The 57,671-nt window shown below is 30.6% G+C and carries 35 protein-coding genes and 1 pseudogene (1 of these 36 only partly in view); 13 read left to right on the top strand and 23 right to left on the bottom strand.

The features are described from left to right. Both BVC87_RS02720 and BVC87_RS02715 read right to left on the bottom strand, forming a co-directional pair. On the bottom strand, positions 1-616 hold the beginning of the coding sequence (locus tag BVC87_RS02720; RefSeq protein WP_083629222.1) for a S1 family peptidase. Its footprint begins 713 nt before the window's first position; 616 of the gene's 1,329 nt are visible here — the first part of the coding sequence; the start codon lies at positions 614-616; its stop codon lies beyond the left edge, outside the window. Between the two features lie 11 nt (positions 617-627). Then, positions 628-3,597 carry a hypothetical protein gene (locus BVC87_RS02715; protein WP_075340807.1) on the bottom strand — a complete coding sequence of 990 codons (2,970 nt, stop codon included), beginning with the start codon at positions 3,595-3,597 and terminating at the stop codon, positions 628-630. A 148-nt stretch (positions 3,598-3,745) separates the two neighbouring features. Here BVC87_RS02715 and mnmE point away from each other — a divergent pair, with 148 nt between their 5' ends. Next, positions 3,746-5,140: a tRNA uridine-5-carboxymethylaminomethyl(34) synthesis GTPase MnmE gene (gene mnmE / locus BVC87_RS02710; protein ID WP_075340806.1), complete on the top strand. Its 1,395-nt coding sequence runs from the start codon at positions 3,746-3,748 to the stop codon at positions 5,138-5,140. A gap of 78 nt (positions 5,141-5,218) precedes the next feature. Then, complete coding sequence (locus BVC87_RS02705) at positions 5,219-5,899, top strand: potassium channel family protein (protein ID WP_075340805.1); 681 nt, start codon at positions 5,219-5,221, stop codon at positions 5,897-5,899. A gap of 296 nt (positions 5,900-6,195) precedes the next feature. On the opposite strand, the gene BVC87_RS02700 is transcribed toward BVC87_RS02705, so the two are convergent. The 8 genes and pseudogenes from BVC87_RS02700 to BVC87_RS02665 all read right to left on the bottom strand — a co-directional run bounded on the left by BVC87_RS02700 (position 6,196) and on the right by BVC87_RS02665 (position 12,650). Continuing rightward, positions 6,196-6,387, bottom strand: coding sequence for a cold-shock protein (locus BVC87_RS02700; protein WP_075340804.1), 192 nt, complete (start codon positions 6,385-6,387; stop codon positions 6,196-6,198). Between the two features lie 317 nt (positions 6,388-6,704). Further along, a complete protein-coding gene (rpsU, locus tag BVC87_RS02695; protein ID WP_075340803.1) occupies positions 6,705-6,893 on the bottom strand; it encodes a 30S ribosomal protein S21 in 189 nt (62 codons plus the stop codon). A 21-nt stretch (positions 6,894-6,914) separates the two neighbouring features. Beyond that, positions 6,915-7,778 carry a sigma-70 family RNA polymerase sigma factor gene (locus BVC87_RS02690; RefSeq protein WP_075340802.1) on the bottom strand — a complete coding sequence of 288 codons (864 nt, stop codon included), beginning with the start codon at positions 7,776-7,778 and terminating at the stop codon, positions 6,915-6,917. A 331-nt stretch (positions 7,779-8,109) separates the two neighbouring features. Beyond that, a complete protein-coding gene (locus BVC87_RS02685; protein WP_075340801.1) occupies positions 8,110-8,847 on the bottom strand; it encodes an NYN domain-containing protein in 738 nt (245 codons plus the stop codon). Between the two features lie 146 nt (positions 8,848-8,993). Further along, positions 8,994-10,094, bottom strand: coding sequence for an SMP-30/gluconolactonase/LRE family protein (locus BVC87_RS02680; protein ID WP_075340800.1), 1,101 nt, complete (start codon positions 10,092-10,094; stop codon positions 8,994-8,996). Positions 10,095-10,097: 3 nt separating this feature from the next. After that, a pseudogene (locus BVC87_RS02675) lies at positions 10,098-10,694 on the bottom strand (alpha-ketoglutarate-dependent dioxygenase AlkB family protein). A 50-nt stretch (positions 10,695-10,744) separates the two neighbouring features. Continuing rightward, complete coding sequence (locus BVC87_RS02670) at positions 10,745-11,536, bottom strand: glycine betaine ABC transporter substrate-binding protein (protein ID WP_075340799.1); 792 nt, start codon at positions 11,534-11,536, stop codon at positions 10,745-10,747. A 58-nt stretch (positions 11,537-11,594) separates the two neighbouring features. Further along, the gene (locus BVC87_RS02665) at positions 11,595-12,650 is read right to left on the bottom strand and encodes an L-dopachrome tautomerase-related protein (RefSeq protein WP_075340798.1); all 1,056 of its coding nucleotides are present in this window, start codon (positions 12,648-12,650) and stop codon (positions 11,595-11,597) included. 159 nt (positions 12,651-12,809) lie between these two features. Here BVC87_RS02665 and BVC87_RS02660 point away from each other — a divergent pair, with 159 nt between their 5' ends. After that, on the top strand, positions 12,810-13,694 hold the full coding sequence (locus BVC87_RS02660) for an AraC family transcriptional regulator (RefSeq protein WP_075340797.1): 885 nt from the start codon (positions 12,810-12,812) through the stop codon (positions 13,692-13,694). A gap of 424 nt (positions 13,695-14,118) precedes the next feature. Further along, on the top strand, positions 14,119-17,838 hold the full coding sequence (locus tag BVC87_RS02655; RefSeq protein WP_083629217.1) for a starch-binding protein: 3,720 nt from the start codon (positions 14,119-14,121) through the stop codon (positions 17,836-17,838). Positions 17,839-18,155: 317 nt separating this feature from the next. On the opposite strand, the gene BVC87_RS02650 is transcribed toward BVC87_RS02655, so the two are convergent. The 4 genes from BVC87_RS02650 to BVC87_RS02635 form a co-directional block, all read right to left on the bottom strand. After that, positions 18,156-19,679 carry a FlgD immunoglobulin-like domain containing protein gene (locus BVC87_RS02650; protein ID WP_075340795.1) on the bottom strand — a complete coding sequence of 508 codons (1,524 nt, stop codon included), beginning with the start codon at positions 19,677-19,679 and terminating at the stop codon, positions 18,156-18,158. Beyond that, the gene (locus BVC87_RS02645) at positions 19,680-24,647 is read right to left on the bottom strand and encodes a hypothetical protein (RefSeq protein ID WP_075340794.1); all 4,968 of its coding nucleotides are present in this window, start codon (positions 24,645-24,647) and stop codon (positions 19,680-19,682) included. A 752-nt stretch (positions 24,648-25,399) separates the two neighbouring features. After that, on the bottom strand, positions 25,400-26,353 hold the full coding sequence (locus tag BVC87_RS02640; protein WP_159439309.1) for a PorP/SprF family type IX secretion system membrane protein: 954 nt from the start codon (positions 26,351-26,353) through the stop codon (positions 25,400-25,402). A 21-nt stretch (positions 26,354-26,374) separates the two neighbouring features. Next, positions 26,375-32,632, bottom strand: a complete 6,258-nt coding sequence (locus tag BVC87_RS02635; protein ID WP_075340793.1) for a BspA family leucine-rich repeat surface protein — start codon at positions 32,630-32,632, stop codon at positions 26,375-26,377. 214 nt (positions 32,633-32,846) lie between these two features. Here BVC87_RS02635 and BVC87_RS02630 point away from each other — a divergent pair, with 214 nt between their 5' ends. The 4 genes from BVC87_RS02630 to BVC87_RS02610 all read left to right on the top strand — a co-directional run bounded on the left by BVC87_RS02630 (position 32,847) and on the right by BVC87_RS02610 (position 38,739). Beyond that, positions 32,847-33,944, top strand: coding sequence for a hypothetical protein (locus BVC87_RS02630; RefSeq protein WP_075340792.1), 1,098 nt, complete (start codon positions 32,847-32,849; stop codon positions 33,942-33,944). 23 nt (positions 33,945-33,967) lie between these two features. Beyond that, complete coding sequence (locus BVC87_RS02625) at positions 33,968-35,011, top strand: hypothetical protein (RefSeq protein ID WP_143569698.1); 1,044 nt, start codon at positions 33,968-33,970, stop codon at positions 35,009-35,011. Between the two features lie 225 nt (positions 35,012-35,236). Further along, positions 35,237-38,128, top strand: coding sequence for a sensor histidine kinase (locus tag BVC87_RS02615; RefSeq protein ID WP_083629213.1), 2,892 nt, complete (start codon positions 35,237-35,239; stop codon positions 38,126-38,128). Beyond that, complete coding sequence (locus BVC87_RS02610; RefSeq protein WP_075340788.1) at positions 38,125-38,739, top strand: response regulator transcription factor; 615 nt, start codon at positions 38,125-38,127, stop codon at positions 38,737-38,739. The genes BVC87_RS02615 and BVC87_RS02610 overlap by 4 nt, the downstream gene beginning before the upstream one ends. A gap of 256 nt (positions 38,740-38,995) precedes the next feature. Here BVC87_RS02610 and BVC87_RS02605 read toward each other — a convergent pair whose 3' ends face one another. Continuing rightward, positions 38,996-40,156 (bottom strand): response regulator, encoded by a 1,161-nt coding sequence (locus tag BVC87_RS02605; protein WP_075340787.1) that lies wholly within the window; start codon positions 40,154-40,156, stop codon positions 38,996-38,998. Between the two features lie 179 nt (positions 40,157-40,335). Between BVC87_RS02605 and BVC87_RS02600 the strand changes: the two genes are divergently transcribed. From BVC87_RS02600 to BVC87_RS02590, 3 genes are read left to right on the top strand one after another with little or no spacing between them, the layout of a single operon-like run. Further along, positions 40,336-43,425 carry a hypothetical protein gene (locus tag BVC87_RS02600; protein WP_075340786.1) on the top strand — a complete coding sequence of 1,030 codons (3,090 nt, stop codon included), beginning with the start codon at positions 40,336-40,338 and terminating at the stop codon, positions 43,423-43,425. Beyond that, entirely contained in the window at positions 43,425-44,627 is a 1,203-nt protein-coding gene (locus tag BVC87_RS02595; protein WP_075340785.1) for an Ig-like domain-containing protein, read from the top strand. The genes BVC87_RS02600 and BVC87_RS02595 overlap by 1 nt, the downstream gene beginning before the upstream one ends. Further along, entirely contained in the window at positions 44,621-46,156 is a 1,536-nt protein-coding gene (locus tag BVC87_RS02590) for a cellulase family glycosylhydrolase (protein ID WP_075340784.1), read from the top strand. Before BVC87_RS02595 ends, BVC87_RS02590 begins: the two co-directional genes overlap by 7 nt. A 340-nt stretch (positions 46,157-46,496) precedes the next feature. Here BVC87_RS02590 and BVC87_RS02585 read toward each other — a convergent pair whose 3' ends face one another. Then, positions 46,497-46,775, bottom strand: coding sequence for an STAS domain-containing protein (locus tag BVC87_RS02585; RefSeq protein WP_083629211.1), 279 nt, complete (start codon positions 46,773-46,775; stop codon positions 46,497-46,499). 206 nt (positions 46,776-46,981) lie between these two features. On the opposite strand from BVC87_RS02585, the gene BVC87_RS02580 reads away from it, so the two are divergent. Then, the gene (locus BVC87_RS02580; protein ID WP_234974625.1) at positions 46,982-48,991 is read left to right on the top strand and encodes a tetratricopeptide repeat protein; all 2,010 of its coding nucleotides are present in this window, start codon (positions 46,982-46,984) and stop codon (positions 48,989-48,991) included. Between the two features lie 443 nt (positions 48,992-49,434). Here the strand turns inward: BVC87_RS02580 and BVC87_RS02575 are convergent, their stop codons facing one another. The 7 genes from BVC87_RS02575 to BVC87_RS02545 form a co-directional block, all read right to left on the bottom strand. Beyond that, complete coding sequence (locus BVC87_RS02575) at positions 49,435-50,160, bottom strand: LytR/AlgR family response regulator transcription factor (protein WP_075340782.1); 726 nt, start codon at positions 50,158-50,160, stop codon at positions 49,435-49,437. A 5-nt stretch (positions 50,161-50,165) separates the two neighbouring features. Beyond that, positions 50,166-50,489 (bottom strand): histidine kinase, encoded by a 324-nt coding sequence (locus BVC87_RS02570; RefSeq protein ID WP_075340781.1) that lies wholly within the window; start codon positions 50,487-50,489, stop codon positions 50,166-50,168. 2 nt (positions 50,490-50,491) lie between these two features. Further along, complete coding sequence (locus BVC87_RS02565) at positions 50,492-51,538, bottom strand: sensor histidine kinase (RefSeq protein ID WP_234974624.1); 1,047 nt, start codon at positions 51,536-51,538, stop codon at positions 50,492-50,494. Next, on the bottom strand, positions 51,535-52,668 hold the full coding sequence (locus BVC87_RS02560) for an FIST signal transduction protein (RefSeq protein WP_075340780.1): 1,134 nt from the start codon (positions 52,666-52,668) through the stop codon (positions 51,535-51,537). The genes BVC87_RS02565 and BVC87_RS02560 overlap by 4 nt, the downstream gene beginning before the upstream one ends. Next, positions 52,669-53,886 carry a sensor histidine kinase gene (locus BVC87_RS02555; protein WP_075340779.1) on the bottom strand — a complete coding sequence of 406 codons (1,218 nt, stop codon included), beginning with the start codon at positions 53,884-53,886 and terminating at the stop codon, positions 52,669-52,671. It lies immediately after the preceding gene. Between the two features lie 10 nt (positions 53,887-53,896). Further along, positions 53,897-54,436, bottom strand: coding sequence for a heme NO-binding domain-containing protein (locus tag BVC87_RS02550; protein ID WP_075340778.1), 540 nt, complete (start codon positions 54,434-54,436; stop codon positions 53,897-53,899). 534 nt (positions 54,437-54,970) lie between these two features. Further along, positions 54,971-55,387 carry a response regulator gene (locus tag BVC87_RS02545; RefSeq protein WP_099098825.1) on the bottom strand — a complete coding sequence of 139 codons (417 nt, stop codon included), beginning with the start codon at positions 55,385-55,387 and terminating at the stop codon, positions 54,971-54,973. A 421-nt stretch (positions 55,388-55,808) separates the two neighbouring features. Between BVC87_RS02545 and BVC87_RS02540 the strand changes: the two genes are divergently transcribed. Next, positions 55,809-57,647, top strand: a complete 1,839-nt coding sequence (locus tag BVC87_RS02540) for a PLP-dependent aminotransferase family protein (RefSeq protein ID WP_075340777.1) — start codon at positions 55,809-55,811, stop codon at positions 57,645-57,647. The last annotated feature ends 24 nt before the right edge of the window (positions 57,648-57,671 follow it).

The raw sequence follows: 57,671 nt of genomic DNA, 5'->3' as shown, positions 1-57,671 counted from the left end.
CACTTATAAAAAGCATTTTAGCATATTTATCTTCTACAGGATTTAAATCTTCTATTTCTATTCTACTATCATACTGAGTGGGACCTTTTATGATTTTTTTTAATTTATTTCTTTCTAATGTATCTTCAAAGCCAGCATCTTCAAAAATTGAATCTATAACTATTGAGGCAGTAACTATTACTCTTTCTTCAACATCATCAGGATATACGATTTGATCTTCTGATTCATATTCATCATCAACAATAATTTTAGGGATACCTGACTCTTGCTCTTCAACTTCTTTTTGCTTTTGATCCTGAATTCTTTTTTCTTGAAAAAATTGAAACTTTATTTTATTTTTCGTTGATTTCTCTTTTTTCAAGAACTCTTGTACCATTCTGTAATACTCTTCTTGTGTAACTTTTTTGGAAGTTTCATAATTAACTTTTTCCTGTAATTGTTTTACAAAAACTTCATTTGACACCGCTTTTTCAAGCTGTTTACTGTTTTCATAAATAGGAATAAATTCACCCTTCTTTTTAATTTCCTTCTTTGAAACAGGAACTGCTCCTTTTTGTTGGGCTATTATTAATGCATTCAACCCAAATAGTATTACAAATATGATAGTCCGTTTCATGTTTTTACTTATTATCTTGGTCTATTATAAATAGTAAACAAAGGAATATCAACCACAAAACCAACATTAATACTCCAAGAAGCTTTATCATTAATCGTTATATTCTCCCCTTCTAAAGCCAACTCTGGTCCATATTGTACTCCTGCATTTAAAGCAAAAGGGCTATCGCCAAACCCATAACTTAAATATGCTCCTGGTGTAAAAATATTTTTAAAACTCAATTCTGGTAGTTTCTCTAATGTTTTCCCTTCTTCATTACTATCATACAAACGTAGCCTAACTGGTGCTCCTATATCTATAATAGGAATAAAAAGAGATAAATTTTTTAAAATTATAGGAGTTAATGATAAACCTACTGGGGCGGTAATTCCTGTCGCCCATCCATCATTTAAATTATTAATATCATAGCCCGCCAAAATACCAGGATAAGAATTTATAGATACATTAAATGCTGATTTTCTCTTTACACTATAACTACCTGTAGGTAATGCATAACTTTCTAACGCTTGCTTAACAGCTTCTGAATTTTCCGCTTTAGCTATACTACTTGTAAAGTTGATAATATTAGTTACCTCCTTATTTTGTTCTATATCTGTATTCGTTATTAGCTGCTTAAGTATTTTTTTTCCAAATATTACAAGTAGTTCTTTTCTTGATGTCTCTAATCCCTCCTTATCTTCATTGAAGATATAAAACTCTAATGCTTTCGTACTATAAGTTTCAATTTTACTTTGTAGGTCTTCTATATCGCTTTTAATTAGATCTAAACAATTTAGAATTGATATATATTTTTTTTCATTTTCTTTTAAAATAGTATTCTTCTTAATTTTTACTGCTAAACTACCTAATTTCTTACTAAAGTCAGCTTCCTCACCCTTAATACTTTCTAATACTTTTTCTACCTCATCAATATTTCCCTCTTTCTTTAAAAAATGAAGAATTATGTAATTTTGAAGATTATCTAATTGAAATTTTAAAAATGCTTTTGCTAATTTTTTCTTTGTTTCATCGTTATTTAATTGTGTTTTTAAATTCGAATAACTAGTTTGATATGCAGATAGATCTGTAATTTCTATTAAATTTGATATATCTTTTTGTAAGTCAGATAAGTCATCATCTGTTTTTAAAATTTCTATTATTTTCTCATATATTTTTTTCAAGGCTGTAATTTCATTGTCATCAGTAATTGAATCTTTGATCGTTGCTTTTAATAAATGAAAAACTTCAGTAGCTTTTAACTGATTCGGAATATTTAAAACAACATCTGAAAAAATAAATTGATCTGTATATCTTTCAGGAATTGTAAGCGCTTCTTCAATAGCTAATCCGTATTCTTTATTATGTAACTGTAACACAATATTATTTACTGATTTTGCCGTAGCTAAATAAGGAGTTGTGTTTTTCTTAAAATTCCCTATGTCTGTTGATACGTTTAAATCTGTATTGTAAAGTAATCTTGTTTTTTCTGAGGTTTCTAATATCGTTTGTGAAGCATCTAATGTATCTTCAAAAAAGCCAATAAAACTGTTTAAAAATCCGTGAATAGTTTCTATATCCACTTTTTGTTCATCATCATTACTTAATCTTTTAATTTTCTCTATCTCTTGATATAGCTTTTCAGCATTATCAGTAATGTTTACCAACGCACTTGTAATAATTTGTATATTCTCTTCTGTACGCTTAATATCATTTGGTTGTAAGGTATTATTCATTAACTGATCAAAACTCAATGTATACTTTAAATTATAACCTTTATCAAATGCTACGTTATAATATTTTACGTTCTGTTGATGTAAAAACCCAACAAACAACATAAAAAAATTAGGTTCAGCTGCATAATTTGCCATGAATTGTGTAGAAGCAAAACGTCTTGAATCATCGCTATTTATAATTAACAAACTATTTGTTAGTAAGCTGGCCATTTTTATGGTATTGGCAATGTTAAACTTTTGCTTATTCTTAGAAAAACTCCATGTTCTAATAAGTTTACTGGTTTCTAATTTTTCAAAAAAATCTACAGGATGATCTACACTTGCCAATTGCGGAATTAAAGTTACTGCTTCAAAAGCAAATTCAATATCTGGATACTTATTTATTAGTTTGATAAAACGTGGTGTTGTTTTTAAATTCCCAATATTATCAACCAAATTTTTAATATCTAAAGCAATATGTGCTCTAAAATTATCTGTAAATTTTAAAATTTCATCCCCATTAAATTGTTTGATATATTTTGTTGTTTCTGGTAATAAAGCCATTAATTCATGTAACAAACTTTCGTCTTTCAAATTATCAGAGTTCAGCTTTTCTTTAATATTCTCCATAGCATAATTGGTGATTTCTGCTTTAATTCTATCTGCTAAAAAATCAGCCAATCCCTCTACAACAGCATTAATATTAAAACCACCTCCACTAAGAAAAGATATGGACTTTTGTACGTTTGACTGATAATTGATTTTAGCCATACCATCTGTTTTATCTTCTTCTATATTTTTATATTTTGTAGAAAATAATTCAATTATATGGACCAAATAAGAATTTTTTTTAGTTGTAAAGTGTTCTTTTATTTTAGTCAGTTCTTTACTATTAATTTCATATTGCTTTTTTACTATTTCGCCTCTTTCATTGACTATTCCTTTATTATTTTCTTTAACCTCGTCTTCATAATCCTCTTCTAGATTATTAAGTCTTTTAATTTCTTTGATATAATAGTCTATCATTTCCTCTGCTTGCTCTATTAATTTTTTCTCATCCCTTACATCTACTGATGAAATTGTACTTAGAGCATAAGTCTTAAAAATTGCAATAACTCTTCCTCTATCTATATTTAATTGTTCATTTTTAGCCTTAGGATCCAAGGCCGTATAATCTTTTTTTAACAAATCAATAAGTTCTGCAGCATGCCCCGCTACTGGTGAAGATTTTTGTGCATTAGAAATACTTGCTGCTATAAAGAGCAATAACAGTAATAGTTTGGTTTTCATTGTGGTTAATTTTACTTAAATGTATAAAAAATCTTTTCTACACGGATAATTTTCAATAAAAAAACAAGCATTCATTATTACAATAAATAAGCAATTAAGCTTTTAAATCTTTATCTAAAAACACGCTATAACTCTGTATATTTGCAGTATGATTCAAAACGATACTATTGTTGCTTTAGCTACGGCTTCTGGAGTTGGAGCTATTGCTGTTATTCGACTGTCTGGAGAAGGTGCTATTGAAATTGTAGATCAATTTTTTACGTCTATTCGTAAAAATAAGTCATTACTTCAGCAAAAAACGCATACAGTACATTTAGGTCATATTGTCGATAATGAACGAATTATTGATGAAGTTTTAGTATCTGTTTTTAAAAATCCAAATTCTTATACGGGTGAAAATGTTGTGGAAATATCATGTCACGGATCGGTATTTATTCAGCAAGAAATTATACAGCTATTTTTGAAAAATGGTTGTAGAATGGCCGATAATGGCGAATTTACCATGCGCGCTTTTTTAAATGGTAAAATGGATTTAAGTCAAGCAGAAGCTGTAGCTGATGTAATTGCTTCTAATTCTGAAGCTTCACATCAAATGGCTATCCAGCAAATGCGTGGTGGTATTACCAATGAATTAAAAGAATTACGCGGACAATTACTCGATTTTGCTGCTCTGATTGAATTAGAACTGGATTTTTCTGGTGAAGATGTGGAGTTTGCTAATCGAACAAAATTCCGTGAACTGGTAACTAAAATCTCTACGGTTTTAAAGCGTTTAATTGATAGTTTCGCTTTTGGAAATGCCATGAAAAACGGAATTCCTGTAGCTATAATAGGAGAACCGAATGTTGGAAAATCTACGTTATTGAATGCTTTATTGAATGAAGAGAAAGCCATTGTTTCTGATATTGCTGGAACTACCAGGGATGCTATTGAAGATGAAATGATTATTGATGGTGTCGCTTTCCGATTTATTGATACAGCAGGAATTCGTGAAACAGAAGATGTTGTGGAAAGTATTGGTATACAAAAAGCGTATGAAAAAGCAGATAATGCGCAACTGGTAATCTTTTTAATAAATGCCGAAGAAGTTATTATTAAATCTTCAAAATTATTAGCTGAAATTTCTAAAGTAAAAGATCGTTTTTCTCAAAAACGTGTATTAGTAATTGCTAATAAAATTGATAATCTTTCTGATGATAAAACTTCTGAATTAAATTATTTACTCCCTGAAGCTCTTTTATTATCTGCCAAGCAAAAAATTGGTGTTGATGATTTAAAAAATGAATTAACTTCTTTAGTTAACAAAGGTGCATTGAGTAATAATGAAACTATTGTTACGAATTCTCGTCATTTTGAGGCTTTAAACAATGCTTTAGAAAGTATACAGTCAGTTGAAAATGGAATTGAACTTGGTATTTCTTCTGATTTATTTGCCATAGATATTCGTGAATGTTTACGTTATCTAGGAAATATTACTGGTGAATATGATGTAGATAAAGATATTTTAGGACATATTTTCTCTAATTTTTGTATTGGGAAGTAGTAATATTCCTTCAATATAGTTACAATTGATTGTCTTCTACTTCTGTACAGTTCATTTTTTACTGTAAATTTCGCTTGTATGTATAAAAGTTTATATAAAAATAGGTTTGAGATATTCTTAGCAACACAGTTATTCATTCTGTTTGGTTCATTGTTCTTTCCTCTTGATTTCTTTGAATATAAGTTACTCCCAATTTTATATCTAGTAAGCATTGGAGCTGGTATTTTAATGATTTCTAAAAACAAAAAACTGACTTGGTTCTTTATTGGGTTATTTACTTTGGCCGCAATTGCTTTTGGTTTTGAAATGATCGCTCGCAAACAAAATCCAGAAAATTTGATCATCCGACTTTCTATTTATTTCATTTTTCATGTTTTTGTTACTTGGAATATTATCAAACAAGTATGGAAGGCTAAGAGAGTTACAAAAAATGTAATCATTGGATTAATGAGTGGTTATATTTCATTAGGGTTTTTGGCTTTTTTCTTGTTCATGAGCATTGAACTTACACATATTGAGGCTTTCAAAGGAATTCTAATGGAAAACTCTAATGATATCAATTTACGTTCTGATAACTTATTGTATTACGCATTTATCACATTACTTACCATTGGATATGGAGAAATAGTTCCCGCAATTCCTATAGCTCAAAAAGCAGCTATTTTGGTAGGACTCGTAGGACAATTTTATATGGTGATTATCACTGCAGTTGTTATAGAAAAATATATTAGACATTCTTCAACAGATACTAATACTTAGATTAGAAATCTTAGGATTTGAGATGTTTTAAGACGATAGTTACAGATACAAACCACTTTATACACTTTTCAAAAACAACACTTTAACCAAAAACCTCTAGTTATTCTTAGTTTTTAGAAAGATCTAAAAAGCATTTTGCCTAATCACAACAATTGAGAATGATCCATTATGATCCCCATTTTGGACCCTAAATTTTTACCAATAAAAAAAACCCACTCAAAGATTGAGTGGGAAAATTGCTATGAAAAAGAATCTCCAAACGTCTTTGGAGATATTTTAAATATTATAATACATTTTTAACTTATAACTTCAACATTAACAGCATTCATACCTTTTTTTCCTCGTTCAGTTTCAAATTGTACTTTATCACCCTCTCTAATATCATCTACTAAACCAGTGTTATGAACAAAAATATCTTGTCCAGATTCTGATGTTATAAATCCAAATCCTTTTGAGGTGTTAAAAAACTTAACTGTGCCTTCTTGCATCTTTACTAAAATTTTAAATTATTTTTTATTGTATTCAATCAAAGGAATCTATTTGCTTAAAAATTTAATATCTAAAAAAAAATTAGGTATCATAATTTTGTTTAAAAAACACTTAAAAAATAAAGTAATGGTGGAATAAAGAAGGAAAGAGTAAACTCGAAAAAACTTATTGCTTTATACTAATATTAATAGATGCTCTAATTGAACGATGCAAATATACATTTTTATTAACTTTAACACGCAAAAAATATTTTATTTATAATTTATTTAACAATACCAAAGATTTATGTAATTCACGATGATTTTCTTGTGAAGAACTAATCAACATTAAACAACTGTTCTTTGTATTGTGCTTTTTTAATTTCTTCTCTTCTACGTACAGACTCTTTTGTATACTCTCTCCTTCCTCTAATTTCTTGTAAGAGTTTTGTGTTTTTATACTTTTTTCTGTAACGTTTTAAGGCTCTATCTATACTTTCACCCTCCTTAACCTTGATTATTAACATATATAATTATTGTTTTAATTTTTAACCTAAATATGCAATTAAAGCTTTTGATTTTGATGCATGCTTTAATCGTCTTAATGCTTTTTCTTTTATTTGTCTAACTCTTTCTCTAGTTAAATCAAAAATTTCTCCAATTTCTTCAAGAGTCATTGAAGATTCTTTACCTATACCATAAAATAATCTTATCACATCTGATTCTCTTGATGGCAATGTTTTCAAGACTCGATCTATTTCTATACTCAAAGATTGAAGGTTTAATTCTTTTTCTGCATTAGGCAAATGCCCTGTATTATAAACATCATATAAATTTGAACTCTCACCGTCTCTTAATGGCGCATCCATAGAAACATGTTTACCAGAAATCATCATAGATTCCTTTACATTATTAATAGTGGTATCTAACTCCTTAGCGATCTCTTCAAAAGAAGGCGATCTTTGATTGTCTTGTTCTAAACGAGCAGTGATTTTGTTAATTTTATTTATACTACCTATTTTATTCAATGGTAATCGTACAATACGAGATTGTTCAGCTATAGCTTGCAATATACCTTGTCGAATCCACCAAACAGCATAGGAAATAAACTTAAATCCTCTAGTTTCATCAAAACGCTGAGCTGCTTTTACTAAACCAATATTCCCTTCGTTAATTAAGTCTATTAATTTTAAGCCTTGATTTTGATATTGTTTCGCTACTGATACTACAAAACGTAAATTTGCATTGACTAAGATTCCCAAAGCTTTTTGATCACCACTTCGTATTCTTTGTGCTAACTCTACTTCTTCATTTGCTGTGATTAGTTCAATCTTACCTATTTCTTGTAAATACTTATCTAAGGACTTAGATTCCCTATTGGTTACTTGTTTAATAATTTTAAGCTGCCTCATATCTACATTTTATAATTAGAAATAACTTCTACCATTACTTTTGACATTCATATATTAAAAGTTTCTTACTAAAACTTATATGAATGAGCAATGATTGACAATTGAATTATTTACATTTTTTAATGTAACATAATCAAAAGCTCTATATAAACTAGAAAATTAAAATGCAAAGAGGATAAATTTGTCCGATTGTCTTCGGGTAAAAGAGAGTTAAACTAAAAATCCGTTTGTTTTTTAACCTGCGATTTTATAATATGTACCAAAGGTATGTCTTTATTCAAGATTAAAAAAGTATTCTTTATAATTAAATATTTATTAATAGTAGTTTAAACTAAGATTTTCTGTTTCTTGTGTTGCTTTTTTGTTTTATTCTAACAAAAATTAACTGATGTTTATTTTTCTGGTTTTCTCTTCGTTCTATTTCAAATTTATTTATCGATTTTATAAGAGGGGTTAATTTTTCAAAACCATAATTTCTTGCATCGAAATTTGGACGCTTTTTTTGAATTAAACTTCCAACATCTCCTAAAAATGCCCAACCATCATCATCAGATAAATCATTGATGGTGGATGTTATTAAGTTAATTTCTTTTTTAGTAATCTTATCTACTTCTGATCCTTTACTTTCTACTTTCTCTTCTGTTTGCTTTTTAAGGATTTCTATATAAATAAATTTATCACAAGCTACTATAAACGGATTAGGTGTTTTCTTTTCGCCTATCCCAAAAACTTTCATGCCTGCCTCTCTTAACCTTGTTGCCAATCGTGTAAAATCACTATCACTTGATACGAGACAAAATCCATTAACTTTACCACTGTACAAGATATCCATAGCATCTATTATCATTGCTGAATCTGTAGCATTCTTTCCTCTTGTATAGCCATATTGCTGTATTGGTATTATAGCATTTTCTAAAAGCAAGTTTTTCCATTTGGTCAACCCAGGCCTAGTCCAATCTCCATAAATTCTTTTAATAGTAGGATTACCATATTTGGCTATTTCTTCCATCATTTCCTCTACATAACCTGAAGGGATATTATCACCATCTATTAAAACTGCTATATTCATTTTATTTATATTAATCTATAGTTTATAAAATTAACATTATTATGATGAACTAGGTCAATAAAACTTCTTTTATATACTTGATTAAATTAAATACTATCTTAAATCTATAAATTAAGAGTAAAATAGCTTTTAAAATTTGACTTGACTTACCTAAATGGCACCCCCTCAGCAATAGGTTTGAATCTAAATACATAAAAAGGAGAACTAGCTAAATCTTTGCCTTTATTAAAAACTGATCCTAAGTGTACTTGGGCAGCAGACACATACATATAGCCATCTTCTTGATTGTAACTTACTCCATCTGGCCATTCTAAATTTTTGTCTTTAATAATCGTATGCATACTACGATCCTTAGCCTTAATTACCACCACACTATTAGATTCTAAAGCTGTTAAATATAAATTATTGTCCTTGTCAATACTCATTCCTCCGTTATTCGGTTTGTTAGCATAGGTCTCTATTTTTTTATCTAATTGTTTCTCTGATAAACTCGTATCTAAGAGATCTTCTATTTTAACTCTGTAAATATGAGGTCCGTTTAAAGGACCATAATATAACCATTCAAAACTAGCATCTGCAGTAATTCCATCATTGCCTACAAAAAGTGCTTTTTTATTAATGCTTAAAACTTTTCCATTTACTCTAGTTGGCGAGCTTGTATCAGATAAAGTGGTGCGAGAACCTTCTAATACACGACGCGTTTTACCTGTTTTCATATCAACAATAATAAAAGCTGCTGTACTCCCATCTCCTCCGTTACCAATTCCTTCATCGGCAATGATAAAAACACCATGTTTACTATCTACTACCATATCATTAGGTTGAGAAGTTTTTACTACAGTTGTTTCTGGCAAATAGTAAATTCTTTCTAATGAATTATTTTTCATATTCCAACCTACAATTTTAGGGGTAATATTATTACGCATTCCCATATCTAGCATCCATATATTTCCATGAATATCATTACGGATTCCAAGTACATTACTTAAATAGTGATCATCCGTTGTTCGCGGTGTATTCCATACTTTATTTGGGAAAGGTCTATGTGTTTTCGATTCTTTATCATACAACATTACTCGATTTTCAGGTTCAAAAAATGGATGATGACTATACACCAAGTTTCCTTTGGTAGTAAATGTAATGTTACCTACTGCATGATTAGTAGTCATAAAAATCCCGTTATCTTTTTGAGCACTACAACTCATAAATGTAAAACTTAACAATATTACAACGCTATATTTTCTCATAACTTAAATTTGTTTAATTGTTCTAAAAGTGAGGTTGATTCTAGGAGTAGTTACCTTTTTAGTTGGTGGTACGCTATGCTTCCAATATTCTTGCGTTACTCCCTTCATTACCAATAAATCACCATTTTCTAAGTTAAATGTTATCTTTTCATTAGTTAGCTTATGTTTAAACACAAACTTTCTCTTTGCACCTAAACTCAATGAAGCAATAGCTCCTTTTTCACTATCGCTATGCCAACCTAAACTTTCTTGTCCTGTATGATAAAGGTTTAAAAGACATGAGTTATAACTTTCATTTGTCAATTTCTCTACAAGCTCCTTAATTTCTAAAAGCTCTTTTGACTACATATTCACTGTTTTCTTTGTATTGAAATATATCAGTTCTGAAGCTTGATCACCAAACCATGCTATTTTTCTACTAGTGGTTATATTTTTACCTGCTACATAAAAGGTATCATTCACCCATGGTATATTCTCTAAAAACAGTTTTAGATAAGAGTTTGCCTTCTCATAAGAAATTATGGTACCATAATAGTTTACTGTTCCTTGTTTTGGTAAGTAATTCTTATAATGGTCGTTAAGATGGCTAAAAAGATCCATTTTAGTTTTAAAATGCTATTGGCAAAATTCTATTCTTTATCATATCACTGCTAATTGACTAGGAAATTATTCTCTAATAACCAGTCTTTAGTAACACTGTCAATTTCTTTACCTTCTCTACTCACTTTATAATCTAATTCGGCAATAACTTCATTTCCAAAACTTAAATTATCCAAAACTTCTAATTGTTTTGAAGTAAATAGATCTTTTTTATCATCTCTAATTAATAAAACAGCTTTATCTACACCTCCAAGTAAGCCTTTTGGATCTTTTAATTCACGAATATCATATTTAAAATGTAAGAATTGTGGTTTCCAAAGCGGAACTACAATCCATTCTTTGTTAGCAGCTGCTCTTTCAAAAGTTCCAAAACAATCTTCCTCTGTTCCTGTATGGAATGAATATCCGGCCTCTCCTAATTTGTAATCTTGTATCATTTTAGCAGAAAAACGACTAATTCCAGCTCCTGGGTTTATCCCTTGAATACGTTTAGTCATTTTTTCTACAACTTCAGGTTTCAATAAATCTGACACTTCAGAAATTACCTCTTCTGGAATATAATCTGGAACTCCCCATAACGCATAAGGTTCATAATGTAAACCTAAATCTGTAAGTGGAACCACTTTTTGAACTTCTTCCCTGTATCCTCCATGACTTGAAGGTAACCAAGCAGAAGTCAGCAAATCCGTTTTACCTTCTTTCAAGTTTTGGAAATTCTTCTCATGATGCGCATAAATTCTTTCTACCTCAAATCCCATATCCTGTAATACATTAGACACTAACGATGCGGCAATACGATGAAATGATAAGTCTGTTACGCCAATAATTATTTTAATTTTCATTATTCATCCTTTTTTTAAAAAGGTACTTTTTGTAATTATAAAAAGTACCTTATTTTTATTATCGAAGTAATTGAGTTCTCACCACTAAATAAGGTCCAGTACTTTCATCCTTTCCTTTATTTAATGCGGCTATTCTGTTTAATTGATCTACCGTTGCATAAACATATCCGTTACTAGCAATGTACAAACCATCTGGCCATGATTGACCTTCTGGTAATTTAGCTAACGTTTTAAATCCATCTTTTTTATTAAATACACCTATTTCAGATTTTTCAATATTGGTGATATACACATTTTCATTAGCATCTACTGCAATACCATCACAGAATGATTTTGTACCGAATTTTTCAATATCCTTCTTTAATTGCTCTTCATTATCAAAACTTGCTGCTGATACTCTATAAATCGTTCTACCATTCAATGCTCCAAAATACACGTATTTAAAATTAGGGTCTATTGCAATTGGATTTAATGCAAAACCTCCTTCAACTTCAGGCATCATAGATGGGTGACTTTGTGCCATTCTTTTGGCCGCACCTGTTTCTGTGTCTATTACAATAAAAGCAGGAATTGGAGCACTTTTTAAATCTCCTTGTGTCATATCGGCAATAATTACTCTATTATGTTTTTCGTCAATAATAAAATCCTGTAAAAAACTTGTAGAAACTACAACATCTACAGGTATCGGAATTGTTTTTACCAATTCATTTGTATTTGTATTCCATACAATAAATTGTTTTGTTCCCATATCTAACAACCATAGATTGCCTTTACTATCTGCTCTAATTCCAATGACAGCTTTGAAGACAGCATCATCTCCCGTTGCATAAGTAGCATTTGGATAGGCAGTTCCTGTGTTTTTATCATTACTATTTAACTCAAAAACTTTCGTTTTTGGTGAAACCAATGGATTCATACTCACAAATAATCTCCCATTAGTTGTTAATGCTAAATTTCCTGGTCGAATATCTTGACTAGAAAAAACAATTTCTGCTTCCTTCTGAACCTCTGTTGTTGGTTTTATATTTGTTTGTTCTACTTTTGTTTTTTGTTTCTCTGATTTACATGCGCTAAACAGGCAAAAAACAGCTAGGGTAAATAAAAAATTTTTCATTTTTTTAATTCATAATTAGTTATGTAACAAAAGTAGTTTCGTTAAAACCTCTTTTTTATGTATGTTAAATGGATATTTATGTACATTAAAAGGTTTCTGATAGTAGAAATGATTTTCTTCTCAATTTTATTTATAGATTTACTTTTAAAAAGTATGTAAATGCAAGTTTTAGAAGCAGATAAACCTTTTGAAATACAAGAAATAGAGCTCTCTGAATGGAGTCCAAGACCTGTAAAAAATAACTTCTTCGAATTTGTTCTAGTTAAAAAAGGAACTGGTACACAGTGTATTGATTACAATGATTATCAATATACAGCAGGTAGTATGTTTCTACTTCCTCCTTTGAAATGTCATAAATTTGATATTGAAAGTACTTCTCAATTTGTGTTTATACGATTTACTGATTCCTTTTTTAAAAACATTAGGAAGTCTTCAATTGATAGAAATGAATGGTTTAAAGAGGCTGCTTATATCCTTTCTAATTACAATCAATTACCTGGTGATGTCATTAAAAATGATACTGATAAAAATCACTTAAAAAGTCTAATTTCTATGATTTTACAGGAATCTAGAAATTATGATAAAGCATCTGTTTCATTAATTAAAAGTTTAATGACTAGCATTTTGGAAATTTTAATCCGGAACATTAAAAAAGGACCTATTTTCGAAATTGCTAACAATCATCCTGATGAGAGAATTACTAAAATGTTGATTTATATTAACGAATATATTGATCAACCTCATTATTTAAAAGTTGAAAACCTAGCCGAAACATTTTCCATGTCACCAACTTATGTAAGTGAATTTTTTAAAAAGCAAGTAAAGATTTCTTTGCGAGAGTATATCATTAAAGCTAAACTACGACTTGTTGAAATACGATTGTTAAACTCAGATTATACACTTACTGAAATTGCTGATGATTTAGGCTTTACTGATGTTAGTCACTTATCCAAAACATTTAAACGTTACGTAGGAATTTCTATACGAGATTTTAAGAATAAAGGCGAATATATATTACTTAAACGTGGTACAAATTGTGATTAATTCTACATTTAATCTCAATGAGATTAATATCTAAATTGAATATATCAAGTTAAATTTTATACTTTTTATATTGATTTTGTGTAAAATTTTCTCTTTTAAAATTTACTTATCAACACGAAACCGTTTTCGGATGTTTATATGATATTTTTCTCTTTTTAGAATACTTATTTTTGATAAATCTCAAATAAAAGAGGAGTAATTTTATACATTATTAAAAATAGATCACATTACAGTATACATTATTCCATATATAGTTTTTGTGTTTACAATTATACTATCAAGCTTGTTTTCTTTGGTTTGCAAACCGCACTAACACAACACTCATATCATCTTTTATTTCCTTTTTCTTTTGATAAATATGAATAATTCTAGAAGTCAACTTTATCAAGAGAGGAAGAATTAATTAATCATCCAAATTATTATCATGAAAAACATCAAATTAGTATTGATTACTATTTTTATGTCTCTAGGATTGTTTGCTCAAGAAGTCCACACATCCTATTTATGGCATATGCAACAACCTATTTACTGGCCTGAAATCAGTAAAGCAAATCCTAATCGTTATCAAACCGTTTTCGAATCTTTCAATTTAAAACAATCTGGAGATCCTTTTAATATCTATGATGATGGTAAAAGTCATCCTTTAAATGATCTTCAAGAAATATTTGGGAAATATGATAGAGTAAAAGCCTATCAATATGGACCTAAAAATTCTGTACAAACTTTATTGAGCCTTCCCAATGGTGGTACCCAAGTAAATTATTCGGGGTGTTTAATTGAAAACGTAAATAGTTTAGCTGACGCTGGAGTTTGGGGATATTACAGAGGTTGGCAAAATGAATTTATTCAAGCTAGAGACTGGAAAACCTCAGGAGGGCAACCAAGAATGGACTTAACAGGTTTTACTTTTCATCACGCTTTAGCTCCTTTAATTAGTGAACGTGCATTGCGAATGGAATTGAAAACACATCGAATTATATCTGATCAAACATTTGGTGGTAGCTATTCCAAAGGGTTTTGGCCTGCTGAGTGTTCTTTTTCTGAACGCATTATAAAAGTACTTGTTGAAGAAGGTTTTGAATGGTCTGTAATAGCCAATAGTCATTTAGCTAGAACTTTACAGGATTACCCTATCAACTATGGAACTTCTGGGACCAATATAGATCCGCCAAATGCCGCTGATAAAGTAGCTACTAAAGGCGTAAATTGGTGGAACGGGCAAATTGATGGTCGTGGTGGTACTTTTGCTGCGCCATATACTTATCAAGCTCATAAAGCTCAGTATGTAGATCCTGAAACAGGACAAGCATACAAACTAGATGTAGTGCCAATGGCTGATTTATTAAGTTATCAGAATGGTTTTAGCTCTATGGGAACTGATGAAATTGATAAACATATTACTCCATTTAGTACACAAGAGCACCCTACTATTATTTTATTAGCACATGATGGAGATAATGCCTGGGGAGGCGGAGATAGTTATTATCAAGAATCTGTTCCTGGTTTTGCGAATGAAGCGGCTTCTAAAGGTTATAGTCCTACTACCATTCAACAATTTTTAAACTCCTACCCTGTTCCTGGAAATGATATTGTAAAAGTAGAAGATGGTTCTTGGGTAAATGCAGCTAATGATTGGGGACATCCACAATTCATTAATTGGTTATGGCCATTATATGATGCTAGTAATTACCGATTCAATCCTAATGGATGGACCGAAGATGCGAGAAATTGGGCAGTAATTACAGCTGCTGAAAACTATGTGATTACTGCAGAAGATCTTGATGGCAATGTAAATCCAGCACAAGTGATTAATCCTACAGGAAGTGCTTCTAGCGCAGAAAAGGCTTGGCATTTCTTTTTACCATCATTAACAAGTGGGTATATGTACTATGGGAAAGCCATAGACATGGAAGTGAAACAAACGGTAGCTGATAATATTGCTATTGATCATGCATTGAATGTAATAAACGGTAGATTAGAGGAAGATACTACGCCTCCTTCTGTATTTATACCTCAACGATTTCCTTATAATCCTGGCGGAAAGGGTTTTGGACCTATTTACGGATATAAGGAAGTACAAAATTCTTCTGATTTTCATGTATGGACGTTTGCTCACGATATCAGTGGTTTAGCTTCTATTGAATTGAAATATAGAACAGATGATGACGGAAAAAATCCTATATCCGATACTGCAAATGAAACCTATAGTGGTGGACAAGGTGTAGGTGCTTGGATTTCAAAATCTATGAGTCGAAAAGCATTTCCTAAAGGGAATATTACTAATGATCCTGAAATTGATTTATTTATAGTACCTACTGATATTGCTGATTTATGTTACGCTGAAATCAAAGGATTATCAAATGTGCTGGTAGATTATTACGTAGAAGCAACTGATACTAAAGGAAATGTATTTAAAACTCCTATTCAACACGTTTTTGTTGGGGAATTTAATAGTAGTGATGAAGTTACCTTATCTATTACTCCTGAATCTGGAAATAATTTGGATACTATTGAAATTAGCATGGAAGCTGAAACTACTGCGGAAAATGCAACGGTTGCTATTTATTATACTTTAGATGGTTCTGAACCTGATACTACAAGTAATTTATACAATGGTGTTTTTGATTTAGGAAATAGCGAAAGCGAAGCTATTACTGTAAAAGCAATTGCGTATGATACTAATGATAATGCTTCTGAAGTTATTACCAGAAATTACACCTTTGGAGAGCTTGATGCTTTTGATATTCATTTTAAAAACACCTCTAATTGGAGTAATGTGTATGTGTATTTGTATGATAAAAATAACGACAGTGCTTTACCTGGATGGAGTTGGCCAGGTGAATTAATGACTAACGAACAAAATTCTCCATGGTTTGTAACTTCTGTTGAAGAGGCTGTAGAAGTAGGCATTGTTTTTACTAATGGCGCAGGTGAGCAATCAGATGATACTTTTAGAACTTCTGAGGGTTGGTATGTATTATCGGAAAATACATGGTATGATAACTGCCCTTCTGATTGTCCAGGAATTTTAGATACTCCCATATTAACTGTTGATACGAGTGGTGGAACATATGAAGGAAGTGTATCTATAACATTAACAGCGACTAATAATGGTGTTATTTATTATACTACTGATGGCTCTACTCCTACTGCTTCAAGTGCATCATACACTGGTAATCTTACATTTACAGCAACTACTACGTTAAAAGCTATTGCTATTAATAGTACTGGTACTTCTAATCTTATTGAAGAAGTTTATGAAATAACTCCTGTTATTGATTCTGATTATACTGTTCATTTCCGAAATACAAATCAGTGGAATGAAGTTTACATTTATGTATTTAATAGAGATACAAATACTCCTGTAGATGGTTGGAATTGGCCAGGAAAACCAATGTCTAGGGAACAAGCTTCTGAATGGTATGCCTTCAATATAAAAGAAAGTGGAAACTTAGGTATTGTTTTCAATGATAACAATAATGGAGCGCAAACAGATGACTTAACAAGAAATAGTACAGGTTGGTATGATTTATCTACTAATCAATGGTATGATAGCTGCCCAGCTGCTTGTCCTGGAGATGATAATCCTGATGACACTGAAAATCTTGTTATTCATTTTAATAATAGCAATGCCAATTGGAACAACGTAACTTTATATTTCTGGAATACTTCACCTGGGGTAATGACTACATCATGGCCTGGTGTAGCTATGACTGATGATGATGGAGATGGTTGGTTTGATTATACTTTACCTAGCGTGTCTTGTGCTAATGTTATTTTCAGTAATAATGGAAGTGATCAAACAGCTGATTTACAAATTTGTGGTGAAGGATGGTATGATGGTGCTTGGATTTCTAATCCTCAAGCTTTATCAGCTAAATCTTCAACTACAACAATAAAAAAGCAAGAACAAATATCTTCTGCTTATCCAAACCCATTTATCAATGCTGTTAATTTTTATATTGGTGGTACTGATAAAACTATGAATGTTACGGTTTACGATACTAAAGGTGCATTGCATTATTCTGATAGAGTAACGATTACTAACGGTACTATTTCTATACCTCTTGATGTAGCTACAGGTATTTATTTTGTTCGTTTTAGAAATAAATCTGTTAACAAAGTGGTAAAAATAGTGAAGTAACTTCATGTTGAATTAAATAACCCGTTGTACATTTAGTAATTTAAACGGTCCTAAATTGTCAGTTCGAGTGCTTTTGAGATTAGGTAATTAGCAATATATCGAGAACTATTTCGAAGTTAAAATTCTTATTCTCGATACAATTTTTCTTCATTTCATTCTAAAAAATCACTCGAATTGACAGAATTTTGTTCCAAATACACAACGGATTAAATAGCTTTTTTATATAAATAAACCTCCTTAGAAAATCTAACTAAAGAGGTTTTTGATAATATGGATGTACAGTATTTTGTATGCTATTTTTTAACTAAAACTTATTTCTAATGCACTAATAGCTTACCTGAAAAAGTGTTTCCATTGAACATTAATTTGTAAACGTATAGACCACTAGAAGCTCTAACGCCAGTATTCGTAGTTAAATCCCATGTTATATTATAATCTCCAGGCTGTTGAGCGGTATCTCTTAAAATGGTTTTAACTTCTTTTCCATTTACATCAACTATAGTTAAAGACACTTGTGTACTCTTAAATAACTTATAAGTAACACTTACTTGAGTATCGGATGGAATAGGAAAACTTTTCACACTGCTTCCAGTAATCGATTCCAAATCAATCGGTAAAGTTTCATCAAACTCAGAAACATATACTTCTCCTGCATCAGTTGCCAAATCATCATTTAATCTTGATGAAATTACAATATGGCCTTGAGCAAGTGCAACGTCTGATCCAAAATGATTATCTTCTTTACTCGTAGGTTCTTTTAGTACTTTAGATTCTAGCCATGTTCCACCTTCTTTCTTAAATACATACGCCTTCCCTGCATGTGAATTGTTTTCTGTTTTACTCCTAGGAGCTCCAACTAATAGAACATCTTGATATAATTTTAAACTTATTCCAAAATAATCGTTAAGTTCACCCTCAGCAGCTTCTATTTTTTGTGTAAACTCATATGCTTTAGAAGTATTGTTATAATTGTATCCATATACAATTCCTGAGTTTTTTTCATTTCCGTCTCCTAGCATGGCTCCAATAACTAGGTTACTATCATGAAGGTCTACGGATGTACCAAACAAATCACTTATTCCACCAGATTGTGGTTTAAAAGTTTGGTCTACATTCCATTTATTTTCTTCATTAAGCGTGTATAAATAAGCTGTTCCGCAGTTTTCATAATGGCCATCAACATAAGGAGCTCCAACCAAAATTTTATTATTACTACTAATTGCTACATCATACCCAAACTTATCATTCTTACTTTGTGTAGCTGTTGCCAATGTACTCACTTCTACATTACTTTCTTTAGTATAATCTTTATACACAAAAACTTCCCCTGATTCCGCATTCACGCCATTAGCATTAATAGCACCTACTACTAAATAATCTTCATTCATGGCCAAACTATATCCATACCATTGATTTGGCACTTGCGTTTCTGGATAAAATATTTTGTCTAAATCCCATGTAACTCCTGAATTTTTATATAAGTAAACAGCTCCTGTAAAAGGCCCATATTTAAAAGATCCAATAGCACTTACTGCTAAATAATCACCATAAATTGCTATGGTATATCCAAAATTTTCGAATACACTAGGATTAGGACTTTTAATATCTTGAAAACGCTGCCATCTTTCGTTTAACTTTTGATAAATATGTATCGCCCCTGCATCCTCTAAATCTGAATTTTTAGTGTTAGGAGAACCTACAACAATAAAACTATTACTGGTTTCAACATTCCATCCATAATGCTCATTTTCAATGGCGTCATCGCGTTCTATTCCAGATAGATTCTGCGCGTTTAATATAAACGAACAGAAAAATAACAAACTTGTAAAAATTATTCTCATCTACTTAATTTCATTTAAATTAAACTCAAGATTTATGGTGTCTCCTTGATAAATAAAAGTTTTAGATTTGGTTTCACCTTTTACTAATTCAAAACCGAATGGCACTACCAATCCAATGGTATACTCTTTCCCTATTTCTAAATTGTGAAAATGAAATTCTCCATCTTCATCTGATACAATTGATTTTTCAAAAGTATCATCTTCAGATAGACATGCAGTGGTATACATTCCATCTTTATTTTCATCTATATAGAGTAAAAACCCTTCATGAACACCATCTTCATCGTTATGATTCAATACATTTACCACTCCATCAACATGAGATTCATGTATAATCGCTTCTGTAATTTCTGAATATACTGGTACTCCATCTCCATCATCTATCACAAAATAGAAATGTAGTTCTTGTTCATCAATTACTTCTTGAGCAGAAAATTCTAATGTTACTGCTCCAAAACCATCTTCATCAACTTCTCCAAAACCTACAGTTCCTATTTGATATCCATTATAATTATCTTGATCATTCCAATACACACTTATTTTTGCATTTTCAGGATTGTGCGCCCAATACGTCATATCAATAGTATAAATACCTTGACTATTCTCTTCTACTTCTATTGTTCCGGAGTGGTTTGGTATATTATATTGATGTTTTAAATCTATTGACTGCACATTATTTGATTTTTTATACGCAATCATTAAATCATAATGACCAGGGACTAATAATGAAACATTATAATCTTCTTCCTCTTCTTCAGGTTGATGATTAATTACATCCACAATAATTTTGTCTGTATTTTCATATTTTGTTTTTTCTTTTCCTACGGTTATCTCTGGTAACTCTTCCTCTCCCATATCTTTAACTGTCACTTCATGAACATCATAAAATCCTTCAGGACCTATTACAGAGACATATACTTCGTCTACTTTTTTATCAAAATCAGCTTCAAACAGCATAGAAGTTGCGTTGCGTTCTAATAAATCAAAACTATAGACTTTTTGTTCCCATTCTGAATTAATGAACTTTGACTGTACTTTCTTTTCTGTTTTAACTAAAAATTGATTTCCAGGAGGAGCTTTAGATGTTAAGAAATCATTGATTTTATCCTTTAAATTATTCACTCCTTTATTTCCCATTAAATCCACCTTCTTTTTACCAAAATTATATTTGGCACCAGCATTTCTTTTTTTCCCTTTTAAGTTCCTGTAAGATACCCAAGCGCCCGCGAAACTAGAATTCATATCATTGGGATTGTACAATAACGCTCCTGATGCTTTTCCTATTTTTTTACCTCCAATGATTGGTATTTTTTTAGGAACAAAGAACTTCACATCCATTTTAGCACCCAATGATCCATTCTGAGCCAATTTAGATGCTAATTTAAAATCTACTAAAGGATCACTTGGTATTTTCATTGATGCATTAATTGAGTAATAATTTCCCCAATTTAAGTCCATTACAATGCTTCCTTTACCTAACTGAGATTTCCAATCGTTATTCCCTGCTCGATACGCACCTAATAACAAATCTGCCGAAAGAACAGCAAAATCTTTGGTTACATATACTGTATTTCTATTGTATAAAAAAGCTGCATCTCTACCTCCTATACTTGCAGGTCCTCCAAATACAAAAGCTACTGTACCTTGAAAATAAATTCCACTAGTAGTTCTATTATTTCCTAAAGGATCTTTTAGTGTTACTCTAGTATTAGGCTTAGCTAAGTTATTCATAGAACCATCCATGTACACAATATAAATTCCAGTATTTCCTACTGGAATTGCGGTATCAAAAGAATTTGCTTCAAAAGAAATTTTAATGTTATCTAACTTTGCAGGGTTATTTTTAAACTCTAAATCAGCACCAACTTCATATCCTGGAGGAAATGATACCATAGCTGCCGCTTGTTGAATTGTTCCATTAGCAAAACCAACTTTTAACCCTTGTAAGCTTACCGCTCCTAAAGGGATCTGCTGTAACTCTATAACAAAATCATTTATTTTAAAACTGTTTTTCTTTCCTGAAACATCAATTTCTAAGCCTTTACCACCGTCGTTACCCAAATCTACAGAAGCAGACCATAGTTGACCTACAGTAACTTTACCTGTAAAATAGTATTTACTATCACTGTACTCAACATTTACATCATCTGCTTTAACTTCTAACCCTCCCATATTAAAATCGGAGTTTATAGTTGCATTAAAACTTTTTAAATTTCCATTTCTTACTACAATTCCCGGAGCTGTTTCATCTCCAATAGAAGCATTTAAGGTTTGATTAGAAATGGCTAACTTCATTTCTCCAAATAATCCGAATTCTTTGGTGTTTTTATCCCATTGCACTCCTAATGGATTTGGATTAATTGTTAATGCATTTAAGGTGAACTCTTTAGTTACGGATAAATTAATACTCTGTAAATTTCCATTTTTAACTACAGTACCAGGTCGATCTATAGTTCCCATTCCGAACTCTATAGATTCAGAACCTACCGTAAAAGTTCCGCTACCGTACATGGAAAACTGATTTCCAGAAAAATCATATGCAAAAGATAAATCGTTAGGAGAGAATTTCATGCTTGAAATTTTAAAGTCAGCTGTAATCCCTAATCCTATCTTTTGTAAATTTCCATTTTTAACTTCTACTCCCGGATTATCTTCATCTCCAAAAGAAAATTTTACAGTTTCTGATGCTAACGTGGTAGAAGCTCCACCATACATCATAAATGTATCGGTAGCTTTATCCCAACCAAAAGTTAGTGCATCTGGTGCAAACGTTAAGGCTTTCAAATCAAACTCACCAGTAATGCCTGCTAAGATTTTTTCTAGATTCCCATTTTTAATTTCTATACCTGGATTGTCTTGATCTCCTAATGCTAAATCAACCTCTTCTGAGGCAACTTCTACTGAAGCTCCTCCATACATCATAAATGTATCAGTGGCTTTGTCCCATCCAAAACTTAAGGCATCTGGAGTGAATGTCAACGCTTTTAAATCAAATTCACCAGTAATACCTGCTAAGATTTTTTCTAGATTTCCATTCTTGATTTCTATTCCTGGATTATCTTGATCTCCTAATGCCAAATCAACCTCTTCTGAGGCAACTTCTACTGAAGCTCCTCCATACATCATAAATGTATCCGTGGCTTTATCCCATCCAAAGCTTAAAGCATCTGGCGTAAATGTCAACGCTTTTAAATCAAACTCACCTGTAATGCCTGCTAAGATTTTTTCTAGATTCCCGTTCTTGATTTCGATTCCTGGATTGTCTTGATCCCCTAGTACTAAGTCAACATTTTCTGAGGCAACTTCTACTGAAGCTCCTCCATACATCATGAATCTATCAGTGGCTTTGTCCCAGCCAAAGCTTAAAGCATCTGGGGTGAATGTCAACGCTTTCAAATCAAACTCACCAGTAATGCCTGCTAAGATTTTTTCTAGATTTCCATTCTTGATTTCTATTCCTGGATTATCTTGATCTCCTAGTGCTAAGTCAACATTTTCTGAGGCAACTTCTACTGAAGCTCCTCCATACATCATGAATGTATCGGTGGCTTTGTCCCAGCCAAAACTTAATGCATCTGGCGTAAATGTCAACGCTTTTAAATCAAATTCTCCGGTAATACCTGCTAGAATTTTTTCTAGATTTCCGTTCTTGATTTCTATTCCTGGATTATCTGCATCACCTAAAGTTAAGTCTACTTCTTCTGAGGTAACTTCTACTGACGCTCCTCCATACATCATAAATGTATCCGTGGCTTTATCCCAACCAAAACTTAATACATCTGGAGTGAATGTTAACGCTTTCAAATCAAACTCTCCAGTAATTCCTGCTAAGATTTTTTCTAGATTTCCATTCTTGATTTCTATTCCTGGATTATCTGCATCACCTAATGCTAAATCAACCTCTTCTGAGGCAACTTCTACTGATGCTCCTCCGTATATCATGAATGTATCCGTGACTTTATCCCAGCCAAAACTTAATGCACCTGGAGTGAATGTCAATGCTTTCAAATCAAACTCTCCTGTTATGCCTGCTAAGATTTTTTCTAGATTCCCATTTTTAATTTCTATTCCTGGATTATCTTGATCTCCTAGTGCTAAGCTAACATTTTCTGAGGCAACTTCTACTGAAGCTCCTCCGTACATCATAAATGTATCCGTGGCTTTATCCCAACCAAAACTTAATACATCTGGAGTGAATGTTAACGCTTTCAAATCAAACTCTCCAGTAATTCCTGCTAATATTTTTTCTAGATTCCCGTTCTTGATTTCTATTCCTGGATCAGTTGTGGTTCCCAAACTAATATCAATCTGTTCTGATTGAAATGCTATAAATGTAGATCCGAAAAGTTTATATAAATCATTTCCAAAATCATATTCAAAGCCTAAACCTGATGCTCCAAATTTAATTCCACTAACTGTAAAGTCTTTTGAAACTCCAAAGTTAATTTTAACTAAATTACCATTGTTTACTTCTATTCCAGGATTATCTGCATCTCCTAATGTTGTTTCAATATCATTTCCATTAAAAGACACGGTACTATCACCATAGATTTTAAAGATATTATCGATATTACCTAATGTAAAAGTTAATCCATTTGGAGTAATTGAAAGTCCTTTTAAACTGAAAGTTTTTGTTAACGTAAGATTCGCTTTATCTACTTTACTTGCCGTAATACTAATTCCAGAACTACTAGAGTCTCCTAATGAAATTGGAACTTCATCACCTGCTATTGTTACTTTTCCTGTACCATAAATGGTAAATTCATCTTTAGTAGCATCGTAATCCAATTTCATATCTGTAGATGTAAAATCTAAACCATAAAGTGAAAAAGGATCTTTAATTTCTTTACTTGCAACACCTGTATCAAAAATGATTCCCACAAAACCATCTACAGAAGTGATTTGCGCGATTATTATGTTACATGCAAGAAAGAAGATAAGACATAGAAACTTCTTATTTTCTATCATTTTGATTGGGGTATAGTTTAAAAATACAAATTACTGCATTAATATTGTATAACACAAACCTATAAAACACTAAAAAAACAAGGGATTGAGATTTAAATCAACAGAAAACATTACAATTAACTAGCTACTGTACTCCAATTATTCGTGCTTATTTTAATGATTTAACTCGTTGTACATTTAGGAACTTAAACAATCTTAAATTATTAATTCGAGTACTCTTTTGATATACGAAAAAGTGTGTCGAGCACTATTTTGAAGTTAAAATTCTTATTCTCGATAGCTCTGCTGAACTTGATTCAGTACAATTTTTCTTCATTTCATTTGAAAAAATCACTATCATTGATCTCTTTTTTTAAAACACTAAATAATAAACACTTACACCAACACACAAATAACCTATATTTCCTCTCCTTTTCCTTGATGCAACCTTTCGACTGCACTCAAGACAGGCTTCACAAAAATCAAGACTAGAATGATAAGAATTTAAAAATACTACGGCATCTACAGCCACAGATGAAAAGAACTCGCTAAAGCTCAAACAGCTTTTCATCTTTCAGCCAACCCTGCTACCTTGATTTTTAAAAATTCTTATCAATAGGTCGTTTTCTTGGTAAAATGTCATTACAGTCTTTTCACAAAACTTTTATCGTGGGTCTCGAATTGACATAGTTTGACTCCAAATGTACCACAGGTTAATTTACTTACTCAAAACTTATTATGCATTTTTAGATAAAATAATAATTGAATTCAGGTTAATAATACTTTGGAACCCGACGTATTCTTTCTTTTAGATCCATATCGAAGAGAAGCATGATCTCATGTGATCCATTACTATTTAAAATTCCTCCAGTAGAAAAATCATAGGAATATCCAACTCTAAAATTCTTATTTAAATTTAAGGCTGCAATCACAGCAATAGATTCATTAATTCTATATGAAGCTCCTAGCTCAAAAATTTCATCTATAAAAGCTGTACTAGATATGTCTGTTGCAAAAGGGACAGAAGACGAATATCTTAACATTACTGCTGGTTTTATTTTTAACGATTCACTGACTTCAAAAACATAACCTCCCCCTAAAAATACGGTTCCATTTCTTGCCACTTCTCTAGTGGTATCTAGTGTAGACTCTACATCAAAAAAGTTTGTACTTAACACATTAGGTACTGATAAACTCACATAAAATTCTTCTTGCGAAAAGAATAAACCAAAACCCAAATTTGCATATGTTTTATTGGTTAGATTGGTATTAAAATTCTCATTAGAAGTAAATCTCAATAACGCTTGATTTAAATTTTGAAGAGAAGCTCCAAACTTTAACCCAAAAGATAAAACTCCTTCATTATACACATTCAGTTTATAAGCTAAATCACCATAAAGATGTGTTTCCTTCACTGGTCCCACTTCTGTATAAATAGCTGAAAAACCTGCTCCAAAATTTCTACTTTGTCCCAATGACGAGTGAATTCCTAAGGTTCCTGTTTTAGGCGCTCCTTCTACTCCAATCCATTGTGTTCTTCCTAAAACATTAATACTTAATGCATCTTTCACACCAGCATAAGCTGGATTTATAATGTTCATGTTATAAGTATACTGCGTAAACTGTGGATACTGCTGTGCAAATAAACTCCATTGTAATAATATACTTATGATAATGGTATAACGAATGGATACTTTCATCCTTTGTATTCTCTTTTTTTCAAACATCTTCATCTTTATTTTAGCTATTTATTGACGATTCAAAAACACCCAGGTTGTCTTTGGTTTCTTTACTCCATTGTTATAGTTTAGAGAAAAATAATACGTTCCTGTAGGTAGCTTTTCTCCTTTAAAAGTTCCGTCCCACCACAATGGGATATCCAATGGATTTCCGTTATGTCTATAGGAGTACAATTCAGATCCATTTCTATCAAAAAACTGAATTTCAAAATTTGGATATGATTTTTCTAAATCTTTAATTTCAAATACATCATTTGTTCCATCACCATTAGGTGTAAATACATTTGGAAGTTCAACTATTGAGTTACTTATTCCTGTTATTTCGAAGCTTGCTGATATAAATGTGATGTCATAATTTGTATTTTCTAAATCACCTTGAAAAATTTCATAAATACCTACTTCTTCACCTATTTCTCTTTCTAAGCTCCCTATTAAAGCATCACCAGTTTCTAAACTTCCTGCAGTAATCGTATACGTTAATACTGGATCTGCTGAACCATATGCTTTACTCTTTGCGTCTGCAGTGATCGTAATTGGCTTTGCTGTAATACTTAAATCTGCAGGAACATATGTAATCGTATAATTTGAATTCGATAAATTACTGTTGATTGTATACATCCCCACATCTTCACCTACTATTCTTGTTAACCCACCAGTTAACACATCTCCAGTTTCTAAACTTCCTGAAGTAATCGTGTACGTTAAAACGGGATCTGTTGAACCATATACTTTACTCTTTGCGTCCGCAGTGATCGTAATTGGTTTTGCTGTAATACTTAAATCTGCTGGAACATACGTAATCGTATAATTTGAATTCGATAAATTACTATTAATTGCATAGGTACCCACATCTTCACCTGTTATTCTTACTAATCCACCAGTTAACACATCTCCAGTTTCTAAACTTCCTAAAGTAATCGTGTATGTTAAAACGGGATCCGCTGAACCATATACTTTACTCTTTGCATCTGCTGTAATGGTAATTGGTTTTGCTGTAATACTTAAATCTGCTGGAACATACGTAATAGTATAATTTGGATTCGATAAGTTACTATTAATTGTATAATTACCAATATCTTCACCTGCTATTCTTGTCAATCCCCCAGCTAATACATCTCCAGTTTCTAGACTCCCTGGCGTTATGGTATAAGTTAATATTGGATCTACCGAACCATATGCTTTACTCTTTGCATCTGCTGTAATGGTAATTGGTTTTGCTGTAATACTTAAATCTGCAGAAACATAAGTAATGGTATAATTTGAATTCGATAAATTACTGTTGATTGTATAATTACCAATATCTTCACCTGCTATTCTTGTTAATCCCCCAGTTAATACATCTCCAGTTTCTAAACTTCCTGAAGTAACTGCATACATTAATATAGGATCTGCTGAACCGTACACTTTACTCTTCGCATCTGCAGTGATCGTAATTGGTTTTGCTGTAATACTTAAATCTGCTGGAACATATGTAATCGTATAATTTGGATTCGATAAATTACTATTGATTGTATAATTACCAATATCTTCACCTGCTATTCTTGTTAATCCACCCGTCAATACATCTCCGGTTTCTAAACTTCCTGAAGTAACTGCATACGTTAATATAAGATCTGCTGAACCGTACACTTTACTCTTCGCATCTGCAGTGATCGTAATTGGTTTTGCTGTAATACTTAAATCTGCTGGAACATACGTAATGGTATAATTTGGATTTGATAAATTACTATTGATTGTATACATACCCACATCTTCACCCGCTACTCTTGTTAATCCTCCTGTTAACACATCTCCAGTTTCTAAACTTCCTGAAGTTATGGTATAAGTTAATATTGGATCTACTGAACCGTATACTTTACTCTTTACATCTGCTGTAATCGTAATTGGTTTTGCTGTAATGTTTAAATCTGCAGGAACATAAGTTATCGTATAATTTGGATTTGATAAATTACTATTGATTAAATAATTACCTACATCTTCACCCGCTACTCTTGTTAATCCTCCAGTTAACACATCTCCAGTTTCTAGACTTCCTGAAGTAATCGTATATGTTAATACTGGATCTGCTGAACCGTATACTTTACTTTTAGCATCCGCAGTTATTGTAATTGGTTTTGCTGTAATGTTTAAATCTGCAGGAATATATGTAATCGTGTAATTTGAATTCGATAAATTACTATTGATTGTATAATTACCTACATCTTCACCCGCTACTCTTGTTAATCCTCCAGTTAACACATCCCCAGTTTCTAGACTTCCTGAAGTAATCGTATATGTTAATACTGGATCTACTGAACCGTATACTTTACTTTTAGCATCCGCAGTTATTGTAATTGGTTTTGCTGTAATGTTTAAATCTGCAGGAATATACGTAATCGTGTAATTTGAATTCGATAAATTACTATTGATTGTATAATTACCTACGTCTTCACCAACTACTCTAGTCAATCCCCCAGTTAACACATCTCCTGGATCTAAACTTCCTGAAGTAATAGTATACGTTAAAACTGGATCTGCTGAACCGTATACTTTACTTTTAGCATCCGCAGTTATTGTAATTGGTTTTGTGGTTGTAGTTTTAGTTAGTGTTAATTTAAAATTTACTTCTGAAACACCACATGTTCCAGTATCATAAGCATATAGTATTATTGGATAGGTAGGAAAATCTGCATAATTAATGATATCTCCACCCATATAAGAAGTTCCTAATCCTCCAGGTTGTGTGTAATACTTTTCAGCACCTGATAAATTTTTTCCTGTAATTGTAGGAAAAGTAAACATATCAGGTTGATTGACATCTGCAATATTATCTACCACTGGACTTGCTTCTTTTCCTCCATCAGTAATCATCCACATATTAGTAGTGATTATATTGTTTCGTTCAGTTTCAGCTGTACAATAGGTGCTATTTCCTCCGTCAAAATTTATATTCGGTTTTAAAATTTGTGCGTTCCATCCTTTTAGTAATGCATCATAATTCGTTGTAGATAATTTAATATCTTTAAACATAGAAGTCATATTGGTAACAGCAGTCACATTCCATCCTCCTAGATTCTGATCAAAAGCTATTGCACCATTAAACATAGATCCCATATTGGTAACCTTACTAGTGTTCCAACCACTGATATCACTATTAAATAACTTAGTAAAACCAAACATACCAGCCATTGTAGTAACATTTTCAGTATTCCAGCCACTGATATCTGTATTAAAAGCAGATGCACTATCAAACATGAGTGACATATTAGTTACACTACTAGTGTTCCAATTACTAAGATCTCCATTAAACTTCTTAGCTCCCCGAAACATAACAGTCATATTTTCTACACTACTTGTGTCCCATCCTCCTACTTTTCCTAAATCTTGATTAAATTCAGAAGCGCCTTCAAACATCCACATCATATTTTTTACGCTACTGGTATCCCAATCGCTAATGTCTCTATTAAACACTTTAGCTTTTGCAAACATTTGACTCATATTTGTTATGAGACTTGTATTCCATTCACTCAAGTCTCCATTAAATTTTGTAGCTCCTCGGAACATAAAACTCATATCTGTAACCTTACTAGTATCCCAACCTCCTACTTTTCCTAAATCTTGATTAAATTCAGAGGCACTAGCAAACATTCCTGACATTTCAGTTACAGCTGCAACGTTCCAATTACTAATATCCCTATTAAAAGACTTTGCAACACTGAACATATAGCTCATTCTAGTTACTTTACTGGTGTCCCAACCACTGATATCTGCATTAAAATTTTCAGCAGAAGTAAATGCAAAACGCATGTCTTCAACATTAGTGGTAATCCAACCACTTAGATCTCCATTAAACGCTGTGGCATTACTAAACATACGGACCATGCTCGTTACTTTAGTTAAATCAGGTACATCAATGCTTGTATTTGTTATTGTTACATTAGAACAACCATAAAATGCACTATCCATAGAAGTCCATTCTTGATTTCCCCATTGTTCAATGGTTACTATTTTGTCTTTATCTCCATTATTGTTAAAGTAAATTCTTGGAAAATCCCCTGATATAGAAACCGTATATGTATTGGGAGATGTATAGGTATGTGTAGCATTTCCTGTTTCAACAGTTGGAGTACTTCCATCTCCCCAATCTACTGTATAATTATACATTTCTCCTGCGAATGTTGGTATGGTTATCGATTCATTAGGTGTAGTGGTTTGCCATGTGGCTATAAATGGAGCGGATGTTGAGCTACAATCTAATCCTCCATCTGTAATTGTCCAACTATCACTAATCTCCATATTAGATCTTTCAGTGGTTGCCGTACAATAGGTACTATTCCCTCCTGAGAATTTAACATTGGGTTGTAAAACTTGTGCATTCCAACCTTTCAATAATGCATCGTAATTTGCTGTAGATAGTTTAGCTCTATGAAACATTAAGAACATATTTACCACTTTACTGACATCCCAACTACTGATATCTTGATCAAAAGCTATTGCATTTTCAAACATTTGATTCAAAAAAGTTGTATTTCCTAATGTTCTCCATTTACCAATATCTTGATTAAATTTAACCGCATCTTTAAACATGAAACTTAATTCAGTAGCGTTTTCTAATTTCCAATTTCCAATGTCTTTGTTAAACTCAATAGCTCCATTAAACATCTGTGAAAATGAGTTCACATTTCGTACATCCCAGCCTCCAATATCTTGATTGAAAGCTGATGCTCTACTGAACATAGCTCCCATATTCTTTACATTACCAACAGCCCAACCACTGATATCTTGATTAAATATTGTAGCTCCATTAAACATATTATTCATATCAGTAACTTGTTTAACGTCCCAATTACTAATATTTCCATTAAATGCTTTAGCGCCTTGAAACATTTTACTCATGTTAGTAACACTACTTGTATTCCAGCTACCTGTACTAGCATCAAAATTGATGTTCTGATTAAAATTTTCAGCTTCTGCAAACATAGAGGTCATACTTTTCACCTTACTAGTATCCCAACCACTGATATCCTGATTAAATTCTGTAGCTCGATTAAACATGTTAGACATTCTTTCTACATTACTAGTATCCCAGCCTCCAATATCCTGATTAAAGACTATGGCATCAGTAAACATGAGCGTCATTGTAGTTACTTTGCTCACGTCCCAACCGCCAATATCTTGATTAAACTTCTTAGCCTGCCTGAACATACCTCTCATGTTTTCTACACTACCTGTGTTCCAACCGCTGATATCTCCATTAAATTCATCAGTTCCAAAAAACATGTTGTACATATTTTTTACTTTACTGGTATTCCAGCCTTTTCCTGTAGTAGCATTAAATCCTATGTCTTGATTAAATTTTTCGGCACGTGAAAACATGTGACTCATGTCTTCAACATTACTCACATCCCAATTGCTGATATCTTGATTAAAATTATTTGGCATTGCAGCAAAAGGTCCCTTTTCAAACATTCTACTCATGTCTCTTACACTACTGGTATTCCAACCACCAATGTCTTGGTTAAAAGCTGTAGCATTATGAAACATTTGACTCATACTTTCTACCTTATTGGTGCTCCAGCCTTTTCCTGTACTAACCTTAAAACCAATATCTTGGTTAAATTTGACCGCTCCACTGAACATAGCAGTCATACTTTGAACATTGCGAACATCCCAACCACTGATATCCTGATTAAAGTTTTCAGCACGTAAAAACATATTCAACATGGATCGAACACTGCCAACGTCCCAAGCACTAAGATCTCCATTAAATACAATAGCATCAACGAACATAGAAGTCATATTTGTTACATTACCAGTCTTCCAACCTTCTATATGCGCTCCTGTAAAAGAACTCGTTTGATAAAACATACTAGACATATCTGTAACATTAGTCAAGTCAGGATCATCGATGCCTGTATTTGTGATATTTAAATTAGAACAGCCGTAGAAAGCATTTTCCATCGAAGTCCAAACTTGATCTCCCCATTGTTCAATAGTTAATATTTTGTCTTTATCTCCTGAATTATTAAAATAAATTCTTGGGAAATTCCCTGATATAGAAACCGTATAGGTATTTGCTACGGCATAGGTATGTATTGCATCACCCGTTTCGTTAGTAACTCCCGTTCCATCTCCCCAATCTACTGTATAATTATAAGTTTCTCCAGGAAATGTTGGTATAGTTATAGTCTCATTAGCAACTGTTGTTTCCCAAGTAGTAATAAATGGTGATTGTCCATATATTATATATTGAAAAAACAATACTATTATCAACACTCTTTTGTTCATCTTTTTCGATTTGGTTTAATGAACAAAATTAGGTTTCAAAACAAAATACAACATCCCTGAATTCAGGGGTTTTGATATACTATGTATCTGATATTATGCTATATATTTTAAAATCTCTTATAATCTAATTCCTATGATTTTCTAAAAACGTTAACATTTCTTTCACTGCTATCAAGTTTCTTATTGTTTAATTTTGATAGAAATAGATCAAACAATGAAAAAACTAATACTAACATTACTAATTGGATTATTGTGTGTATCCATTCATGCAAATGATTCATTAACGAAAGACTTTGTTACTGGAAATCCGGAGATTGGTTCCATTAATGCCATGACTTTTGGTCCAGAGGGAATATTATTTTTAGGTGATAGTAAAAACTCTCAAATCGTTGCTGTTGATATGAGTTCAGCTAAAAAAGCGACGAATGAAAAACTCTATTTAAAAGATATTGAATCACTTTTAGGGGAACTTTTAGGTGCAGATAGTGATCAGGTGCAGATTATAGATATGGTTGTAAATCCTGCAAACCAAAATATTTATATCGGTGCTCAACACAGTTCAGGAAAGTCTTTTCTATTTTTAGTGAACAACAATACTCTAGAGAATATTCCATTAAATGCTGTTTCTTTTTCTAAAACAGCAGTTACTAATGTGGTAAAACCAGATGCAAAAGATAGAAGAGGTAGATCTTTGCGTAAATTAGCTATCACAGATATTCAATTTGCTAATGGACGAATTATGGTTTCTGGTTTAAATAATGCTGAATTTGCGTCAACTTTTAGAGCAATTTCTTTCCCTTTTACCAATACACAAAAGGATAGCTCGTTAGAAATTTATCATGCTGCACACGGAAAATATGAAACTCATGCTCCAATTAAAACATTTATGACTACCAATATTAATAATGAGCCTCATATTATTGCTAGTTATACATGTACACCTTTAGTTGTTTTTCCTATGAAAGATTTAACTCCTGGTGAGCACACCAAAGGCAGAACTGTTGCTGAATTGGGAAATTGGAATACGCCTTTAGATATTATTGAAATGACTAGAGATGGTAAACGTTATATTTTAATGGCAAATTCTAACAGAGCTTTAATGAAATTCAAAGTTTCAGATATAGAATCTTTTAGTAGTACTCTAACCACTAGAGTAAAAGAACGTGCCGGAACAGATGGGGTACATTTTATTAATTTACCATTCGTTAATGTGCAACAATTAGATAAGCTTAACGATACCGAGTTTGTATTTATACAACGCGAGGCTAATGGTAAATTGGTATTAAAAACAAGTTCTAATCGTTGGTTGTAATCATTTTTTAATTTATACAGCAATTGATACGATTAACAATTATAGTATTATTGATAACTTTGGAGGTATATGCTCAATCTCCAAAGTTTTCTTTTTCCAAAGAGTTTGTAAAAGTTCGTTCAACAGATCAGAAAAATGAAATTTCTGTTTTCATAGGGGAGTATGCTACAAAAGATGAATTGACAACTAAAAAAGCTATTCTTGGAAATATTAATCAAAACTCATCATACTTAACTTTTACTCCTCTTCTTCCCTTTCAAGTTAATACAACTTATACTGCTGTTTTTAACGATGATTTTTTTACGTTTTCCATTCCATTGGATGCAAATTATAATCATTTGAGAGTAGCTGAAATTTATCCTAAAACGTCTACACTACCTTCGAATTTTTTAAAATGGTATATCTCTTTTTCTACACCTGTAAATCCAACACATATTTATGATCACATTAGGCTAATTAATAATACAACAAAAGCAAAAGTAGATAGAGCTGTATTACCACTAGAAACACCTTTGCTTTCTGATGATAGTAAATTATTGACATTATGGATTGAACCTGGACGACAAAAGAGAGATTTAGGTCCTAATACACATTTAGGTGAAGTTCTGGTTGAAGGAGAATCGTATACCTTGGCCATTGATAAAAATTTAAAAGATACTAAAGGAGTACCAATGAATGTTGATTTTAAATACTCATTTCGTGTTATTGAATCTGATAGGACTCAACCTAATATTGAACAATGGCGTTTCATACTCCCTAAATCTAATACAAAAGCTCCTTTAATTATCCATCTTAATGATGTTTTAGATTATGGAAGTTTGTACCATAATCTTACCATAATTAACAACAAAGGAAAAGTTATGGATGGTGTTTTTGCTATTGAAACTAACAAACAACAGATTGTATTTACTCCTTCTAAATATTGGAATTCTGATGCATACATTTTAAAATGTAACCCATTAATTGAAGATATTTCAGGAAATAACTTAGAACGTTTGTTTGATAGGGACCTTCAAAAAGGAAGTAAGACTCCTGTTTTAGAGCGTAAGTTTTATATAACTAATTAGCTTTTGTAAATAACGTGAGTTCGATGTAATTTTACTTTGAACTTCTTGTAAACATGGAAGTCTTTGCGAAGCAGTGCAACGAATGAAGCAATCTTTGTCTTAAAAACGATAACTTCACCCAAAACGGGTGAATTTAATCCCTCTATATAAAATTTTCTTGAGGTAATTAGTACAGCAATATCTTTATGATTATGTTTACACATTAGTTTTCCCCCAAACCTAAATATGAGGAATAACATTCTGTATTTTATTTTGAAATTTAATAGTTTCATACTAGTATTCTACCTCTTTTTTTATAGTTTAATAGGTATTGCCCAAATTCCTATCTATAAAAATATTACTACTGATGATGGCTTAGGGGATAATATAACTTACCAAATAATTCAAGATACCCAAGGTTTTATATGGATTGGTACTGATGACGGATTTTCTAGATATGATGGTAAAACTGTAAAAAACTATGTTAATAACAATCTAAGATCTAATTATGTTATTGATGTTGTAGAGGATAAAAAAAATGATCGTCTTCTACTTGCTACTTGGGGAGGTGGATTACATTCTTTTAAAAATGATAGTATCATTCCTTTTAATAATAAAAAAGATAGTTTTAAAAAGATAAATGTATTACATCATATCAATGATTCTATTACAGTAAGTACCCAAATTGGTGGTGCTGTTTTCTCTTTATATAATTGGAATACCAATACAATGGTCAATAAAATGTTTACTCAAGATAGTTTACAAAAAGATCTTCTTTTTAAAGTGGCTCCAATATATGGGTTTCCTAGTAATAGTTTTAATACAGAAAATGTTATCTATGCTTACGCCACAGGTATAAATGAAAAGAAGAGGTATAAAGATTTCTTTGGGGTTTATAAAATCGATCAAAATTTCTCTTCAAAAAAGTTAAATATTAAAGAGTTGAATGATATTCTAGTGCAAGGAATTTTTAAGGATGACCAATACTTGGTTGCTTCTTCTTTCAATACTTTTTTTATTTATAAACATGGAAAATTAATTTTTCAAAAAGAGTTGAATCTCGGTCAAGGTACAAGTCATCAAATAACATTAGAAAATAATAAATTATACTTTATACACTCACTTAAAAAAGGTAACAATACTTTATACTCTTATGATCTAAACACTCATGAATTAGTTAACTTATCTTCCCTACTCTCTATTAAAAGCGCTATTTCTGATATTTTATTCGATAGAGAAAAAAATTTATGGGTTACCACCTACGGACAAGGTGTATTTTTGGTCCCGAATATTAATAATACATTTTATGGAAAAGAGACCTTTGAAAACCCCGATTTAAGAACTGTAGGACTTATAGATGACGATATTATTACTATGTCTCATAGTTTTTTATACATGTTATCTCAAGGAAAAATTAAAACAAAGAAAATTCCATTTTACACAGAAAAATTTCAACTAAAAAATGACACTATAAACTTAACAACACCTTTTATAGATAAAAAAATTTTCTCTTCTACTATTGGAAATTATTTTATAGAAAATAAATCATATCAAGAACTTGTTGTAAAGTTTGATAGCTTACGTATAAAAATTCATCATCACGTTTATGAAATTTCTACTGGTAAAACTAACTATATTGATACCATACAAAATAATTTTGAACACTTTGCTAAGGATGCATTCTTTTATAAAAAGAAATTATTAATCAACTATGGTAGACCGGGTATTTACGCTTTGGATCTAAATACATGGGATAGCAAAAAATGGGAAAGAATCAAGGATTATAAAATAAAAGCTTGTAATGATTTTGTAGTACAAAAAGATACCGTTTGGGTTGCAACTAATTTAGGAGTTCATAAAGTTACTCCACAAAAAACAACGCTTTTCACTACACAACATGGGCTTTCTAGTAATCATGTAACTAATTTACATATAGATACTAAAGGAGTTTTATGGGCAGGCACGCAAAAAGGTTTAAATGTTTTAACTAAAAATAATTTTTATATTATTGATAAAAACTTAGGTCAAAAATCTTCTTCAATCAAAAAGATTGTTTCTGACAAAAAGTTTTTATATGCTGTGGGTGATAAGGGATTGTTTAAAATGGATAATTCTCAATCATTTCAAGCAAAAAACAGCACCACACTTTTAGTGAAACAAGACCAAAATACATTTACCCTCAATACTATAAATTATATTAATCCAGAATCTGTTATTATTTCCTATAAACTCAATAACCAGAAATGGGTTGAAACTGCCAATAACTACCTGGATTTTAACGAAATAAAACAAGGGAATTATAATATCAAATTCAGGTTTAAAGACAACCTTAGTAATTGGCAATATTCTAAAACATATACATTTAGAATAACTTTACCTTGGTTTGAACAAACTTGGTTGTACTTTTTTTTAATTGTACTAGCCTCTGGTACTTTAATACTGTTATTATCTAGGGGGCTTAAAAAAAGTATTCAAAACAATAATGAATTAAAGAAAACCTTAAAAGAAAAAGAAGAGTTACAATTAGCACTTAAAGAGGTTCGAAAAAATGTAGCGAGAGATTTCCATGATGAACTAGGGAATAAATTAGCTAGTATTTCTATTACTTCTGGTTTATTGATTTCTGAAAAATCAATGAGTAATCAGGAAAGAAAAATCAACCAAATCAAAGAAAATGCAGATTATCTTTATCATGGTATGAGAGATTTTATATGGTCTTTAGATCATAAAAATGATGATTTACAACAACTACAAATTTATTTGAATGATTTTGGTGAAAAATTATTTGAAAACTCCGAGATAACATTTTATTCTACTAATAATTTTAGCGATGAAAAGGTTATACTCCCTTTTTACTGGAGTAAACAACTAGTTCTAATTTTTAAAGAAGCCATGACTAATACTTTAAAGCATAGCCAAGCTTCTGAAGTTTTTTTGACCTTCAATATCAAAAAAGGCATCTTAAAAATAAGTTTAAAAGATAATGGAATTGGACTTCATCAGGAGAAAAAAGGTCGTGAAAACGGTATTAGAAATATGAAAGAACGTGCAAAAACGTTACACCAAGAAATTTCAATAACCTCTAATAATGGTGTAAAAGTAACTTTTGTAGGAAATTTAAATGAATCTAAAAAATGAGTAAATTAAACGTAGTAATCATAGAAGATCATCAAGTCATTTTAGAATCTTTTGAAGAGATTGTAAACTCTTCTAATAAATTTAATGTGATTGGAGCATTTTTATCAGGTGAAGAAGCTATTGAATTTGTCAAAGAAAACACAAAACCTGACTTGATGCTTGTGGATATTCAATTGGGTGGTATTAATGGAATAGAAACTATTCGAAAAATTAAGAAAATCATTCCTAACGTGCTTCCTATTATTATTTCTGTTCATGAAAATTCAAAATTTGTTTTTGATGCTTTATGTGTAGGTGCTGTTGGTTATTTAAATAAGAACACTACACCTCAAGAATTAATAAATGCATTAAACCAAGCCTATCATGGAGGAGCACCAATGAGTAGTAATATTGCTAGAAAAGTTGTGGAATCTTTTCAAACTCCCAATGAAAAAAACCTTACAGAGAGAGAAAATGAAATACTAACACTTCTTGCTAAAGGTAAAAGTTATGCTTCTATTGCTGAGGAATTATTTTTATCTGTTAATACCATTAAAACACACACCCGAAATATCTACGACAAATTACAAGTAAATAGTAAAAAGGAAATTATCGAGAAATATGGTGGATAGAGCAGTTTTATCAGTGAGCAGTTATCAATTATCAGTGATTAGTGTATGACTTGGAACAGAGAAATCAACCGAAATACTAGAAACTGCTAACTCTTAATAACAACCGAGTGTCTTTGAGAGCAAAACACAGTGGAGCGAAGCAATCTATCTGCCTATTATAATCTTAAAATAAAATGATAAATTGAAAGAAATAAATGAATTTGTTACTCCATAAATTACGCTATTCGTGAAGACAAGAATTGTTTCTGATCCTTATTTACGCAATTCGTTTTCTTTTACCATTATAATGCCAGGCGATTTGCCCTAATTGCATAATAATTTTGAAAGAGTCTTTCATCGATAATTTAGAACCATCGGCATGAATCCATCTTTTTAACGGTTGCTCGCACAACATTTGCCTTGCTTTATCTAATCCATAATGTAATGTTACTCTTCTAAAGATTTCTACATCAAAAATCCACTTAGATACAAATTTATCTTTAAAAGAAATTTCAATCACATCTCTATGAAAAATTTTAGCCCCACATTGGGTATCTTTAAAATCCATTGAAAGAATTTTTCTTATGATAAAATTAATCGTCTGACTAATAATTTTTCTTGCAGATTCTTTGGTAATGTTAGCTCCCATTCTGCTTATTCTAGAACCGCTAACAATTTTATAATCTGAATTTTCAATAGTAGAAACTAAATCATCAAAATCCCTTAGATCTGTCGATAAATCAGCATCTAAAAAACCTATGTAATCTAATCCTTCATCTTTTAACATATGTAACATTCCTTGTCTTACTGCTTCAGCCTTACCTCCATTTTTTTCACAATCATAAACGGTAATAAAGTCTTCTCTTCCTTTTCTAAGTGCATGTAAAACTTCCAATGTTTTATCTTTACTTCCATCATTTACAAAACATAGATGATACCCTGTATGTTTATCTATAAAATTGGTAAACTCTTCGCTCAACAATCTTTTTTCTTCATTATAACAGGGTATAACCACTCCTACACATCTTTCCTGTATAATTTCTTCCCCCGTATATTCTTTTAAGTTATCTCCTACATCTGGAGCTCCTATTAATCGTTTAACTCTAGCATATACTTCATTTAAACTTAAAGGCTTTTTCATGTAATCGTCTATACCTAGCTCAAAACCATTAGAAATCATTTTATCATCAGTATTACCTGATAATACCATGATAGGTGTTTTAGAATTCTTTTCTTTTCGAATGTACTTTACGACTTCAATACCTGGGATGTTTGGCATGTTTATGTCAACAATTACTAAATCAGGATCAATGGTGTCAAACAATTCAATTCCTTTTTTAGGGTCGGTTTCAGAATAGACTTCATAGCCTAATTCTTTCAATCTATTTTCTAAGGGAATTAATACCAGTTTTTGGTCATCTATAGCTAATATTTTCATAATTCGGGGTTTTCTAAATGTTAACTACTTTTTTCAATTTAGCTAACTATCTAAAGATAACAAAGTTTTACCATTTAAAAGTGATTTTCTAAAGACGAATAACAATTTACTATTGCTTAATTAGTTTTAGACATCATTTAAAAAACTTATATTTATGTTATCTGAATTCACTCCTATTAATGAAAGTAGTTTCTAATAAATATTTAATTTGTGCCATACTATTATGTATTGGTTTTCATGGGAGTACTATTTTTTTTACGTTAGAAACTACTTATGATGCTTTAATTCATTTATTTTTTGCTGGTCATTACGCCGATAATTGGTTTGAGCATTGGAGTTACAAGTGGTATACTGGTTTTTCTGTTATGGGCTACCCTCCTCTTGTACACCAATCTATGGGAGCATTATCTCTAATCGGTGGTTTAAAATTCGGACTATTTACTCTAGCAATTATTGTTTCTATTTTATTTGTAACAGGAGTTTATCGGTATTCTTTATTGATTACCGCTAATACAACTACAGCAGGATATTCCTCATTATTAGCAGTATTTTCGTCTTCTTTTGTTGAAACGTTACACATTTTCGGTCAGCTTCCAAGTATTATGGGAATTTCAATTTTAATGCATGCATTACCAGAAATATATTCATGGCTTAAAACAGGAAATTATAAATACTTTTTCACTTCTCTATCCTTACTATCCGTGACGGTAACCTCACACCATGTAACTCCTATATTTGGGATGGTCTTTTTCATTTTACCATTAGTAGGTATGGTAATTATGGACATCGCTAGAGAGCAAGTAAATTCTTATAAAGAGATTCGATTACAATTGTTTTTAAAAGTTTTTGGAAAAACATTTAAGCGAAACATCACTTTTGTACTTTTAGTACTAGTACTTATTGTAGGATGTATTTTACCCTACTGGATTAATTCTAAAAGAAATCCAATTACTCAGGTACCGATTCCTCATGGTTCAAGAGATAACTTTTTAGAAATTCTTTCTTCAGGTTTGGTCTTTTTTTTAATTCCTTGGGGAGTACTACTCTTTCTCCTTCCTTATTTTATTTATAGATATTTCAGTAAACGCTACTTGTTTTTTGGAATATGCTTTTCAATGCTAATTATTTTAGGTACAGGGGGAACCACTCCAATTCCTAAAATGTTACTCGGTGATAATGCTTTTAATATTTTAACCTTGGATCGTTTTACGCTCTGGGCTTCCATAATGTCTTTACCCTTATTTGGTGAATTTGCGTATCGTTTTGTAGAAGGAGACTTAAAAGAATTGATTCAACGTAAGTTTGGTGCTGTGTATCATAGATTAATAGGAGGATTTCTAGCTGTATTTTTTCTAGGGTTCGCTATTTTCACATTAAGTTTAGGCTATTTTAGACCCTCTCAGCCTCAAAAAATAAACATGCTTCCTATAGTCAATTTTTTAAACCAAGATCAACATGATCAATGGAGGTATTTAACCTTAGGGTTTGGTGATCAAATGGCATGGCTCTCTGCACAAACCAATGCTACTACAGTGGATGGGAATTATCATTCTGCAAGGCGATTACCAGAACTCACTACAAGACCCATTGAGCGTTTAGAAAATTCTAAATTTAAAGGCGTTGCTGGAATAGGTTCTTTACAGCAATTTTTAACAGTTCCTGAAAAGTACAACTTAAAATATATCTTTTCTAATGATAAATTTTACGATCCTATTTTATATTTCTGTGGTTGGCAACGTTTGCCTCAATTAGAAAATGGGATTATGGTTTGGGAACGATTAAACATCCCTCCTCTTTCTTCAATTTTACCTAGAGATGGTGTTCATAAATGGGAAAACATTATGTGGGGTATTATTCCTTTTACTACGGTAATTGTTGCTTTTATTTTTAATATTCTCCCTCTGTTTAGAAATGGCCTTCGAATGAAACCAAAAGTTCCTCCAGAATACCTTAAGTTTCAAAATGATTATACTTCCTTCTCTAAAACAGTTTTAAAAGTAAATCATCTCTGGGCTGCTTTTGTCATTATTGTAATGCTATACGGTACATATCTTTTTTATATTAAAAATGATTCACAAAGATCTCCTAAAAACGTTATTACGGCTTATTACAATGCACTAGATTTTAAACAATTTAAAACAGCACATAGTTTAATAGATCCCAGAAGTAATTTAACCATAGACCAGTATATGTTAGAAATTTCAGTTACTGATGGTCTATTAAGTTCTTATGCTAAACTAGATGCACTAAAATCTACAATCTTAAAAAAAACGGATAGTTTAGTCACTATGGAAGTGAAAACTAATTGGATTACACCTTTAGAAAAAATTAATAAAACTGAATATAAAACATTAGTAAAACTAAAAAGGAATTGGTTTTTAGTTCCTGAAGAGAAAGAAGCTGATTTACCACCTGATCAACTGTATTCTAAAAATAAAACGGGGTATTTCAACCAAGGTAGAAAGCGTATTACTACAGAACAAACTCACCACGAAGATATTTTAAAACAACCTGTTGTGGAAATCATAGTTGCTAAATTGGTAAAGTTTAAAAATAGTTACGCTATAATTGGAAAAATACAGAATATTGATAATACTCCTGCTGACATTATTATAAAAGGAACGTTGTATAACGATCAAAATAAAGAGTTAGCAACATATAATGCTAAGCATCTTGTTAAACATAAATTAATGCCTAAGGAAGTGAGTTCTTTTAGAATTAATTTTGAAGGAATTGCTTGGTCTAAAACCAAAGATTCTATTCCTAAAAAATTTGATCCTGATGAATTTACACCTATTGAATTAGAGGAACAACCTACAAAATTCAATTTACAATTAGCCGCAAATGTTTCTAATTCTGATTTATATAAGGATCATGTATTGAGTAATATTAACATAGAATCTAAAGGTTTAAATGGTACGATTTTCAATAGTGGATTGCAAGAAATCACTGTTCCTCAACTCATTATAACATATTACACTAAAAACAAAGAAATAGCTTGGGTAGATCATTTATATTTAAATCAAGGAATACGACAACATAGAAAACTATACTTTGATTATAGATTTATCGAAAATTCGATAGTAGATATTATTAATGTAGATATGAGTAATTGTTATGTAAATGGACTACCTAATGAAGATGTATCTTATAAAATTGTACCTAATAGAATCACCAATCATACAAATGAAGTTTTACAAAAGATACACCATCCTCTGTACGATTATATTAAAATAGAAATGAATAGTTTCATAGGAAATCCCAAATAATGAATAGTAAACACCAATTTCTCTTTATTTTTCTTTGGCTAATTGCTATTGCAATTCCAGCCCAAGATTCATTATTTCTGATAACGGAAAAAAAAGATTTTTATGCTGGTGATACGATATCTCTATCTTTTAAAAATAAAAGCAATACATCATCATACCAATTGTTTTGTACAAACAGTTATGGTAGTACCTTAATTACTCCAGATAAGAATGAGGATATACTTATTTTTAACATACCACAATTTATTAGTAATAAAACAGGTATTCTACATTGGAAACTCATTGGAAATAATCAAAATATCTCTGGAAAACTTTCAATTACTTCTTACCGAAAACCAACCTCTTTAGAAACCTATATAGGTCCTCCTACTATAGAAGCAGGAGGAATTGATTACGCTATGATTATTGTAATCCCTACTGATAGTTTAGATAATCCTATTCCTGAAAACTCAAAAGTTGACGTAAAACGGCAGTTTTTACAATCTGAAAACAAGCAAACCATTTTAACTAAAGATTTGATTGGTTATCTCAATATTTTCTCTCCTACACCATCTGGAAGAATGTTAATTTCTACAGAATCATACGAGCTGAATTCTAAAGAATATACCTTAGATATATTACCCGCAATTGGAAAGAATTTTAAAGTTTTTCATGAAAGAGATCATAAATATGCTGACGGTAATCAAATTACCACGCTATATACGTCCATCATACGAGATAAAAATAATAATGTAGTAAGCGACGGAACTTTTGTGGATTTCTTTATAACGAATCAAGATGGAAATATTTTAAACACCTCTGGTACTACAATAAGAGGTATTGCTACAGCATCTATAATTCACCCTGATTGTGAAGCCACTTGGAATATCAAAGCTTTTATTGATGGTATTGCTAATAGTGATGTATTACAAATTTCTTATGCTAAAGTAATACACAAAATACCTGTAAAGTTTTCAGAAGATAATAGAATAATCACTGTTGGACCACTTATAAGTTTTATGGAACAAATGATTCCTGATGGTTTACAAATTGAATTATCTATGTATAAAGAAGGAAAATTTTTAAATAAAATAGTTGAGCAATCTAAAGATGGATTTACTACTTTTAAGATAAACCCCAATATTTATAAGTCTGGGAATTACGAAATACAAATTACATCAGCCTGCAATACTAAGATCTATAAATCCATTAAACTATGGTAAACAATACTAAAATTAGGGTAAATACCAATAGAAAAATATTAAGAATAGTATTAATGCTATCTTATGTACTCATTAGCTCTGTTGTTATTTTTCTGCTTAGTTCATTATATAGTTTTTTTAACATTGGAGCAGAAAGAGCCAAGATACTACATACAGAAGTAAAAAAAGAAGATCAATATTTACCAAAAATTATTTGGAAGCAAGATGGGAATGAAGGTAGAGAAATGGATGAGCAAGTACTCAATAATATAGAAAATGACTATTTAGATGCTTGGTATATTAAGCAAATGGCATATAGAAATAATTCTATTGAAGGAGTTGATGATTATTTTACTGAAAGTGCTAGAAAAAATCTCTTCAATTTTATTGATTACAACAAAAAAGAAAACATTCATTTAGAAAGTACAACATTAGAACATAATCCTGATGTTTTATTTTTTAGTGAAGATGGACAGTTAATTGTTCTGGAGGATAAAGACGTAGTTCAGTACAAAAAAGTTTTAAAAAGTAATGAAGTTCTATTGGAAACCACTGAAAAATCAAGTTATAAAATGATCCTTTTAGCAGAAGATGGTTTCTGGAGAATTCGACATTTGGTAAAAGAAAATACTAAAGAAGTAAATGAAATTATTCTTCCCTCTTCTATAGATCTTTCAACTATTAAGGGAATTAATTACTATCCTCAAGATACTCCTTGGACCATGTTTGGTGATAAATTTGATTCAAAAATCATAGCCAAAGACTTTCAGATTATTAAAGATGCCAATTTAAATACGATTAGAATTTTTATTCCTTATGAAGAATTTGGTAAGGCTAAAGTTAAAGAAGATAAGCTTAAAAAATTAACTCAAGTATTAGATTTAGCTGAAAAAAGTGGTTTAGGTGTAATTGTTACCTTGTTTGATTTTTATGGAAATTATGATACTACTGACTGGACTTTAAATCATAGACATGCTGAAACTATTGTTACCAAGCTTAAAGATCATAATGCGATATTAGCTTGGGATGTTAAAAACGAACCTAATTTAGATTTTAAATCGAGGGGAAAGCAACAAGTTATTTCTTGGTTAGAGCATCTTATTATCTTAATAAAATCAATTGATAAAAATCATCCTGTTACAATAGGATGGTCTAATGCCGAAAGTGCTTCAATTTTAAAAGACAAGGTAGACTTTATTTCTTTTCACTACTATGAAGATTATAAAAACTTTGAGGCAGCTTATGATAAAATAAAAGAAGAAGCTCCAAACAAGGGGATTGTCCTAGGTGAATTTGGAACCTCTTCATACTCAGGTTTTTGGAAACCTTTTCAAAATTCTAAAAAGAAACAACTTACATACCATAAGGAAATGCAAAAAGTACTCACTTTAAGAGGCATCCCCTTCATATCTTGGACCCTTTATGACTTCAATACCGTTCCTAAACAAGTGGTTGGTAAACTTCCTTGGAGAGTGCAACCACAAAAAAGATTTGGTTTTATTGATGTTAAAGGGAATAAAAAACCTTCATTTGAACATATCTCTAAATAATTGTAGCTAAAAAACTTGTTTAGGAATTACTATTTATGCTACTATTCTTCTAAGTTTATCTATATAAATATCTAATATATTTGGCTTTACCTATTCTTAGTTAATGTGAATTTTGGATAAAAAAACCTTGTCAGTTCGAGTGATTTTACAGAATGATAATGAGGTAAAATTGTATCGAGAACAACGTTTTTACTTCTCGATACAAAATTCATTTTCGTTTTACTTTAGTGAATTTCACTCGAAGTGACACACTCATTTTTAAACGATTCAAGTTAATACATGACTTTACTTATCTAATAGGTACTGTTTAATTGAATAATTAAAAACCGAGTACGCTCATTTAAGCTAATGGCTCTGAATAGAAATCATCATAAATATCTTTACACCCATAACCTAGGATAGAAAAGTTTTTATTTTCGTTTAAGCTTGATCTCCATAATGATTTTATTGCTTGTAAACCATCAATATCAATCTCTTTAACTTTATCTATATTTATAATTACATTTTCAAATTTTTCAACATAAAATTGTATATGTTTCATAAATGATTTTGTAGTTGTTGTGTTTATGCTACCATCTAAATATAGTGTTCCTTTTTTTTCTAATATTTTTAAAGCCATGATATTTATTTTAATTGTTAGTGTCAAAACAAATATCTTCTTTACTTCCTCTAAAAAAGGTAAAAAACAGGTGAAAAACCGTTTTTTAAGGTCTAATGATTAAATACTATTGCTTAAATTGTAATCAACAAAAAAGCAAAATGAAACTCAAACAACTTATCCTTTCTTTAGTACTTTTCATAAGTCATTTTTTGTATACCCAGGATATGAAAAAGGGATTTGACTTTTTAGAAAATGGTAAATATCAGCAAGCAAAAGATTTTTTCGAACAAGTTTTAAAAGAATACCCAACCAACAAAACTGCACGCCTTTGTTATGGTAGAGCTGTTGGACTGAGTGGAAATTCTAAAGAAGCTGTAACACTTTTTACCAACCTACTACGTGACTATCCATCTGATTTTGAAGTAAAATTGAATTATGCCGAGTCTTTGTTATGGAATACTGATTTTTCATTAGCTGAAGATTTTTATGTTACTCTTTTACAAGAAAACGCTACCAGTTTTTCTGCATTATTAGGTTATGCAAACACACTTTCTAATCTTAAAAAATATGACAAAGCAATTGTGTATGTAGATAAAGCTTTAACTGTATTACCAGGAAATAAAAATGCTTTACTATCTAAAAAATATATCCGATTTGGTTTAGCTAATGATAAAATACAATCTCAAGATTACAACCAAGGTGAAGCTATACTCAAAGAAAATTTAAAAGACTTTACTAATGATGCTGAAACTTTACAAAATTTAGCAAACTTGTATCTTATTTCTGAACAAAATGAAAAAGCTCAAGAAACATTTGAGCGTATTGGAAAAAATCCTAATAATCAACTTATTTCTTTAAATGGAATTTCTCTAGTATATCACTTAAATGAGAATGATAAACAAGCTTTACTTGTCAGTAAAAAAGCTGTAGAACTTATCGATGATAAAACAGTGACTAGTATTAAAGAGCGTACAAATGAACGATATATTCAGGCATTAATTTGGAATAGAAAATTTTCTGAAGTTGAGAAAAAGATTAATAGTTTGACTATAGAAAATAGAGTTCCTGAAAATTGGATACTTGCTTTGAGGTCTACTTTAAACATTTATAAAAATGATTTTAAAAAGAGTATTCGAGATTATGATTTAATATTAAAAAAGGATAGTGCTTCTTTTGATGGAAATCTTGGAAAAGCCAATGCTTTAAAAGCTATAGGAAATACGAAAGAAGCTTACAAGTATGCTGATAAAACATTAGAATTTTATACCAACCAGAAAGATGCTATTAACTTTATAAAAAATTTAGATCGAACATTTACACCTTTTGTGAGTTCTAGAGCTTCGTATTCTTTTGATAATGGTAATAATGAAGCGTATTCTTTTTTAGTTCGTTCAGAATTTCCTCTTTCAACAAAATTTAAACTAATGGGAAGTTATAATTACAGAACCAATTCAAATTCAATAAGTAATATTAATGCTAATTCCAATAATGCTTCTCTTGGTTTATCTTATCAACTCCTTACTAATTTAACGTTTACAGGTGATATCGGTATTTTTTCATCACAATCTGAAGTGAATGATTACAATCAGTTTTTAACCAATTTGAGTTTTAATTTTAGACCTTTTAAACTTCAAAATCTTGATTTTGGATATAAAAGGGAAATCCAAAATTTTAATACAGAATTACAAGATCGAGAAATTATTCAAGATAACTTTTTTATGAATTATAGTTTGAATACAAATTTTAATCTCGGGTTCTTTTCTCAATATTTCTATACTTCTCAAAACGACAACAACACTAGAAACTTATTATTCATATCACTATATTATACCTTATTACAAAAGCCTTCACTAAAAGCTGGTGTTAATTATCAAAATATATCTTTTAAAAATCAGGTTCCAACCATTTATTTTAGTCCAGAACGTTTTAATGCGGCAGAAGTATTTTTAAACATTATTAAACCTGATGCCAGTGTAAAAGAAAAAGGCTGGTTTTATGAATTAACCGCCGCTACTGGCTTCCAATATATAGAAGATCAGGATAAACAAAATACGTATCGATTTCAAGGTAAATTGGGCTATAAACTTTCCAATAGGAGCTTACTACATATATTTGGAACTCATAGTAATATTGCTTCAACAATTGCTACTGGTTTTACCTTTACTGAAATGGGAGTATTATTCAAATACTATTTCCTTAAAAAACCTGTGTTTACAACTTCCAAAATGTTTTGAGTTGAAGTTTGAAGTTTGAAGTTTGAAGTTGATTAAAATATATTTAATCTTTTACTTACAGACTTATTTAACGTGAATTTTGGATAAGGAATTCTTGTCAGTTCGAGTGATTTTACGGAATGATAATGAAATAAAATCGTATCGAGAACAAGAGTATTACTTCTCGATACAAAATTATTTTTCATGTTATTACAAATAATTTCACTCGAAGTGACACTATTATTCTTAAACGAGATTCACGTTATTTATTATAAAAAATCAAAACTTTACAAAAAATGTGTTTGCGAGGCACGAAGCAATCTGCCATTTTTTACCTTTTAATCTTATTCTCGATAAATAATAAAAAGATTACTTCACTACACTACATTTCGTCTGTAAAGACAAATTTTGGCTAATATATAAGCTATTTAGTAGTAAACCGCATCATAAATAATAAAGCTCTCTTACAGTAAATCCAATCTTTTCATTAAATCAGGTCTATTAGATCTACTCACAGGAATGACATCTTTGTTTATCAATACACTGTTATCTTCTATATCAATAATCTTTTTCACATTAATAATATAGGAACGATGTACCTTCAGGAACAGAGACGTTGGCAATTTTTGCTCTATCTTTTTCAATGATGCATGAACTTCGTATTCATTATCATCTGTTTTTACATAAATATAATCCCCTTTAGCTCTCACAAAACATATACTTGGTAAATCTATTTTTACCAAACGTCTATCAATATTCACATAAAAATCATTTTGTGGTTCTTCTTCTACTAACTCCCTATTTTCTTTTTTCTCTGGAGTATCTAAATTCTCTAAATAAAATAATTTCTCTGCTTTTTCAATTGCTTTTTCAAATCTTTCAGCAGTTACAGGTTTTAACAAGTAATCTACTATAAAATTATATTCAAAAGCTTCGATTGCAAATTGAGCGTCAGTTGTAGTAAAAATGACTTTTGGAGGATCTTTTAATGTTTTTATAAAATCTAGCCCCGTAAAACCAGGCATATGAATATCTAAAAAAATAAGATCTACATCATTAGAATGTAAGAACTTAAATGCTTCCATTGAATTAGAAAATTCATCAATAACATTTAAATTATCTATTTCTTTACAAAGAGTTTTAATAATAACTCTTGCCATTTTTTCATCGTCTATAACAATACAATCCATAAAATTTAAATCGTTTTCAAGTAATCTGAGATGGAACCCAAAATCTTTTCAAATTCTTCTACTTTATCTGAGTCTAAATTATCATCTCTTAAATCGTGTTCAAATTGATTTGCAATTTCATAAGCATTCTCTAATCCTAAGATAATAATTTTATGCTTAATTCTATGGACATTTTGTCCTATTAATTTATAGTCTTTTGTTTTCAGACTTTCATAATATTCTTCTCTTTCAATTGGGAATTCGGCTAAAAGCACTTCTGTAAGTTGATCTATCAGAGAATGGTCTCCTCTTGCTAATTCGTGTAAATATTCTAAACTGGGTTTTTCCATGATTACTTTTTAAGGGTAAAACAAAATGTTGTTCCGATATTTAATTCAGATTCTATCCATATTTCTCCCTCATATACATCTATAATTTTTTTCACTATAGAAAGTCCCATACCCGCAGATTTATAATCATTTTCTAATTTGGAAAACGCAATAAAAACCTTTTCAAAATACTTCTCTTCTATTCCTTTACCATTGTCTTTAATGTAAAACTTCCAAAAAGGGTCTTTATCTTCAAAACCGATTTCTATACACTTATTCTCTTTATCATTAAACTTTAATGAATTATCAATGAGGTTCAAAAACAACTCTTTTAAACTGTACTTGTCTCCCTGTACCATTGGAAGTTCTCGAGGAATTTTTATATCAACAGTATCAATTAGTTTTAATTCTATTAAAATATCATTGACTAAATTATTAAGATTCAGTTTATAAAATTCTTTATCTGAATTACTTATCCTAGAGTACCTCCTTATCGCAGCTACTAATGTATCTATTTTTTCTACATGATCACTTATTGAGTCTATTTGCTCATTACCTTCTTTCCCTATTACGTCTCCATAATCGTCCTTCAACCAATGTGTTAACACCTCTATACTTTGCAACGGAGAAACTAAATCATGAGAAATCATATGTGTATAGTCACTTAATTCTCTATTTTGTTGTTCTAAATCTCTGAGTAATTTGTCTTTTTGTTTATTTATTTTAATGATTTCTTTCGCTTGGTTATCGATAAAATCAACTAAACTTAGAGAAGTTGGATTTTCTAAAAACTCGTTATCTTCTAATTCACTAAACTTAAGCGTATTGATTATCTTTTTTAGTTTTTGAATAACTTCTTTTTGAGAATCCATCTCATTTTTAAGCTTTTCACTAGCTTCATATAGTTCTTCAGAACTTATAGCTGTTGCTCTTTGTAACATTGAAAACTGATCATCAGAAGTATTATAAGATCTATTTACAGCATCTAAAAACGCTTCTAAATCTTTATTCTCTTGTAGATCTTTAGGTAAATACTTTCTAATCTGTCTTTTTAAAAGAGAATTCATCATTCGCTTATAAGTGTTATAGTCATTGTCTGATTGTGTAATTGACAATGTTGTTCTCCAATAAAAGGAGCAATTTCTCCATAAGAATATAGTCCGCAAATGGTAGTATCTTCACCTACAACTTCAACTACTTCTTCTATTTCTTCTTCCACTCTTTGATCTAAAACTAACTTTCTGCCAATACAACTCACTAAAATAGCTAATTCTGATTTCTTCTTTCGTAATTCGTTAGCATTAGTAGCTGCTAATTCTGCTGCATTTACAATATTATCTACATTTGTCATCATTAATTGAACTTGTGCACCTTCTATAATATCTCCAGCTAAAATCATAGAATTATCTTCTTCATTTATATTTAAAATGGTTCTTACAATAGAATGCTTATCATTGGTAGACTTTACCTTTAACGGATATAAAAGAGCAGCTCCTGGTAATTCATTCGATTTTTCTCCTAGGTACTTTTTGTACAAATCTAAAGCAGGTTTGCCATCTAATTCATATAGAATATTTTTATCTGATTTTGTAACTATTCTTTCTGGTCCAAAAGGCGTCCAGCCTCCATTAATAGAAAAAGAGACTTCTAATGCGTCTCCATATAAACCTATGGCTACTATTTCTCCTGATTTTGGATTTTCATTGTATGAAGAAAGTGTTTTCTCAAATCGAGCGTCATCTCCGCACAAGGCTCCTGTAATTAGTAAATTGTCTTGTGTAGCAGCATTCATTCCTTTAGTAAGTTGGCTACCGTTGGTAAAACTACCTTCAGATACTATAAATACATGTTTTAATTGTTCTTTTGGAAATTGATCGATTAACGCTTTACCTACATCAAAACTATCTTCTTTTGAGTCTAAAACATTTACTGTTTTAATTAAAAAACTACTTTTTTCAAATTCAATGGCAGTTATAGTTATACTTTCATCATCCACTTCATCAGCGGTAATATCTCCAGAAGTAGATCCAAAAACAATATGTCCATCTTTAAATAATTCTTGAACTTCTCCAAGAATTGTATCACTTTCTAATAAATATCTATTTCCAAAAACCAATACTAAAGGTTCTTTTAATATTAATTTTTTACTTATATATTTCCAGTCGGTATTCTTATTTTTCTTTAACTGTACTGTTTTCATTTATTGTTTTTTAATAGTAAAATAAAAAGTAGTTCCTATTTTTGGAGTACTTTCTAACCAAATTGTACCTTCATACAAGTCTATTATTTTTTTAACAATTGACAATCCAATTCCTGTAGAATCTTCTCTTTTGGTTAATGATTGAAAAACTTCAAAAATTTTATCATGATATTCTTGTTCTATACCTACCCCATTATCTTTAACTGAAAATTGGTAAAAAGATCCTTTTTCTATACAATCAACTTCAATAATTCCTTGCTCTTTGTCGTTAAACTTTATAGCATTACTTATTAAATTCTGAAATACTTGCTGAAACTTAGTTCCATCTCCTTTTATCACCGGTAATTTCGATAAAACGATAATTTTAATATGATCAGGTATTAATACTGTTTTTTCTATATGATTTAGTACTCTATTTAAATCTATTTCTACTTCTTCAATTTTTGTATCTGCACTAGAGTAATCTAAAATATTAGATATTAGTTTATCCATATTTTCTAATGTACTCTCTATTAAATCAATATTTTGAACCGTACTTTCATCTAATTTCCCTTCATTTTCCATTTTAATCCAAGAAATTAAAGCATCTATACTTCTTAATGGAGATTTTAAATCATGTGAAACTACATGAGCATATTCATACAAGTCATTATTTTTTTCTTTTAATCTTTGAAATATTTCTTCTTTTTGCTCTTCTAAAAGTTTGATTTGAGTAATATCTCTTACAATACCTTGTGCGGCAATAGGAACTTGATTTTTATCATAAATAGTACTTGCATTGATATGCACCCATTTAATTTCTCCGCTATTGGTATATACTCTAGCTCTATAATTTTTAAAAAAGCCCTTAGTTTGCAAATCCGCAAAAGACGACAATGCATAATCCATATCTTCTTTATGAATTATATCTAACACATTCAATTGGTTTTTAGCATCTTGTGGATAACCAAAAAAAGTAATAGCAGCTTCATTAAATTTTAAAACATTTCCATCTAAATCAATAACAACATAAGCATCTAAAATATTTTCAAAAACCCCTTTTAACTCTGAAGATTTTTCACTGAGCAAGTTTTCTAACTTAAAGTTTGATTTTTTTAACTCCTCAGATAAAAAGTAGAGCTCTCTAGATTTGTCTTCTAGTATTTTTTCGGCGGCTTTTCTGGCAGCTTTCTCCCTCTTTAAGCTTCGTTCTAAAATCCTTATCTTTTCTTCACTCATTTAGCTTTATTTAGCTTTTATTGATGATAAATTTTACTTCTGTACCATCTTCTTTTATTTTTTCTAATACTATTTCTGCTGTAGATCCAAAGTGTTGGAACGTTTTATTCATTAAGCCTAGTCCAAAATAATACATGGCTCTACTCGATTTATAAATCATAACTAGTGAATCCTTTGTTTTTTCTTCTACTATAAAAACAGGTAATTCAGCATCTGGATAGATTTTTCGTACTTCTACATGAATATGATTTTCTATAGATGAAAGCATTTCTATTGGGTCTTTATAAGTAGCTAACAATCCTGAATAACTTGACTCAATTACCGAGAAAAAATGCTCGCCATATGTTAATAATAAATCATTAATTGAAATCCCTGTATTGTCATTTAAATTCTGAAGTAATTGTAGCATTTCAGAAAATTTGTATGTTCCAATAGAAGTATATACACCCTCAGATTCTAATTTAGATTGTGAGATAATTTTATCTACCATTTCGAGACCAAATTTATCTTCCACTAAGTCCAAGAATTCAGTAAAAACAATTCCTTTCATGTTTGATATTTTTCAATTTATTTACACTAATAATACACTAGACTACTTCAATTGCCGTAGCATATCTTTATATTTTAAAATTTAAGGATTTAACCAGAAATATCTATTTACAACATTCTTCCAAAGTTTTTGATTGTTTGTAGTAGTTAAATTGCTTTTGGAATACGTTTTAGTTTGTTGTTGTATTTAAATAGATAAATAACTTACGCCACTGGTCTTGGCTTGTTTAAAACTAATAAAATTTAATCAGGAATCCTATTTTTATTTTCTAAAATTTAAAAAATATCTTTTAAGTTCCTTTAGTTTTATAACTTTATGTAGAATTTAATGTAAATGAAGTTGTCCCCTTTTTAATATCCGATTCTCATCAAACATTTAGCTTGAATTACTGAGCTGTATTATTTTTATATTGATTACAATATACTTTATTCTAAACTTGTATTCGTACTTGATTTACTCAGTATTAATACTATTTCAAAATTAAATTTCTTCCTCTTTAGATTTAAAAATCTAGCAAAAATAATTCTTTTTAATTTAATACTTTTTCAATTCATTTAAACTCCAATAGTTTAAAACAGCTTCAATTTTAGTGGCATAATCTTTATATTTTAAGGGTTTTAATATATAACCAGAAATACCTAATCTATAACACTCTTCTAAATCTTTTTGATTATCTGAAGTAGTTAAAATGACTGTTGGAATATGTCTTAACTCTTCACTATTTTTTAAAATAGATAAGAATTCTACACCGCTCATTTTTGGCATATTTAAATCCAATAAAATTAAATCAGGCATCCTACTTTTATCTTCTAAAATTTTAAATGCCTCAGCTCCATCTTTTGCTTCCGTAATACTATGTTGAATTTCAGCAAATGAAACTGTCTTTTTAAACTTCATTATTTCAATGAAATGATCTTCTATCAATAAAACATTTAACCTTCTTTTTATCATCTTCCTAATTATTATTTGAAATAAAAGTACTCCTTTTTTACCTATTTAACCCCTCTGTTATTATCAACCCTATACTTGCCATAGATGAAACACATTTTAACATAAGCAAAAGGTTTAAGCCTAAACATTTATCTTTGACTTTCATCAAATTACACCATTAAACCTAGCATATTTGCCTTTTAGCTCCTAAAACATTTTACGTTTAAAAACTATAAATGATACGATAAAATACATGAGTAACTTCCCCTCTGCATGTGTAATCTAAGAAAATAAGTTTAAAAAACAACTAACTTTCTACCATTATATATTACTATGACTCAAAAACTAAAGTTTTAGTATATAATTATGAATAAAGTTGCAATTCATTTACCAGTAGAAAATCTTAATTAACGTATCTTGCGGTCAATTTCAAGTAAAAATTATGCAAGACAGTAAAGTAGTATCTTATATTAAAAATGTAATAGAAAATTTACCTACAGATTGGTTAAATCTTACTACGCATAGACTAGACATATATAATGAATCATTAGCTAAAACTGAATTCTTACAGGAATTTGAAACGCTATTTAATACTAACAATTATAATCAGGCAGTTCTTAATGAATTACCAACTGCTTATGATTACATCAGATTAGGTCATCCACTTTCATCAGTATTAGAATGGACCATAGCTAATTTAAATCATATTAAATCTGAACAAGTCATTAGCTTTTCATCGGTCACTACACCTATTTTAGCTATTCTTAGAAAAAATTTATTTGCTAAAAAGAATACATTACTTCTTTATAAAAATGAACTCCCTAAACATTTTGATGTTGACACTATTCAAAAAGTTTATGGTTATAATTTTGAAGTACAACAAGTAGCTGATTTCAACACTATTCCTGAATTTGAAGGTAGTACTGTTATATATAGTGAACAAGAACAAATTTGTCATTTTGATTTGACTCCTAATGTTGATTTTGTGATTAATGCTTCTCCTAATCTGGGAAGTATTTTATTGATTAAGGGAGAAGAAAACAAGGATTATATTTCTGAAATTCAACATGTAAGAAGAAGGGAAACCATAGCAATGACTCCGATCAATACATTAATAGCTTTACAGCAATTAACTGGAATATTTACTCATACTCAATATAATACTACTGAAAACAAATCAAAAGTCATAGATACCATTAAAGAAATTACTGGAGTAAATACAACTGCTGTGGTAGGATCAAGTGGACTTTCTATTCAGTATGCTATTGTAATGGGATTGATAGATCATGCTATGGAAAATCATGCTGGTAAGTCTATAAAAATTATAGTTCCTCCCAACTGTTATGGAGGTACTAATGATCAAGCTAGACGTGTGGTAGCATGTTTGCCTCAAGTAGATGTTATGGATTTACCTGTAGATGGTGATAATGATATGGTAAAAAGTATTGACATTGTTTTAAATAAGGTTGCTGAAGAAAATGCTGTACCTTATATAATAGCTGAAATCCCTACAAACCCAAGGGTAGAAGTGCCTGATCTTATACAATTAAAAGAAGTACTAAGTAAACAACGTACAACTACATTAGGTGAACTAGCTATTGAGCCTGTTTTTATTTTAGATCAAACATTTTGTCCAAATGTCCATTTTTTAGGAGATCAAGACATGTTAGCTTCAGTACAAACCATAGCTTATGTTAGTGGTTCTAAATTTCCAAGTGGTGGTAAATGTACTGCTGGGTATTGTACTGCAAATACAAAAGCTGCTCCTTTAATGGATAAAATAGCTAAGCATATTCAATTATGTGATAACGAGGCTACGGAACTCCAGTTAGAAATTTTAGCGGAACAAATGCCTTCTATGAATCAAAGAATTCATGATGCCTATAACAATACTCGTGAATTTGTAAGTTTCATAGAAAAAGAATTGCCAGAAGCTAAAATTAATTTTGTTTCTGAAGAATTAGCTAAACAAGGATTTACTCCGTCTGTATTTTCTTTAGATTTACCTACCAAAGGTAATTCTGATGAAGAAAGAGAAATCTATAAAAGGGCTTTAAATCTGAAATTAATTAATTTGATGATTTCTGAAATTCCAGATGAAAGTAAGTATTGTGTAAGTTATGGTCAATTAAAAGGATGTTACTGGACCATTCCAGCCACCTCTACTCAAGGTACTACAAAGGAATCTGATAAAGATTATATAGCAAGAGTAGCTATATCTCCAAAAATTGATTTAGAACTCCATAAAAAAGTGTTTTTAGATTTTATTAAACACATTTAAATTATGTGAAAATTGGTAAGAATA

The sequence above is a fragment of the Tenacibaculum agarivorans genome (assembly GCF_001936575.1).
Lineage (GTDB): Bacteria > Bacteroidota > Bacteroidia > Flavobacteriales > Flavobacteriaceae > Polaribacter > Polaribacter agarivorans.
Note: the sequence above shows the minus strand (reverse complement) of the source record. Positions and strands in the feature narration are given on the sequence as shown.

What these genes read in the sequence shown, in the direction of transcription:
- BVC87_RS02715 (WP_075340807.1), bottom strand. Translation starts at nt 3,597, where the DNA reads ATGAAAACCAAACTATTACTGTTATTGCTCTTTATAGCAGCAAGTATT.
- mnmE (WP_075340806.1), top strand. Translation starts at nt 3,746, where the DNA reads ATGATTCAAAACGATACTATTGTTGCTTTAGCTACGGCTTCTGGAGTT.
- BVC87_RS02705 (WP_075340805.1), top strand. Translation starts at nt 5,219, where the DNA reads ATGTATAAAAGTTTATATAAAAATAGGTTTGAGATATTCTTAGCAACA.
- BVC87_RS02700 (WP_075340804.1), bottom strand. Translation starts at nt 6,387, where the DNA reads ATGCAAGAAGGCACAGTTAAGTTTTTTAACACCTCAAAAGGATTTGGA.
- rpsU (WP_075340803.1), bottom strand. Translation starts at nt 6,893, where the DNA reads ATGTTAATAATCAAGGTTAAGGAGGGTGAAAGTATAGATAGAGCCTTA.
- BVC87_RS02690 (WP_075340802.1), bottom strand. Translation starts at nt 7,778, where the DNA reads ATGAGGCAGCTTAAAATTATTAAACAAGTAACCAATAGGGAATCTAAG.
- BVC87_RS02685 (WP_075340801.1), bottom strand. Translation starts at nt 8,847, where the DNA reads ATGAATATAGCAGTTTTAATAGATGGTGATAATATCCCTTCAGGTTAT.
- BVC87_RS02680 (WP_075340800.1), bottom strand. Translation starts at nt 10,094, where the DNA reads ATGAGAAAATATAGCGTTGTAATATTGTTAAGTTTTACATTTATGAGT.
- BVC87_RS02670 (WP_075340799.1), bottom strand. Translation starts at nt 11,536, where the DNA reads ATGAAAATTAAAATAATTATTGGCGTAACAGACTTATCATTTCATCGT.
- BVC87_RS02665 (WP_075340798.1), bottom strand. Translation starts at nt 12,650, where the DNA reads ATGAAAAATTTTTTATTTACCCTAGCTGTTTTTTGCCTGTTTAGCGCA.
- BVC87_RS02660 (WP_075340797.1), top strand. Translation starts at nt 12,810, where the DNA reads ATGCAAGTTTTAGAAGCAGATAAACCTTTTGAAATACAAGAAATAGAG.
- BVC87_RS02655 (WP_083629217.1), top strand. Translation starts at nt 14,119, where the DNA reads ATGAAAAACATCAAATTAGTATTGATTACTATTTTTATGTCTCTAGGA.
- BVC87_RS02650 (WP_075340795.1), bottom strand. Translation starts at nt 19,679, where the DNA reads ATGAGAATAATTTTTACAAGTTTGTTATTTTTCTGTTCGTTTATATTA.
- BVC87_RS02645 (WP_075340794.1), bottom strand. Translation starts at nt 24,647, where the DNA reads ATGATAGAAAATAAGAAGTTTCTATGTCTTATCTTCTTTCTTGCATGT.
- BVC87_RS02640 (WP_159439309.1), bottom strand. Translation starts at nt 26,353, where the DNA reads ATGTTTGAAAAAAAGAGAATACAAAGGATGAAAGTATCCATTCGTTAT.
- BVC87_RS02635 (WP_075340793.1), bottom strand. Translation starts at nt 32,632, where the DNA reads ATGAACAAAAGAGTGTTGATAATAGTATTGTTTTTTCAATATATAATA.
- BVC87_RS02630 (WP_075340792.1), top strand. Translation starts at nt 32,847, where the DNA reads ATGAAAAAACTAATACTAACATTACTAATTGGATTATTGTGTGTATCC.
- BVC87_RS02615 (WP_083629213.1), top strand. Translation starts at nt 35,237, where the DNA reads ATGAGGAATAACATTCTGTATTTTATTTTGAAATTTAATAGTTTCATA.
- BVC87_RS02610 (WP_075340788.1), top strand. Translation starts at nt 38,125, where the DNA reads ATGAGTAAATTAAACGTAGTAATCATAGAAGATCATCAAGTCATTTTA.
- BVC87_RS02605 (WP_075340787.1), bottom strand. Translation starts at nt 40,156, where the DNA reads ATGAAAATATTAGCTATAGATGACCAAAAACTGGTATTAATTCCCTTA.
- BVC87_RS02600 (WP_075340786.1), top strand. Translation starts at nt 40,336, where the DNA reads ATGAAAGTAGTTTCTAATAAATATTTAATTTGTGCCATACTATTATGT.
- BVC87_RS02595 (WP_075340785.1), top strand. Translation starts at nt 43,425, where the DNA reads ATGAATAGTAAACACCAATTTCTCTTTATTTTTCTTTGGCTAATTGCT.
- BVC87_RS02590 (WP_075340784.1), top strand. Translation starts at nt 44,621, where the DNA reads ATGGTAAACAATACTAAAATTAGGGTAAATACCAATAGAAAAATATTA.
- BVC87_RS02585 (WP_083629211.1), bottom strand. Translation starts at nt 46,775, where the DNA reads ATGGCTTTAAAAATATTAGAAAAAAAAGGAACACTATATTTAGATGGT.
- BVC87_RS02580 (WP_234974625.1), top strand. Translation starts at nt 46,982, where the DNA reads ATGAAAAAGGGATTTGACTTTTTAGAAAATGGTAAATATCAGCAAGCA.
- BVC87_RS02575 (WP_075340782.1), bottom strand. Translation starts at nt 50,160, where the DNA reads ATGGATTGTATTGTTATAGACGATGAAAAAATGGCAAGAGTTATTATT.
- BVC87_RS02570 (WP_075340781.1), bottom strand. Translation starts at nt 50,489, where the DNA reads ATGGAAAAACCCAGTTTAGAATATTTACACGAATTAGCAAGAGGAGAC.
- BVC87_RS02565 (WP_234974624.1), bottom strand. Translation starts at nt 51,538, where the DNA reads ATGATGAATTCTCTTTTAAAAAGACAGATTAGAAAGTATTTACCTAAA.
- BVC87_RS02560 (WP_075340780.1), bottom strand. Translation starts at nt 52,668, where the DNA reads ATGAAAACAGTACAGTTAAAGAAAAATAAGAATACCGACTGGAAATAT.
- BVC87_RS02555 (WP_075340779.1), bottom strand. Translation starts at nt 53,886, where the DNA reads ATGAGTGAAGAAAAGATAAGGATTTTAGAACGAAGCTTAAAGAGGGAG.
- BVC87_RS02550 (WP_075340778.1), bottom strand. Translation starts at nt 54,436, where the DNA reads ATGAAAGGAATTGTTTTTACTGAATTCTTGGACTTAGTGGAAGATAAA.
- BVC87_RS02545 (WP_099098825.1), bottom strand. Translation starts at nt 55,387, where the DNA reads ATGATAAAAAGAAGGTTAAATGTTTTATTGATAGAAGATCATTTCATT.
- BVC87_RS02540 (WP_075340777.1), top strand. Translation starts at nt 55,809, where the DNA reads ATGCAAGACAGTAAAGTAGTATCTTATATTAAAAATGTAATAGAAAAT.